Origin of the sequence: Bacillus cereus group sp. Bc061 (genome assembly GCF_027715825.1) — a bacterium.
In the GTDB taxonomy this organism is placed as follows: domain Bacteria; phylum Bacillota; class Bacilli; order Bacillales; family Bacillaceae_G; genus Bacillus_A; species Bacillus_A paranthracis.
Genome location: NZ_JAQFTZ010000006.1, coordinates 173014 through 214503 on the forward strand (window position 1 = coordinate 173014; position 41490 = coordinate 214503).

Sequence of the window (41490 nt, forward strand, 5' to 3'; positions counted from 1 at the left end):
TATAGGGCGAAACGTTTTTTCTTGCAACACTTGCAAAAGCTTTGCTTGAGTTTCAAGCGGCATTTCGCCAATTTCATCTAAGAATAGCGTTCCTTTATGCGCTGATTCTAATAGTCCCTTTTTCCCTTCACGATTCGCACCTGTAAAGGATCCGCCTGAGTATCCAAAAAGCTCTGATTCAATTAAATTTGTCGGCAATGCCGCACAGTTAATTTCATAGAAACTTTCATTCTTCCGGTTACTCACTTCATGTAAATGACGCACCAATCGACTCTTTCCTACTCCTGTCTCACCTAAAACGAGAACCGTACTATCTACCACGGATACTTTCTTGATTGTCTCGACTATTTTTTGCATAGCGATACTTTTAAAAATAAGTCCTTCATGTTCATATGTTTCTCTTAATTCTTTTTTATATGTTTTTAACTGATTATCCATTTCTTCTACCTTTTGACGTAATTGATAGAGTTCTGTAAGATCACGAGAGTAACTAATTACTCTTCTTAAATTGCCCTCTTCATCAAAAACAGGCCTTGTACGAACGTGTAAATACTCTCCTGATTTTGTCGTCTGAACGAGTTCGATTGGCCTCTTTTTTTCAATTACTTCTAACGTTGCTGATGGATAAAAGATACCATCTTTCTGCAATTCTTTTACATGTTTACCTACTAACTCTTTTGCAGCCAATTGATAGTGCCTTTCACATGTACTATTTACACGTACAACGATTCCCTTTTCGTCAGTCACAAAAATTTCGTCAAACGCATATTCAAATACATCTTGTAAATCCATTAACACTCGTTCCTTTTCTGCAACCATCCTAGCCACCCCTAACTTCCAATCCGTCGATTCACTTCACTACCTTTATTATAAAGTGAATTTTCTGCATTTTATATAGAGTCAGCTAGAATGTTTGCTGTTTTATTATTTAACTTTTAAACACGAGCAATATTTGCTTTCTCATAACAGACTTGCAACGATTCTTCAATGATTGTTAATCCTTCTTCCAGTTGCTCATCTGTAATCACTAATGGCATTAGCACACGAATAACATTACCGTATGTTCCTGCTGATAGTAGAAGTAAGCCGCGTTTATTTGCTTCTGCGCATAAATTAGCTGTTAACGTTTTATCAGGTGCTTTCGTCTTACGATCTTGAACGAGCTCAAATGCACACATTGCTCCTAAACCGCGCACATCACCGATGCAATTATATTTATTTTTCATCTCTTCGAATCGGTTCATTACGACTTTTCCTAATTCTATCGCTCTATCATTTAAATTCTCTTTTTCTATTACATCAAGTACTGCTAATGCTGCCGCACATCCTAGCGGGCTTCCTGCATACGTTCCACCAAGTTCTCCTGGTGCAGACTCATTCATAATTTCTTTGCGCCCAATAACACCACTAATCGGTACACCAGCACCTAATGATTTAGATACCGTAATTAAATCCGGAACGACATCATAATGATCAATAGCGAAATATTTTCCTGTACGGCTAAATCCAGTTTGAATTTCATCCGCTACAAATAAGATGCCGTGTTCTGAACAAATATTGCGTACTTCTTGCACAAACTTCTTACTTGGGACGATAAATCCACCTTCCCCTTGAACAGGTTCCATTACAACGGCTGCAATCGTTTCTGGTGCTACTTCTGATACGAAGAAATTCTTAAACTCTTCAATCATAAAGTTATCGTACTGCTCTTCCGTTAATCCTTCTGGGCGGCGATATTCGTACGGGAATGGTGCTTTATAGACTTCAGGCGCAAATGGGCCAAATCCAAACTTATATGGTTTTACTTTACTTGTCATCGTCATTGTCATTAATGTGCGTCCATGGAAACCTTTAGAAAATGCAATAATACCAGGTCTTTTTGTATATTTACGAGCGATTTTCACCGCATTCTCAACTGCTTCTGCACCACTATTTAAAAATAGTACTTGCTTATCAAAACTTCCCGGCGCTAATGCCGCAAGTTTTTCTGCTAATTCAATATATGGCTCATACATCATGACATTAAAGCCAGTATGAATGTATTGATCTACTTGTTTATGGAGCGCTTCTTTAACAGCTGGGTGACAATGTCCTACGTTAATTGTTCCTATCGCTCCAGCGAAATCAATGTACTGATTCCCATCAACATCAGTAACAAGAGCACCATTTGCAGATTGTACAAACGTTGGGATGCCGTTACTTACTCCTTTTGGTACTATATTTTGGCGGCGTTCTAGTAAAGACGCTGCTTTCGGTCCAGGAATTTGTTCATTTACTTTAGCAAATTTTTTTATATTCATTACGTACCCCATCCTTTTCTTTACATTGTTTTCTCTTTTCATTGCAAAATGTATGCCAATATTCTTTTCTAGTATTCATCTATTTCGCCATAAAAAATAAGTCTATAAAGACTCATTAAGAGTCTTTATAGACTTATTTTTCTTACACATTAGACTTTCCTTTTTCCCAAACAAACTCACCTGAATGAGAAATAAGGTCCCCAACAGACTGTACTACTAAATCAGCAAGTGGTTCTAATGTTTGACGATCTCCTGTACCAGATAGTACTCCAATTGCATAGCAATCACCGCTATTTTTCGCTAAATATAAATCAGTCGGTGTATCCCCAACGACCGCTACTTCACATGCCTCTAAATGAAACCTCTCACAAAAGGATTCTACAATTCTTTTATCTGGTTTTTGTGCTGGAAATGTATCTGAAGCTACAACATAATCAAAAAAAGACTCTAATTGATACTGTTTTAAAAATAATTCTGTCGGTGCAAAATCATCCGCCGTGACAACACCTAAAATAAATCCTCTATCCTTTAAGCTTTGTAAAATTCTCGGTAAATCTGCCGTCATTTTCATGTAAGAACGATGCTCGTACATAAGGGCAAACAGTTTTTCACTTACCCATTCATGCATTTCCTCTTCTTTAGATGACGTAATATACTTACAAAGCCCCTTTGCCACATCAAGACTTGTTCCTGCCGCTATTGCGCTACGTGGGTGAACAAATACCCCATCCACACCGATTTCTTTTAATAAAGTCGGCTGCATTGATTGTGGCAGTTGGTATAATTTTATACATTCAGCCACAAGTTCTTCAGCCACTTTTATCCAAATTGAATGAAAATCCATTAATGTCCCATCTTTATCAAATAGTATTGCTTTTACTTTCTCCATAACACCCCACCTCTCGTCTCTTATCTCCTCCAGTGTATCAATAAAGTATGGATATAAAATAAACGAATTGTAAAAATACCATGAAAATCAAACTAACTTCCAATTTACAATACAAATCGGATTGTTTGACTATTACGTAACAGAAGCGTAAAATTACTCTCATCTTATTGAAAATTAGCTAATTACTTAACCTCATTAACTATCATGATAGTTTCCTAATTCTTTTTTTAAGTAGGAGATGTTTATATATGGTTGAAGAAATATTTTATAAGAAAACATTAGAAAATCTGTTTTTAGATCCTGTTCAAATTACACTTTGGGATGGAAACACTGTACAGTACGGTGAAGGAAATCCTCAATTTCATATTACATTCCACAAACCTCTTGCCAAAAAAGAGATAATAAAAGATCCCTCCATCGCATTTGGTGAAGCTTATATGAATGGAGATATTGAAATAGAGGGTAACCTTGAAAAAGCGATTGAGTCTATTTATAAAAACAAAGACAGTTTTTTAGGTAATAGCAAATTACAATACTTTACAAGCAAATGGAATTTTTCAAAACGAAAAAATAAAGAAGATATCGCCCATCATTATGATATTGGGAACGATTTTTATAAATTATGGCTAGATGAAACAATGACATACTCTTGTGCATATTTCCAAAATGAAACCGATTCCTTAACAGCTGCTCAACATAATAAAGTAAATCATATTTTAAAAAAGTTAAACCTTCAAAAAGGAGATACTTTGCTAGACATTGGTTGCGGATGGGGTGAACTCATTACAGCTGCCGCAAAACAATATGGTGTGAAAGCAACGGGAGTCACATTAAGTGAAGAACAATATGCAAAAACTCTAGAAAGAATCGAAAAAGAAAATCTCACAGATTTAGTTGAAGTAAATTTACTCGATTATCGTGATATTCACGAGCGAAAGTTTGATAAAATTGTTAGTGTAGGTATGATTGAACATGTCGGGAAAGATCACATTACAGAGTACTTTGAAACGGTCAATGCATTACTCAATGATGGTGGTATTTCCGTTCTTCACTGTATTACTTCTCCTACAGAGGGCGCTACTAATAGTTGGATTGAGAAATATATATTTCCTGGTGGATACGTCCCCGCCGTTAATGAATTAATTACTAACATAACTAATCAGCATTTCTTTATAGTTGATGTTGAAAGTTTGCGCAGACATTACGGTAAAACACTTCAACACTGGGCAGAAAACTTTGAAAATACACTAGATGAAATACGTAAAACAAAAGATGAGCGATTTATTCGTATGTGGCGCTTGTATTTAAATGCTTGTGCAGCTTCGTTTTATACTGGTAACATTGATTTACATCAATTTGTATTTACAAAAGGGATTAGTGATTCCATTCCTTGGACACGTTCATATATGTATAAATAAAAAAGGATGCCTTTACAGGGCATCCTCTTGATGTTCAGGAACAAATAGTTCCAGACAATGATACATATTTTCGAATTCCATCGGTGCATCTCCACCATATTCACCATCTAAATTAATCATTAGTTTATCTGGTGAATGCACTTTAATTCGGTTCGCTTGTGTGTATAGTACTTTTGGATTGTTAATATGTTCACCACGCTGCGCTTGTGTTGCAGCTTTAATTAAGTCGGCAATCGAACCTTTTTTCAGCACTAATAAATCAAATAAGCCATCGTTAATCGATGCATATGGTGCTACCTTTTCAAAGCCACCCACTGAACGAGTATTCGTAATTAAAAACATCGTAATTTCTTCTTGTAGTAATTTTCCATCATACTCAATTTCAACGTATGTTGGATGTAGTGATGGTAGCATTTCGATACCTTTTAAATAATAAGCAAGTTGTCCTAATACAGTCTTTAGCTTACTTGGTACTTCATATGTTAATTCTGTAATACGACCGCCACCAGCGATGTTAATAAAATATGTATCGTTTGCTCTACCAAGGTCTAATGGCACAGTTTTTCCTTCACAAATAATATCCGCTGCCTCTTCAATAGAACGAGGTACACCGATTGCACGTGCAAAGTCATTTGTCGTTCCAACTGGAATAATTCCAAATTTCGGACGGAATTCATGACCAACTAGACCGTTTACGACTTCATTTAACGTGCCGTCACCACCAGCCGCAATAACAACATCAAATTTACGCTCTACAGCTTGCCTCGCCGCCACAGTTGCGTCTCCAGGACCCGTTGTCGCATGACAAGATGCTTCATATCCAGCTTGTTCTAATTTTTGTAATACTTCTGGTAAGCTCTTCTTAAATAGCTCACGCCCAGAAGTAGGATTATAAATAATTCTTGCTCGCTTCATCATTTATTAGCACAGGAAATTTCTTTATGTATCAAAAAAGAACATACCGAACTTCTATTCAGTATTCCCGTGCCTACCTCCTCTCATCTTCCTATCCTTCTTTTATCTCGCTCAAACAGGCAGTAAGAACCCGATTCGTGTAGCCCATCAAAAGTAAATATTCATTTCAATGGTTTTGTTTTATTTGACAAAAAATTTATGTCCATCTATTTCCTCACAACAATTTACATATAACGAATAATAATTATCTATTATTTCATGAGATGAAAAAACCTCTATTTCTAGATTTATCATTATTCCCACCTTTTTGCAACTATCATACCATAGTTGCTATACAAACATTTTTCCACTTTTGACAGTTAATCAAACGTTTGTTTAAATAATTTTCTCTCATTTAAACAAACGTTTGATTAACCTAGAAAAACACCCATGTACGGGTGTTTTTCTGCTTAATCTTTAAAAGTTACTACTATTATCGCTTATTAATCTCTTCAAGTAAGATTTTGTTAACAAGCGGTGGATTTGCTTGCCCTTTTGTAGCTTTCATAATTTGACCAACTAAGAAGCCAATTGCACGGTCTTTACCGTTTTTAAAGTCTTCGATAGATTGCTCATTATTATCAAGAATTTCTGTTACAACTTTACGAAGTGTACCCTCGTCAGAAATTTGAACAAGGCCTTTCGCTTTAACGATTTCTTCTGGGTCTCCACCTTTTTCAATTAATTCGTTAAATACTTTCTTCGCAATTTTAGAAGAAATTGTACCTTTTTCAATTAATTGAACCATTTTAGATAAACCAGCAGGCGTTAATGCAACGTCTTTTAATTCTTTTTGTTGTTTGTTTAGGTATGCAAGTACTTCACCCATTAACCAGTTTGATGTTAATTTCGCATCAGCACCGTCTGCAACAGTTGCTTCAAAGAAATCAGACATTTCTTTCGTTAATGTTAATACGTGTGCATCATAAGCTGGTAAGCCTAATTCTGCAACATAGCGAGCTTTACGTGCATCTGGAAGTTCTGGAATAGAAGCACGAACTGCTTCTTTCCACTCATCGTCGATGTAAAGTTCAACTAAGTCCGGCTCTGGGAAGTAACGGTAATCATCAGATCCTTCTTTCACACGCATTAAGATTGTTTTCTTCGTTGCTTCATCATAACGACGTGTTTCTTGTTGGATGATACCACCAGATAATAATTCTTTTTCTTGGCGAGCTTGCTCAAACTCAAGACCTTTTTGTACGTAAGTGAAAGAGTTTAAGTTTTTCAGTTCCGCTTTTGTACCGAACTTCTCTTGTCCAACTGGACGAAGGGAAATGTTCGCATCACAACGCAAGGAACCTTCTTCCATCTTACAATCAGATACGCCAGTGTATTGAATGATTGATTTTAACTTCTCTAAGTATGCATATGCTTCTTCTGGCGTACGCATATCTGGCTCAGATACGATCTCAATTAAAGGCATACCTTGACGGTTGTAGTCTACTAATGAGCCGTCAGCTGTATGCGTTGATTTACCAGCATCTTCTTCTAAATGAAGACGTGTAATACCGATACGTTTCTTTTTACCGTCTACTTCGATTTCAATCCAACCATTTTCACCAATTGGCTTATCAAACTGAGAGATTTGGTAAGCTTTCGGATTATCTGGATAGAAATAGTTTTTACGGTCAAACTTTGTTTCTGTTGCGATTTCACAGTTTAATGCCATTGCAGCTTTCATTGCAAAGTTAACTGCTTCTTTATTTAAAGTAGGAAGTACTCCTGGGTATCCTAAGTCAATTACACTTGTTTGTGTATTTGGTTCCGCTCCGAATTCTGTTGGACTCGCAGAGAAAATTTTCGAATTTGTTTTTAACTCAACGTGAACCTCTAAACCAATAATTGTTTCTAAATTCATCTATGCTCGCCTCCTTACAGACTTGCTTTTTTTGTATGATGGTCTGTTGCTTGCTCAAACGCATGTGCAACGCGGTAAATTGTCGCTTCATCGAAGTGTTTACCAATAATTTGTAAACCAAGTGGCATGTTGTTAGCACCGAATCCACATGGAACAGAAATCGCTGGAACGCCTGCTAAGTTTACTGGGATTGTTAAAATGTCATTTGCATACATTGTCATTGGATCATCAACTTTTTCGCCCACTTTAAATGCCGGAGTTGGCGTTGTTGGTCCAATAATAACATCGTAGTTAGCAAATACATTTTCAAAGTCGTTTTTAATTAATGTACGTACTTGTTGTGCTTTTTTGTAATATGCATCATAGTAACCAGAGCTAAGAGCAAATGTACCAAGCATAATACGACGTTTTACTTCATCACCGAAGCCTTCGCTACGTGTGTTTTTGTAAAGATCCATTAAGTTATTCACATTATCAGAACGAACACCATAACGTACGCCATCAAAGCGTGAAAGGTTAGCTGATGCTTCAGAAGAAGATAATAAGTAATACGTTGCTAGAGCGTATTTAGAGTGTGGAAGAGACACTTCCTCCCAAGTTGCGCCCATACCTTCTAATACTTTTAAAGCAGCTAGTACTGACTCACGAGCTTCTTCGCCAACACCTTCTCCTAAGTATTCTTTCGGTACAGCAATGCGTAAACCTTTAACGTCGCCTGTTAAACCAGCTAAGTAGTTTCCTACTTCAACGTTAGCAGAAGTTGCATCCATACGGTCAAGACCTGAAATAGCTTGTAATAAGTATGCATTGTCTTCTACTGTACGTGTAATCGGTCCGATTTGGTCAAGTGAAGATGCAAATGCTACTAATCCGTAACGAGATACGCGTCCGTAGGTTGGTTTTAAACCTACAACGCCGCAATATGCAGCTGGTTGACGGATAGAACCACCCGTATCAGAACCTAGAGAGAATAATACTTCTCCTGCTGCTACAGCTGCTGCAGAACCACCACTAGATCCGCCTGGAACGTAATCTAAGTTCCATGGATTTTTCGTAGCGTAGAAACCTGAGTTTTCATTTGAAGAACCCATTGCGAACTCGTCCATATTTAATTTACCGATTGTAATTGTGTCAGCAGCTTTTAGCTTTTGCACAACTGTCGCATCATAAATTGGATCGAAGTTTGCTAACATTTTGCTCGCACAAGTTGTACGAAGACCGTTAGTTACAATGTTATCTTTAACACCGATTGGCATACCGAATAATAAACCATTATCTTCAGCACCAATCTTTGCATCTAATTCTTTCGCTTTCGCGCGTGCATTTTCTTCATCTAATGTAAGAAAAGCTTTTACGTTATCTTCAACATCCGCAATACGTTTATAAGATTCTTCTACTAAATCCGTAACGGAAATTTCTTTGTTGTTTAACTTCTTATGTAACTCTGATACTGAATGATCAAATAATGACATCGAAATTCCCCTCCTCTATTCTAATACTGCTGGAACACGGATTTGATTATCTTTGTGATCCGGTGCATTTTTTAATACTTCTTCTACTGGTAAACCTTTTTCTGGTACATCTTCACGCATAACATTTTTCATAGTTAATACATGAGTTGTTGGTTTTACGTTTGTTGTATCTAATTCATTTAACTGTTCTGCAAAAGTAACAATTGCATCTAGTTGTTTTTGAAATTTTTCTGCTTCTTGATCAGTAATTGCAAGACGTGCTAAATGTGCTACGTGCTTTACATTCTCAACGGAAATTCTTGACACGGCTAGGCCACCTCCATAATATATCGTTCAATCTACAATACTATTGATGATACCAAATTTTCAGTACTTCAAGCAAGTCAACACACGGTACTTACACCATTTTTACATAAAAAAAGAAAGGCAAACGCCTTTCTTTACGATTTACTCTTTATCTAACGGTTTATTTTTCGGAAATCTCTCGTTATCTTCTTCATTATCACGAATTGTTTTTTGTAATACAAAACAAGACATCGTTAAAAATAATGTTCCAATTAAATAGTATCCTTTTACACTAAGCGTTTCATCTAGCGTATAAATACCAATTAGCATACCTGAAAGCGCACAAACAAATGAAGTCCATGCTAAAAACGTGAACGCTTGCGTATTACGTCTTCTCATCGTTCTCCCCCTCGTTAGCAGTACATCCATTATAGATAAGTATATTTACCATGATGGATTTTTATGTAAATTCTAGTTTTATATTTATAAATCTATCATAAAAGAATACTATTTTAAAGAAAGTTTTCTGCCTAATCTGAAAAAACAATTAAAATCATTGACAATTATTTCTATTCTACATAAAATAAAAATAAATATTACGAACCTCGAAATATACGGGAGTGGAATTAATTGTTGCAATATGAACATTTTTTAGACTTACTGCTAGATAACGCCAAGAAACTTTTCTATCCTGAAGAATGGGTAAGCCTAGATTTAACACTTTCTAAAACAGAAGTATTTTGTTTACTTTGGATGGAACGAAATACAGATATTACAATGACGAAAATTGCTGATCTTCTTGATATACCAATGAGTACAACGACAGGTGTTGTAAATCGCCTTGTAAGAAAGGGATATATTGAACGCTACCGTGATGAAAATGACCGACGTATTGTATTAATTCGTTTAACAGAAAACGGCGTAATACTCGTTCAAGAAGTAAAACAAAATGCAGCCCATTACTTTAGCCTAGTAACAGAAGCATTATCGGAAGAAGAAAAAGCATTTTTACTACAGATCTTCCAAAAGATTATGAATCACATTGCTACATCACAACAAAAAACAGAAGAAAAAGTTTCTACACCTAAAATGAAAAACATTCCGATTGAATAAAACCCTAGCTGGGTTTTTATTCAATCATTTATTTCGCCACTCGTAATATTCGATACTCGAAACAAAGGGGATATGAATGATGAGAATTATTTTGTATACAGGTAAAGGCGGCGTAGGAAAAACTAGCATTTCAGCGGCAACTGCACTTCAAAGCGCAAAACAAGGATTAAAAACTTTAGTAATGAGCACAGACCCAGCTCATAGTTTAGGAGATTCATTTGGTATAAAACTATCTTCTGAACCATTAGAAATTCGTGAAAACCTATGGGCACAAGAAATTAATACGATTTATGAAATGGAAAAAGGCTGGGGGAAATTACAGAAATATATTACACTACTCTTCACTTCCAAAGCAGCTGATGATATTACAACAGAAGAGTTAACGATGTTTCCTGGTATGGAAGATTTAATTAGCTTACTTCGTGTACTCGATTATTATAAACAAAACACATATGATGTTATTATCATTGATTGTGCCCCAACAGGAGAAACATTAGCCATGCTCAGTTTTCCAGACATGCTCGGCTGGTGGATGGAAAAACTCTTCCCTATTAAAAGAAAAGTTTTAAAAGTTGTTCGTCCTGTAGCGCAACCACTTCTTGGTGTCCCCCTTCCAACCGATGATATTATGGACGAATTAACAAATACACTTGAACAACTTGGAGAAATGAGAGATATTTTATCAAACCGAGACGTAACAAGTATCCGCATCGTTGTAAATCCCGAAAAAATGGTTATTAAAGAGGCTCAGCGTAGCTTTACGTATTTAAATTTATACGATTATAACGTAGATGCGATTATGATTAACCGCGTCATCCCTAACACTGTCATCGATCCTTATTTTCAAGCTTGGAAAGATACTCAAAAGAAATATAAAACATTAATTCAAAATAGCTTTGATCCGCTTCCTATTTACGAAGCTCCAATGTTTGAACAAGAAGTTGTTGGCTTACCTATGTTAGAACGCGTTGGAGATGCTTTATTTAAAAAAGATTATTGTCCTACTGAAGTAAAATTTAACGGTCGCACTCAATATGTAAAAAAAGATGGCGATGAGTATATTTTCGTTCTGTCCATTCCCTTCTCTAACAAAAGTGAACTTGCATTAAATCAAAAAGGTGACGAGCTTATCATTCGTGCTGGTTCTGTTAAACGAAACATCACATTACCCAAAACGTTAACACACCTTTCTATTCAAGGAGCAAAATTTGAAGATGATGTACTAAACATTCGTTTTGGAGGTGTCGTACATGCATGAAGAACTACTAAGGAAAGTCATCCGTACAAAAATAAAAGTAGGTATGCATATATTAGAAGAGTTACCTGCCCCAATCCAGCAATCAGCTAAGCAAATACTAAATATTTTACAAGAGGAGCTAGCTGCTTATCCGAAAGAACAAGGGCATCGTGAAGATAATTTGAAAAGTATTATAATTGAATGAACATCTCTGGATAGAGGGCCTTTCTAGGCTTTCTATCTCTATATTGGAGTGATGTAAGTTGTTTAAAAAACATTCCACTATTATGCTTTGGAAGATTCCCTTGTTATTTCTCATTCATAACCTTGAAGAATCTTTCCAAATGCCACAATATCTTGCTAATCAATTTTCAATTACTTTTATAACTAGTCAACAATTTTCCATTGCGATTTCTATATTGACTCTCTTTGTTTTACTTATCGTCTTTCTATATCAAATAAACATCTTGTCTTCTATATATTGGATTATTTTTATACAAGGGGCAATTTTCTTCAACTCTGTTCAACATATTATTTTGTTTTTCATTTACCGTTCTTATAACCCTGGCGTAATATCCGCAGTTTTCATTGCCATCTTTTCTATTTTCTTTTTTTTATCCCAAAAACACTTAATTCATAAAAATAAATTCTTAATTACACTCGCTTTCAGCTTATTTTCTTATCCTATTATAATTTGGATTACCTTACTATTCGCTAGCTACTTTCATTCATAAAAAAGACCAGGAAAACTCCTGGTCCATTACTCTACTTAACAAACATTGGATTCTATGTTATACAGAATTGGAAGGTACAGAATTAGGGTTGTTTTGTTTGTTAAGTAGATTATATGTTGAACGAACTAACAGCGGAGGGGTTCCTTCTGTTAGTCCATTAAACCCAATCATTATTTTACGATTTTTTCAAGCTCATCAAGTGAAAGATCTACTGAAATTGAACCATCATTTGTTTCTTTCTTAATTGCATCTGTTACTTCTTTTGAATGATATAATTCAATTACTTTTTTCAGTGTTGGATCATCTTTATCTTTCGTACGAGCTGCGAAAATATTAATATATGGCTTCGCATTTTCATTCTTTGGATCTTCTAAGAAAATTGGATCCTTCGCTGGATCTAATCCAGCTTGACCAGCAACACCGTTATTAATAACTGAAGCTGCTACATCTTTTAATACACGAGGTGTTTGCTGTGCGATAACCGGTGTAATTTTTAACTTCTTCGGATTTTCAGCAATGCCGCTTGGATCTCCAAATAGACCAAAGTCTTTTTTAAGCTTTAATAACCCAGCTGCATCAAGAAGTTTTAATGCACGTGCTTGGTTCGTCGGATCATTTGGAATCGCAATTTCTGAACCATCTGGAATTTCATTTGCTTTCTTATGTTTTTCAGAGTATAAACCCATTGGTGCAATTTGCGTTGTACCAACAGCTGTAATATCTAGCTTATGCTCCTTTTTAAATTGCTCTAAGAATGCAATATGCTGGAATGAATTTAATTCAATATCTCCATCAGCTAACGCTTTATTTGGCGTTGTGTAATCAGAGAACTCAACCAGTTTAATTTTAATTCCTTCTTTTTCAGCTTTCCTCTTCAAAATTTCCCAAGCGTCTCCATCCGTTCCAGTTACACCGACGCGAACTACTTTTTCTTTCGCTCCTGCCCCTGTGTCTCCACTTGAGCAGCCGCTTAATGCTGAAACCCCTACAATCGCTGATAATGCAAATGCTAAAATCTTCTTCATTCTCTTTTCCCCCTCTTCCTTTTATGATCTGCGTAAAAAGACTTTCGCAAAGTAGTTTCCTAAGTTTTGAGCTAACTGTACAAGAATGATAAGTAAAACGACCGTTACGAACATAACTGATGTATCAAAACGTTGATAACCATATGTCATTGCTAAATCACCAAGGCCGCCACCACCGACAAGCCCAGCAACTGCAGAAAATTCAATTAAACCAACTGTCATAAATGTAACACCTAAAATTAATGGTGCTAACGCTTCTGGTACAAGGATTTCAAAAACAATTCTAATTGGTGAAGCACCCATCGCTTGCGCTGCTTCAATTACCCCTTTCGGAACAGAAACAAGATTTGTTTCAACCATTCTAGCGATACCAATTGATGCAACTAACGTCATTGGAAAAATTGCTGCCGCCGTTCCAATTGTCGTTCCGATAACACTTCTTGTTAGCGGGCTTAAAGCTACTAAGAATATGATGAATGGAATTGGACGAATTGTATTAATGATAATATTAAGAATAGAAAAGACCCATTTATTTTCTAAAAAGTTTCCTTTTCTCGTTACATATAAAAGTAAACCTAGAGGTATACCAAGAATTGTAGCGAATATAAGGGTTACAATTACCATTAAGAGGGTATCCCCCGTCGCATCTAATATGCGCGGCCAAAATATACTCCAATCAACTCGCATGAGCTTCTACCTCCTTCAGCTGCACTTGCAGTCTTAGATGTTGTAATGCTTTTTGAATTTCCCTCTGTTCACCTTGCAATTCTACAAGAAGATTTCCAAATAGCACATTTTGAAGTTCAATAATATTTCCGTACAGTACATTTACATCGACATTATAGTTTTTTGCGATATATGATAGTACCGGCTGTCCTGTTTCCTCACCAGTAAATGTTAGGCGATAAATCTGACCACCATTTTGAATTTTCGCTAAAACACTTTCCGGTAAATGATCATTAATAACAGAACGTACAAAGTTTTGAGTCGTCGTTGTTTTTGGTTGTGTGAAAACATCAAACAGTTTTCCTTCTTCAATAACTTTTCCTTTTTCCATTACAGCTACACGGTGACAAATTTCTTTCACAACATGCATTTCATGTGTAATAAGAAGAATTGTTAAATTATATTCTCGATTTACTTTCTTTAATAAGTTTAGAATTTCTGTCGTTGTTTCTGGATCTAAAGCTGATGTTGCCTCATCACATATAAGAATATCTGGTGATGTTGCAAGTGCTCTAGCGATACCTACACGCTGCTTTTGTCCGCCTGATAGCTGCTCTGGGTAATTGTTTGCTTTATCTTCTAACCCTACAAACTTCAGCAATTCATTTACTCTTTCTTTTATTTCATTCTTTGGTACTTTTGCTAACTTTAATGGATAAGCAATATTCCCAAACACTGTTCTTGAATTAAATAAATTAAAGTTTTGAAAAATCATCCCGATTCTTTGTCTTAGCTTCCGTAATTCTTTCGTCGATAATGATGTAATATCTTTATCATCTATTGAAATCGTTCCTGCCGTTGGTCTCTCTAACATGTTTACTAGGCGTAATAATGTACTCTTTCCAGCGCCACTAAAACCGATAATGCCAAAAATTTCGCCTTTCTCAACTGATAACGTTACATCCTCCACCGCATGAACAGATTGCCCACCTGATTCATATACTTTACTTACATTATTAAAAGAAATCATTTTTCCCCCTCCTATATGCTGTAAAAACTTGAAGTAGAGCTTTCGAGGTAAAATAAAAAGTGCTCTCCTTCTTATCAACCATAAAGATAAGAAGGAGAGCACTTATATGTACTCGGTCACATCTTCTCATCTTCCAAGCCTTTCATAGGCTTGCTGGAGTTAGCACGGTATTAAAAAACCCGTTGCTGAGGTATCGTAGGGCCAGTCCCTCCACCTCTCTGGATAAGAATGTATCGATTTAATTATCGTTTAATTAATTCTCATTATAGAACTCAGAATAATAAGAGTCAATACATTTTTTAGAAAAATATTAATTATTTCTTTATTAAAATTTTCAGATGAAAAATTCAAGAAAAAATAGTAATCTTTAAAGTTATGTAAAATTCTCCTCTTGCATATTTTTTAAAAGGATAATCTTCTCTACTAATTGAATACCATTATTTGAATATGAAATTGGAGGAAGGTAAATATATGAAAACGGCTCTTTTACTCGTTGATATTCAAAATGATTATTTTCCACATGGAAAAATGGAATTGCGTAATCCAGTAGAAGCAAGCGAATATGCTAGTCAGCTATTACAATTCTTTAGAACGAAAAACGAACCTATTTTTCATATCCAACATGTAGCAATAAAAGAGGACGCTACTTTTTTCCTACCCAATACAGAAGGTGTACATATTCATGAAAGCGTACGCCCACTTAAAGAAGAAACCGTTATACTCAAACATTATCCAAATAGTTTTCGCGAAACCGATCTTCTAGAGCAATTACAACGTTTAAATATTGAGCACCTCGTCATATGCGGGATGATGACTCATATGTGTATTGATGCTACCGTAAGGGCTGCCTTTGATTTCGGCTTGCAATGTACTGTTATACATGATGCTTGTGCGACAAAAGATCTTTCTTTTAAGAATGCTACGATACCCGCTGTTTATATTCATAATACAATTTTAGCTAGTTTAAATGGCGTATATGCAAATGTAATGAGTACAGAGGAGTTTTTAGCTACAAAAAAACACTCTCTTCAGTGAGCAAAACCGAAAAGAGTGTTTCTTGTCAAACCATAGATTTTCTTTCAAATTGTATTATACAGGAAATCCTTAAAATGAATACAAAAAAATGTGACTAATAAGTCAACTTTTCTCATTGTTTTATTTCTATTTACATGTTTATCCCGATATGAATAGGGTTTAGCTAGTTCTATTTGCCTAATGGTAATATATAGCATTTTAAATTCGAACTAGTTTCCCCTATTATTTATCTGTTTGTTTTTGTTTCTTTTTCAAATACTCCGCACGCAATTTTTCAATTTGCTGCTTTTTATCAAATTTGACAGGCGTCTGTTTTTCATGGAACTTTGCGACAGCTACCTGACCTTTGTAATCCAATTGATATTTTCCCACTTTGTTCACCTACTTTTCTTCTCTTTAAAGAGAATCTATTCAACAAATATAATATACCTTATTTTACTGAAATAAACCTTAATACTTAATCAGTTTTTCTACTGACACCTATCTTACTCCACATATAGAAAGTTTTTCAAAAAAAGAGATCTTCGCAGACTGCGAAGATCTCTTCTACTATTTCTTATAAAGTTTCAGAAGTAGTTTTTGCTTGCATGTGAAGCGCTAAGTAGTCAGGGCCACCAGCTTTAGAGTCTGTACCAGACATGTTAAAGCCACCGAATGGTTGGTATCCTACGATTGCACCAGTACATCCACGGTTGAAGTATAAGTTACCTACATGGAAGTCTTCACGTGCTTTTTCAATATGGTCACGGTTGTTAGAGATAACTGCTCCTGTTAAACCGTATTCTGTATTGTTTGCAATTGCAAGTGCATGGTCAAAGTCTTTTGCTTTACAGAATGCTACTACTGGTCCGAAGATTTCTTCTTTCATTAAGCGAGCATCTTCTGCAACGTCAGCAACGATTGTTGGTTGGATGAACCAGCCTTTAGAATCGTCTCCTTCGCCACCTGCTAAAATTCTACCTTCTTCTTTACCAATTGCAACATAGCTCATTACTTTATCAAATGCAGCTTGGTCATTAACAGGACCCATGTTTGTACCTAATACAGCTGGGTTAGCAACTGTTAATTCTTTTGTTAATTCAACAGCACGATTTAATACGTGATCGTATACATCTTCGTGGATTACTGCACGAGAACATGCAGAACATTTTTGTCCTGAGAATCCGAATGCTGATGCAACGATAGATTTAGCTGCTAATTCAAGATCTGCTTCTTTATCAACAACGATTGTATCTTTACCGCCCATTTCAGCGATAACGCGTTTTAACCAAATTTGGCCTGGGTTTACTTTCGCCGCGCGCTCATAAATACGGATACCTACATCACGAGATCCAGTGAAGCTAATGAAACGTGTACGAGGGTGATCTACTAAGTAGTCACCAACTTCAGAACCATTACCTGGTACGAAGTTTACTACGCCAGCTGGTAAGCCAGCTTCTTCTAATACTTCCATGAATTTCGCTGCTACTACAGGAGTTGTACTAGCTGGTTTTAGTAATACTGTGTTACCAGAAACTAAAGCAGCTGTTGTCATACCTGCCATAATTGCGAATGGGAAATTCCAAGGAGAAATGATAACACCTACTCCTAATGGAATGTAAGAGAAACGATTATATTCAATTGGACGGCTTTCTACTGGAATTCCGTCTTTTAATTTCAACATTTGACGACCATAATATTCCATAAAGTCGATTGCTTCTGCTGTATCAGCATCTGCCTCATTCCATGGTTTACCTGCTTCTTTTACAAGAATAGCAGAGAATTCATGTTTTCTACGACGAACGATCGCTGCAGCACGGAATAAAATGTCTGCACGCATTTCTGGCTTTGATTTTCTCCAAGTTTGGAATGTTTCATCCGCTACTTGCATTGCTTTTTCAGCTAACTCACGGCTTGCTTTTGAAACACGACCAACAAGTTCCTCTTTATTTGCAGGGTTTACAGAAACAATTTTGTCTTCTGTAGTGATTTTTTCTCCCCCAATAATTAATGGATAGTCTTGCCCAAGATAAGATTCTACTTTCTTTAAACCTTCTTCAAATGCTAATTTGTTAGCCTCCACTGAAAAATCTGTAAATGGCTCATGTTTGTATGCTACTACCATTATTTTTAGCCTCCCCTTAGAAAAACGTTTACATTTTACAACATTATTCTACACGATAATTTAGATTTATTCAAATATTCCTAGACTTATATTTTAAAAATTAATTAATTTTTAAAATATAATAAAAAAACAGAGTTATACAAATGTATAACTCTACAAAATATGAGTATATTCCAAAACGTTTTTGCTAATCAATAAAATAGTTACTAACAAAAATAAAGTCCTTACATATCCAACACCTTTTTGAACTGCAAACTTCGATCCAAAATAAGCGCCAAAAATCATCGATAACCCCATAATAATACCGTATTCAAAATGAATTACGTCTAAAAATAAAAAAGTGATTAACGATACGATATTACTAACAAAGTTCAAAAGTTTTCCAGATGCTGCCGCTTGAATAAAATCCAAACCAATTAATAAAAATGCAAAAATTAAAAAGGATCCCGTCCCTGGTCCAAAAAATCCATCGTAAAACCCTATCATTAAAATAACAAAGAAAAATATTAATGTTTTTCTTTTCGTCATCTTCTTATAGGTAGACACACTTCCCCAATCCTTTTTCGCAATAATATAAATAGCAATAAATACCAACATTACAAGCACTAACGGACGTAAAATATCTGGAGGAATAAACTTTACTACTAAAGCACCTGCTACTGCTCCTATAACAGTTAACGGGATTAACTTTCCTACAATTTTAAAATCGACCTTTCCCGATCGAATAAAGTAAATCGCACTCGTAAACGTCCCCATCGTTGCAGCTAATTTATTCGTTGCAATTGCCGAAGCTGGCGGTAAACCAACAAACATAAGTGCCGGAAGCGAAATTAACCCTCCACCGCCAACAACTGAATCAATAAAAGCTGCTAAAAAACCGAATGCGATTAATAAAATAATGACTTGAAAACTTAATTCGTCCATGCGCTTTACCCCTTACCCCATTATTTATAACATTTTAAATTATAACAAAATTACCCAAGAAAAAAAGCCGTTCCATAAAGGAACGGCCCTTCTATTTAATCTAAAATTTTCACATACGGCTCATCTTGCTTCGCCTCACGTATAATAATCGCTTCTGGACGTTCTACAGATTTAATCGTTACTTGTACTTTCATATAATTCGGGAAGTATTCCATAACAAGCCCGGCTACATATTGTGTAAAGCCAATTATTTCTGCTTTCCCATTAAACTGGACAGGAATATCAAGCTTTATTTCTCTTAATTCATCGTCTCTATACATACCAGTACCGATAACAGCTGTATAGTCACCTTGGAAATAATCGCTTAATTTTGCCTTGAAGTTTGATACTCTCGCCAAGTCTTCACGTTTATTATCTGTTTTCGCTTGTTCAGATGGGAACAAATAATATTTCTCATTAATTTGTTTCCAATCCTCAACCGTTTCACTACCTTTTTCGACATTCGCATAAGAAACAAAGTTACCTGGCACGAGCGAAGACTTCGGAGCCTGACGATAAATTGCAAATGTTATCGGAAGGTTTTTTGTCTCAGGATCTTGTTGATGCATAACTTTCAAGATTTCTGGCACCATTTTTTTCCCTTCAGCTAACATCTTTTCATTCGAAATTGCAGCCTCACGCGGGTACCCATGCTCTTCCTCATAATAATGAACCGAATTCATTGCTAATCCAACTACAATGCCACTACGCTCATCTTTTTCGCCTTTGTTCACATAATAATCATGCTCTAAAATATTTGAAATATATATTGGATTTTTTTTATTTTTCACTTCTAATGATTCGGATCCTGTACCTAATGCAGGATTTAACCCTATGTTCGGGAATTTAACCGCATCTTTTTTTAATGTATCTTCTAGTTCCTTTTGTTCTGCATCTGTACGTTTTCTTTTAACAAGCATCTGTATATACTGAGTAGTTAGGGATTTTCCGCCTTTGAAAACATTATCTTTCGTACTAAATGATTCTTTCGCAATACGCATTAATCCTGTTTCAAATTCATCTATATCAAGACGATTACTTACTCCTTGCACAACTAAGCCACGTGCGTTTCCTCCCTCAAATGGAATAGTCGTCTTATAATATTCATCCGAAATAGAGTAATTCGGGACGATTGCTTGCTCTTTTGCTTTCCCCGATTTCTCAACCACTTTTTCATCTTTATCGGCACCTGCACTACACCCACTTACAAGTAGGCCAAGGCTTAATACCGCTAATGCTATTTTTTTCATGGTAAGTTTGCACCTCTTACTTATTTAGCTCTTGTAAGAACCTCTCTTCATTCCAAACCTCGACATTATGTTTCTCCGCTTGTGCTAATTTCGAACCTGCCGCTTCACCTGCAACAACTAAATCTGTACTTTTACTAACACTTCCTGTTACTTTTCCACCTAATGCCTCAATCTTTTTCTTCGCTTCACTACGTCCCATAACTTCTAATTTCCCTGTTAAAACGACAGTTTTTCCTGCGAAGTACGACTCAACGTTTTGTAAATCAGCAATTTTCATGCCTTTATATGTCATGTTCACGCCGTATTCTTTAAATTGTTGTAATAACTCTAATACGTCTTCATTATCGAAATACGTTACTACGGATTGAGCCATTTTTTCACCAATTTCATTAATTGCTTTTAGTTCTTCTTCCGTTGCCTTCACAAGCGCATCCATCGTTTCGAAATGCTCTGCAAATGTACGTGCCGCTTTCGCTCCAACATGGCGAATACCAAGACCGAATAATAATCGCTCTAATGAGTTTTCTTTAGAATTTTCAATTGCTTGTACTAAATTCGTTGCTGATTTTTCTCCAAATCGTTCTAGCTGTAATAATTGCTCTTTCGTCAACGAATATAAATCAGCAAATGTACGAATATAATCTGCCTCAAAGAGTTGTGTAATGACACGTTCTCCAAGTCCATCAATATTCATTGCATTTCTTGAAACGAAATGGATTAACCCTTCTCGAATTTGAGCAGGACAAGTTGGATTTATACAACGAAGTGCTACCTCTTCTTCTAAACGAACTAGTTCACTCTCACATGCTGGGCAATGCGTTGGCATATGATATTCTTCTTCCTCACCAGTACGCTTATCGAAAATAACATTCACAACTTCAGGAATAATATCTCCAGCCTTCTTCACAACAACGTAGTCACCAATTCGAATATCTTTTTCACGAATTAAATCTTCGTTATGTAAAGAAGCACGACGAACGATCGTACCAGCCACTCGCACTGGCTCTAGCTCTGCAGTCGGTGTTACAACCCCTGTACGACCAACACTTAATTCAATGCCTGTTAATCTTGTTACAACTTCTTCAGCTGGGAATTTATAAGCAATTGCCCATCTTGGACTCTTTGCTGTAGTGCCTAGACTTTCTTGAAGAGCAACATCATCTACTTTTATAACGATCCCGTCAATCTCATAATCAAGATGCGGACGTTTTTCTTGCCATTCTTCTACATAAGCTATAACTTCTTCAATTGTTTCACATGTGCGTCGATTTGGATTTGTTTTGAATCCAAGTTCACCTAAGAAATCAAGCGATTCACTATGTGATAGGATTGTTTTTTCTTCTACATTCGCAAGACCGTATACAAACATAGATAAGTTACGCTTCGCTGCAATTTTCGGATCAAGTTGGCGGATTGAACCTGCTGCCGCATTACGCGGATTTGCAAATACATCTTCACCATTTTGCTCTTTTTCTTCATTTAACTTAACGAATGAACGCTTCGGCATGTAAGCTTCGCCTCGTACTTCTAACGTTACTTCTTCATTTAAACGAAGCGGGATTGCTTTAATCGTTTTTAAATTTTGAGTAATATCTTCACCTGTTACACCATCACCACGTGTTGCCCCTTGAATGAAGCGTCCTTTTTCATAATGAAGTGAAACTGCAAGTCCGTCAATTTTTAATTCGCATATATATCTTACATTCGCATCATCAATTCCTTGACGTACTCGTCGGTCAAAATCACGTAAATCTCCTTCGTTAAATGCATTTCCTAAACTTAACATCGGTGACTTGTGTGTTACTTTTTCAAATATATCAAGAACCGTTCCCCCAACGCGAACGGAGGGAGAATCTTCACTCATAAACTCTGGGTTCTCTGCTTCTAATTTTATAAGCTCCTGCATATTACGGTCATACTCCGCATCAGAAACAGAAGGATTGTCTAACACGTGATATTGATAGTTAAATGTATTTAACAAATCACGTAGTTCTTCTATACGTTTTTTTGCTATCTCTTTTGACATATCCTCATTCCTTTCCTATTGTTTCGTCACAGGTGCAAATTTTGCTAACAAGCGTTTAACACCAATTGGGCTTGGGAACGCAATATCTAATTCTTTTGCATCACCTTCACCTTTTACACTTACAACTGTACCGATTCCCCATTTTTGGTGGGAAGCTTTATCGCCTACTGCCCAGCCGATTTGTTCGCCGCCTGTCGTCTTAGCTGCAGGACGCGCGAAAGCTGAGCGAGAACGTGTTGTAGTTGTAGTTGTCGTTTTACTGCTACTTGCCACTCTTCCTTTTGCACCAAACGAAGTTTCACGCTTCGGCGCTGTTTCATTTAATGATTCCACTAGTTCTGTCGGGATTTCTGTAATAAATCGAGATGCGGCATTCATACTTGTTCTACCAAATAAAGTACGCATTTGTGCATTAGATAAATACAACTCTTCTTCTGCACGAGTAATACCTACATAAGCAAGACGACGCTCTTCTTGCATTTCATCTTCTTCCATTAGAGAACGAGTATGCGGGAATATTCCTTCCTCTAAACCAACAATAAAGACAACTGGGAATTCTAATCCTTTCGCTGAATGCATCGTCATTAAAATAACTTCCTCACCAGCAGTTGGGTCTTCATCTACACGATCAATATCTGCAACAAGTGCTAAGTCTGTTAAGAATGCAACAAGACTCTTATCTTCGCTTTGAGATTCAAATGTTTGCGTAACAGATAAAAACTCATCTAAGTTCTCTAGACGACCTTCTGCTTCTAACGTACGCTCATTTTTCAACATATCGCGATAACCTGTTTTCTCAATAACTTCTTCTACCAATTCTGTAACAGATAAATACTCTTGCATATTTACCCAGTTGTGTAATAAACCTGCGAATTCCTTTACTGCCTTTGTAACCTTTGCACTTACTCCAACATGCTCAATCTCATCGAATACAGCTGTTAATGAAATTCCATTTTGTACACCGTAATTAATAATTTTGTCGATAGAAGTCGCACCAATTCCACGCTTTGGCACGTTAATAATACGTGCGAAACTAATCTCATCATCTGGATTACCAATTAAGCGTAAATACGCCAAAATGTCTTTAATCTCTTTACGGTCGTAGAACTTCGTACCGCCGACAATTTTGTAAGGAATATTAGATTTCAGGAAAATCTCCTCGACCATACGAGACTGCGCATTTGTACGATATAACACTGCAAAATCAGTATATTTTCGTTTTCCCATTTGAATATCGTCGCGAATTTTTTTCGCCACAAAGTATGCTTCGTCCTTTTCCGTTGCAGCACGATAGTAAGAGATTTTGCTTCCAACTTCATTATCTGTCCATAATTTCTTCGGTTTACGATTCGTATTTCTTTCAATGACAGCATTCGCTGCATTTAAAATATTTTGTGACGAACGATAATTTTGTTCTAACAGAATAACTTGCGCATTCTCATAATCTTTTTCAAATGACAAAATGTTAGAAATGTCCGCACCACGCCAGCGATAAATTGACTGATCTGAGTCACCTACAACACATAAATTTTTAAAACGTGCTGCCAAATGTTTAACAAGAAGGTACTGCGCTTTGTTCGTATCTTGATACTCATCCACGTGAATATACTGGAATTTACGCTGATAAAACTCTAGCACTTCTGGAACACGTTCAAATAGTTGAATCGTCGTCATAATTAAATCATCAAAGTCTAGTGAGTTATTTTTCAAAAGACGTTTTTGATATTCTGTATATACATCGCTCGTTAATTTTTCATATGGATCAGCAATTGTAATTTTCTTTGCATATTTATCCGCAGATAACAATTCATTTTTCGCATTACTAATACCAGCTAAAATAGAGCGCGGTTCAAATTTCTTCGGATCAATATTGCGCTCTTTCATAATTTTTTTGACTACAGTTAACTGATCACCTGAATCTAAAATTGTAAAGTTACGATTAATACCAATGCGATCGATATCACGTCGTAAAATACGTACACACATAGAGTGGAACGTAGAAATCCAAATATCTTCAGCTTCTGGTCCGACAAGTGTATCAATACGCTCGCGCATTTCACGAGCGGCTTTATTTGTAAAGGTAATAGCTAGTACATTCCATGGTGCTACTCCTTTTTCACCAAGTAAATACGCAATACGATGTGTTAACACACGTGTTTTACCACTGCCTGCGCCTGCCATTAATAGAAGTGGTCCGTTCGTTGTTTGTACTGCTTTTTGTTGCTGCGGATTTAAACCATTTAATAATCTATCTGTCATACTCATATATGCCTGCACCTACTCTCCTTTTACTGCTTTAACCGTTTTTAACGCTGCTTTTATATCATCATAAATAATATTTCCGACAACTACTGTATCAGCATACTGCGCCATTTCCTTCGCTTGTTCAGCATTAGAAATACCACCGCCATAATATAACTTAGCTTGTTTCAATTCTGCTTTCACATTTTTAACAAGTTCAACATCTCCATACGTACCGCTATATTCTAAATAAAATATCGGTAAACGTAATAGCTTGTCTGCTAAACGCGCGTATGCAATTACATCATCTTCTGTTACATCACACTTTGCATCTGTAAGCTGGGCTACTTTCGCTTCAGGATTTAAAACACAATATCCTTCCATAAAAATTTCGTCCCAATCCATAATATCCCCAAATTCTTTCAAAGCCTCATGATGAACGCCTGTTACCCATTCCACCTTTCGGCTATTTAAAACGCTTGGGATATAATAAAAATCGAATCCTGGTGTAATTGCTTCCACATCAGAAACCTCTAACACACAAGGAACTGCATATCTACGAATGCTAACTAGCATGTGTAGTACATTATCAATTGTCACCCCATCACTTCCGCCTACAATAACAGCATCTGTTCCAGACTCACAAATCATTTCTAAATGTTCGTCACTTAATTCCTTATTCGGATCAAGCTTAAATACATGTTTCCATCCGGAAATATCGTACATGAAAACACCCTTTCTTTTCTCAAGTTGTATATATTTCTGTTTAAAATAACAGTTTATTTTCATCATTATTGTTTTAACTTCATCTTAAATATTTGTTTAAAACGGAGAATTAAGTTTGGAATTACCTCTTCCATATTTTTTAAACTAGAGGATTTAATTTTGAAGTTCCTTTTATGCATTCTTTCATTATAACAAAAAAAGTTACTTACACACACGCACATTCCAACATCTTTTTCCACGTCAAATGTTGGATTACATATCCGAAAAATCAAAAGGGATACTAATAAAAGAAATAGTATTATCTATTTCAACTTTCATAAAAAGGAGTGTTTTTCTAATGAAGCAAAATATCGGTACAATAAATGCCCTAATTCGAATTACACTCGGACTTGTCCTCTTCGGTTGTAGTGCAACGAAACTCGTGCGCAAACCTTGGTGCACTTGGTCTAACATTTTGCTATGGATTGGTGCAATGAAAGTTGCAGAGGGAATTGTTCGTTTCTGCCCTATTGTTGAAATGTGGAAATTCGGAAAATACATGAACATGGGGGCATTTAAAATGCCTAGCATGGATTTTGCTAAAAAGGGACATACTAAAGAAGAAGCGAATCAAACTTCCAATCACGACAAACCACAGTCAAATGGAAGTTATGACGCTTCTGACAAAGAGATTGAGTCAGCGATTGAAGATATAATCCTGGCAAAACCGCTTTGAATCATTTGTCACGATGTAAGATGCTCTCAAAGGGACTTAGCTGCTGCAGTGGGCGGTTAAGTCTTCTTTATTTTACCATGAAACAGAACGTACATTCTTATTTTAAGTATTTAAATATACATAATCAATAAAATTCAGAAAATTAGGTGTAAACCCCTTGCTTAAAATGATATAAAAGTGATATCATTTTTATATCAGGAGGCGATCATATGAAAGAAAAACAAGTATTTTACGTTAATGGTTTTCTTGGGATTATTGGAATTTTAATTTTAGCCGCTATCGGTGTATTTTTCCTTGTACAAGAAATTTTCATAGGAGCAGCATTAACTATTATTTTAGCTGCAGTTCTTGCTACAGGTATCGGGATTGTTCAGCCAAATCAAGCAAAAGTCATTACGTTTTTCGGTAATTATTTAGGAACAATTCGTCAAAACGGTTTATTTTTAACGATTCCGTTCGCGTTCCGTCAAACTGTATCGTTACGTGTTGAAAACTTTAATAGTAAAAAATTAAAAGTAAATGATGTCGACGGCAACCCAATTGAAATTGCAGCTGTTATCGTATATAAGGTTGTTGATTCTGCAAAAGCAATGTTCGGCGTTGAACATTATGATCGATTTGTAGAAATTCAAAGCGAAACGGCAATCCGCCACGTTGCAACGAAATATCCTTATGACAATTTTCAAGATGAAACTTGCATTACGTTACGTGGAAACACTGAAGAAATCTCTGAAGAATTAAAACGCGAGTTAGAAGCACGCCTTGAAATTGCTGGCGTAGAAGTATTAGAAACTCGTTTAACACATTTAGCTTACGCAACAGAAATTGCCCATGCAATGCTACAACGTCAACAAGCAAAAGCAGTATTAGCTGCTAGAAAAGAGATTGTTGAAGGTGCTGTGAAGATGGCAAAAGATTCAATCCATATGTTAGATGAAGAAGGCGTACTAGAACTCGATGACGAGCGTAAAGCAAATATGGTGAACAACTTATTAGTTGCCATCGTTTCAGACAAAGGTGCGCAACCAGTTATTAATACAGGAAGCCTATACTAAAAGGTTGTAAATCCTTATGGCTAAAAAGAAAAGCTTTCCATTACGTATTGATCCTGAATTACACGCAGTCATCGAAAAATGGGCGAATGATGAGTTTCGTAGCGTCAATGCACACATCGAATATTTACTTCGAGAAATGGCAAAGCAAAAAGGGAAATTAAAAAAGGATAAAGATGCATAAAAAATCCCGCTGAGGAATCAGCGGGATTTTTTTACATATTAATTTCTCGTCATCTCATGCCCAATTGCACGATATCCTATATCACTTCGGTAAAATAGACCATCACTCTCAATTTTACCGATTTCTTTATATACTTTATCTTTTGCTTCTTGTAAACTATTCGCCTTACAAGCAACAAATAGTACACGGCCACCGTTTGTCACAAAGTCACCATGTTTCATTGCTGTACCCGCATGGAAAACAATTACATCTTGCAATGCATCTAGCCCTTTAATAATTTCACCTTTTTTATATGCTTCCGGGTATCCTTTCGAAGCAAGCACAACACCAATTACCGATTCCTCTGACCATTGTAACGTTAACTCACTTTCATCTAATACAGCGTTACATACATCCACTAAATCATTTTCTAAACGGGGTAATACAACTTCAGTTTCAGGATCGCCAAAACGTGCATTAAATTCAATTACCTTTGGACCATCATTTGTTAAAATAAGTCCCGCATATAAAATTCCTGTAAACGATCGATTTTCTTGGATCATCGCTTTAGCAGTTGGATGTAACACCGTTTCAATCGCCTCTTGAACTGCTGACTCCGAAATTTGTGGTACTGGAGAATATGCACCCATTCCGCCAGTATTTGGACCTTTATCACCATAAAAAGCTCGTTTATGATCTTGTGCAATTACCATCGGATGTACAGTTGTTCCATTCACAAATGCCATTAATGAAAATTCTTGTCCATCTAAAAACTCTTCAATAACAACTTTCTTACTCGCTTCCCCGAACTTTACATCTTGCAGCATTTCTTTCACAGCTTGTAATGCCTCTTCAAGTGTCATTGCTACCGTTACACCTTTACCAGCCGCTAAACCGTCTGCCTTAATAACAATTGGTGCACCAACCTTTTCAATGTACTTTACTGCTTCTTCATAGTCTGTAAAAGTTTCGTACGCTGCAGTTGGAATATTATATTTTTTCATAAGCTCTTTTGTAAAAGCTTTACTACCTTCAATAACAGCAGCCGCTTGATTCGGACCAAATACGCGAAGTCCCTCTTCTTTAAAACGATCAACAATTCCATTCATAAGTGGAATTTCTGGTCCAACGAAAGTTAACTCAACATGATTCTCTTTCGCAAATAAAACTAATGCATCAAAATCATTTTCATCAATATCAATTGGTGTTGCAACATCACGCATACCTTCATTACCTGGTGCTACATATACCTTTTCTACTTTTTCAGATTGTGCAAACTTCCAAGCTAAAGCATGCTCACGCCCACCGCGGCCAATTACTAAAACATTCATATTTCATCCCCCAATATTTAAATAAGTACAAACTAGAAGCTATGCTCCTAGTTTGTTTTTTCATATCAATCAAAGTTTAAAAAGGAAGGTTATCTTAACCGGACTTTTTAAACTTCCATATCAATCAAAGTTTAAAAAGGAGGATTAAGAGAACCGAGCAGGTCGAGGCGCATTTGCCAGGAGGACACGGAGTGTAGTTTTCCTACATGAGTACCGCACTGGCATTGCAACGACGACATGCGAAGGTGATCTTAACCGGACTTTTTAAATATCCTCTATTAGTGTTTGAAATGACGTACGCCAGTGAACACCATAGCAATCCCATATGTATCCGCCACTTTAATAGAATCTTCATCACGGATTGATCCGCCTGGTTGAATGATTGCTGTAATTCCTGCTTTTGCTGCTTCTTCTAATGTATCTGGCATTGGGAAGAAAGCATCAGATGCAAGCGCGCTACCTTGTGCTTTTTCACCAGCTTGTGTAATTGCGATTTTTGCAGAACCTACACGGTTCATCTGTCCCGCACCGACACCAATTGTCATATCATCTTTCGCTAAAACAATTGCATTTGACTTCACATGTTTTACAACTTTCCAAGCTAATTTTAAATCTTTCCATTCTTGCTCTGAAGGTTCACGTTTTGTTGGAATTGAAATTGTACTTTCATCTAATGATAACGTATCTTCCTCTTGAACGAGAAGGCCACCTTGTACAGAAGTTAGTTTTTTGCTCGCGCTTGTCGATTTTTCAATATTTACAGTTAGTAAACGTAAGTTTTTCTTACTTTGCAATACTTCCAAAGCTTCTTTTGAGAAAGAAGGTGCAATAATAATTTCTAAGAAAATTTCATGTAACTTTTCAGCTGTAGCTTTATCAATTTCACGATTCGCTGCAATAATGCCTCCAAAAATGGATACTGGATCCGCTTCATAAGCACGTGTGTATGCTTCATGAATATCCGTACCTACTCCAACACCACATGGATTCATATGTTTTACCGCTACTACTGCTGGTTCTGTAAATTCTTTCACGATGCTAAGCGCTGCGTCTGCATCATTAATATTGTTATACGATAATTCCTTACCGTGTAATTGTTCTGCGTATGCAACAGAAGAAGTTGCTGCGAATGGCGCTTTATAGAAAGTTGCTTTTTGATGTGGGTTCTCGCCATAACGTAAGTCTTGCTTTTTCTCAAATGTCACAGTTAATGTTTCAGGACTTTCTTCACCCATTTGCTCTGTTAAGTAATTAGAAATTAGTGCATCATATGCTGCTGTATGACGGAATACTTTTGCTGCTAGTTTACGTTTTGTTTCCTCTGCTACTTCACCGTTCTCTTTTAATTCAGCTAATACAACATCATAATCTACTGGATCTACAATTACAGATACGAATTTATGATTTTTCGCAGCAGAGCGAATCATTGTCGGGCCACCGATATCAATATTTTCAATTGCATCAGCAAATGTTACATCAGGCTTAGCGATTGTTTCTTTGAATGGGTATAAGTTAACGACAACAAAATCAATTGGCTCTATACCTAACTCATTCATTTGTGCTACATGCGTTTCATTATCACGAACTGCTAATAGACCACCATGAATATTTGGATGTAATGTTTTCACACGACCATCCATAATTTCTGGGAAACCAGTTACTTCAGAAATACCGATTACTTGTAAGCCGTTTTCTTCTAGTAATTTTTTCGTACCACCTGTTGATATAACTTCGATCCCTTGTTCTAGTAAACCTTTAACAAATTCTACTACTCCTGTTTTATCTGAAACACTTACTAATGCACGCTTTTTCATTTACCCTTCACCCCTGGTTGTATGTTAGTTAACAGTTGGTTCTTTCGTAGATTGAACAATTTGATTCACTGTATTTACGTATAATTTATGTTCAACTTGTTGAATTTTCTTTTGTAAGCTTTCTCTCGTATCCCCTTCAGAAACAACTACTGCTTCTTGTGCAATAATTGGCCCTGTATCCATACCTGCGTCTACATAATGAATCGTTACTCCAGTTACTTTCACACCTGCTTCTAACGCTTGACCAACAGCATCTTTCCCTGGAAAACTCGGTAATAGTGATGGATGAATATTAATAATCCTTCCGCCGTAAGCTTCTAGTAAAGTTGGTCCAATTAAACGCATATATCCAGCTAAAATAACATAATCAATTTCATACTCTTCTAGCTTCTTTAATATCTCTTTTTCAAACGCTTCTTTTGACTCATATGCTTTCGCTGAAAAAGCGAAACACGGGATATGATGATAATGTGCTCGCCCAACAGCGCGTGCTTCTGGTTTATCACATACTAATAAACTAATTTCTGCATCCAATCTTTTTTCTTCTACTGCATTAACGAGAGATTGAAAGTTAGATCCGCTTCCAGAAGCAAAAACTGCTAATCTACTCATAGCGCTGTGCCTCCATTAAAAGTAACGCCAGCTCCTTGTACAGTGCGTCCAATAATACGAGCAGTTTCTCCTTGCTCTTCAAGAAGACGAACAACATCTTTTGCATCTTCTTCCTTCACCGCTACTACCATACCAATACCCATGTTAAAAATATTGAACATTTCTTTCTCTTCCAGCTTGCCAACTTCTTGAAGTAAACTAAAGATCGGCTGAATTTCCCAAGATCCTAATTCAATTTCTGCACCGATTTCTTCTGGTAACATACGTGGAATATTTTCAATGAATCCGCCACCTGTAATATGTGCCATACCGTATACTTCATATTTCTTCAATAGTTCTAAAATAGGTTTGACATAAATTTTCGTTGGTTTTAATAATTCTTCACCAAGAGGTAGCTCTAAGCGTCCGTAAATGCGATCTAAAGATAGCTCTCCATCTTCTAGTAATACTTTTCGTACTAAAGAATAACCGTTACTATGAATACCGCTAGATGCCAAGCCAATTAATACGTGACCAGCTTCAATTTTTTCACCTGTTACAATTTTCTTTTTATCAACGATCCCAACTGTAAAACCAGCTAAATCGTATTCTTCTGTAGAATACATTCCTGGCATTTCAGCTGTTTCTCCACCAATTAAAGCACAACCTGCTTGGCGACAGCCCTCTGATATACCTTTGACGATGTTTTCAATTTTACTAGGTTCAGCTTTACCACAAGCAATATAATCAAGGAAGAAAAGCGGCTCTGCTCCTTGGACAACAATATCATTTACACACATTGCTACTGCATCAATACCAATTGTGTCATGTTTATCTGCCATAAAAGCGAGCATCAATTTCGTTCCCACGCCATCTGTTCCAGATACTAATACAGGTTCTTCTAATGCAAATTTTGATAGATCAAACATACCTCCAAAACCGCCTAAACCGCCTAGTACTTCTTTTCTCATTGTTGTTTGTACGTGTTTTTTCATGCGAGATACCGCTTCATATCCAGCTTCAATATCTACTCCTGCTTGCTTATATGCATTCGCCATCGTTATTTACACCTCGTCTTTTAATTTCTCCCTATCCTGTGCGGGCCGTTTTAAGAAAGAAGCTAGCTTCTACATCAAAAGAAGTAGAAGCTTTTTTCTTCTTATTTCATACTTTCTAAAAGCTCTTGCTCATAATCATAAAGAGCTGTTGGATAATCTCCATTGAAGTACGCCATACAAAGGCCACCGTATTTCCCTTCATATGGACGTCCAATTGCATCTACTAATCCATCTTCACTTAAAAATGTTAATGAGTCTGCACCGATCATTTCACGAATTTCTTCTACCGTATGATTTGCTGCAATTAATTCTTTTCTCGTTTGAATATCAATGCCATAGAAACATGGATATTTCAAAGGTGGTGAAGCTATTCTTACGTGAACTTCTGTCGCTCCAGCCTCGCGAAGCATACGAACAATTCGTTTACTCGTTGTTCCTCGTACGATAGAATCATCAATCATAACAACTCGTTTCCCCTCAACCACACCTCTTACTGCTGAAAGCTTCATCTTAACCCCTTGCTCTCGCAGTTCCTGAGAAGGTTGAATAAACGTACGTCCAACGTAACGATTTTTAATTAATCCTAACTCATATGGAATGCCTGTCGCCTCCGCATAACCAATTGCTGCTGAAATGCTAGAGTCTGGTACACCAGTAACAACATCAGCTTCAATAGGAGCTTCTGCCGCCAGACGTTTCCCCATGTTTTTACGTGCTGCATGGACATTAACACCAGCGATATTTGAATCTGGGCGTGCGAAGTAAATGTATTCCATACTGCAAATTGCATGTTCTACATCATTTGTAAAACGATCTACGTGAATTCCATCATCATTAATGATAAGTAATTCACCCGGTTCTACATCACGAATGTATGTTGCACCTACTACATCAAAAGCACATGTTTCTGATGCTACAACATAAGCATCTCCCATCTTTCCAATTGAAAGGGGACGGAATCCATTTGGATCTAGCGCAACAATCATTTCATTTCCAGTTAGTAAAAGATATGCAAACGCACCTTTCACTTTATTTAAAGCTTCTTTTACACTTTCAATTAACGAATCTTTCGTACTACGTTTAATAAGATGTAAAAGTACTTCTGTATCTGAACTTGTTTGAAAAATACTTCCCTCTGCCTCTAATTCACGACGAAGCATTTTGGCATTAATTAAATTCCCGTTATGAGCTAATGCCATACTATGATCAGAAAAACGGAATAGTAATGGTTGAACGTTAGCCACTTCACTTCCACCAGCCGTCGCGTATCGTACGTGTCCGATTGCTGATTTTCCGTTCAATCCTTCTAGCTCTCCTCTTGAAAACACTTCTGATATTAAGCCTAACCCCTTGTGACCGACGATTTTTTCTCCATTATTTACGACAATGCCTGCGCCTTCTTGTCCACGGTGCTGTAAACTGTGCAATCCGTAGTATGAAACTTGTGCCGCATTTTCATGCCCCCAAATTCCGAAAACGCCACATTCTTCGTTTAACCCCTTTATTTCAGCAAGCATGGGATTGCCCCTTTCCAAGCCTTTCTCATTTCATCTACATTTGCTGTAAGTAATACTTCATTTTCTTCATTATGAATTGTTACTTCATTTGTATTTGTTACTTCTCCAACTTGAATTGCTTCTACCGCTTTTTCGAACGCTTCTTTATTTTCACGTTTTACAGTTATTACGAAGCGGGATTGTGATTCCGCAAATAATGCCGCTGTTGCTTCCCCGTCTAATTTCACAGTAGCACCTAAGCCGTTAGCACCAATTGCACTTTCTGAAATTGCAACTGCTAAACCACCTTCAGCAACGTCATGTGCAGATTGAACAAGGCCAGCTTGAATGGCTGCTAATATTTGTTTTTGACGTTTTAATTCTACGTCTAGATCGATACTTGGTGATTGACCGAAAATTTTGCCGTGAAGCATTTTCTGTAATTCACTTCCACCAAACTCAGCTTTCGTCTCTCCGATAACATAAACTAAATCGCCAGCTTGCTTAAACTCTTGTGTTGTTACATGTTTTAAGTCATGTACTAGTCCGACCATCCCAACTGTCGGTGTTGGATATACCGCTTCACCACTACGTTCGTTATACATTGATACATTTCCGCCAATAACTGGTGTTTGTAATGTGCGACAAGCTTCACTCATACCATCTACTGATTTCTCAATTTGCCAGAAGATTTCTGGTTTTTCTGGGTTACCGAAGTTTAAGCAATCTGTAATTGCAAGTGGCTCCCCGCCAGAACATACGATATTACGTGCTGCCTCTGCTACTGCAATTTTACCGCCCACTTCTGGATCTAAATAAATGTAGCGAGAGTTACAATCTGTCGTCATTGCTAATCCTTTTTCTGTACCGCGTACACGTACAACTGCTGCATCTGAACCTGGTGTAACAACTGTGCTTGTGCGAACTTGATAATCATATTGATCATAAACCCACTCTTTACTTGCAATCGTCGGTTGTTGTAATAGAGCGAATAACGTTTCTTTATAGTTTTCTACTTTCGGCGTTTCCATTTTCATTTCTTGGAACTCAGCAAAATATGCTGCTTCTTGTGATGGTTTATGGTAAATTGGTGCTTCTTCTGCAAGAGCATCTGCTGGTACTTCAGCTACCATTTCACCTTTATGGAATAAACGAAGCATTTTGTCTTCCGTTACTTTCCCCATCGTAACGGCTGCAAGACCATACTTCTCAAATAAATCTACTATCTCTTGTTCTCTACCTTTTTTCACAACAATTAACATACGCTCTTGTGATTCAGATAGCATCATTTCATATGGTGTCATTCCTGTTTCACGCTGTGGTACATCATCTAAGTACATTTCAATACCCATGCCTGCTTTACTTGCCATTTCTGCAGAAGATGATGTTAAACCAGCTGCACCCATATCTTGAATTCCAACAAGTGCATCCGATTGAATAAGTTCTAAGCAAGCTTCGATAAGAAGTTTCTCCATAAATGGATCTCCTACTTGAACTGCTGGACGCTTCGCTTCTGAGCTTTCAGATAACTCTTCAGATGCGAATGTTGCACCGTGGATACCATCACGACCAGTTGATGCTCCTACGTACATTACTGTATTTCCAGCACCGTGCGCTTGCCCTTTTTTAATGTCCTCGTGGTTAATTAAGCCTACGCACATTGCATTTACAAGTGGATTTCCTTCATAACATGGATCAAACTGTACTTCGCCGCCAACCGTTGGAATACCGATACAGTTACCGTATCCTGCAATTCCTGCTACTACTTCTTCGAATAAGTATTTCACACGTGGTGATTGTAATTCTCCAAATCGAAGTGAGTTTAATAGAGCTACTGGACGTGCTCCCATAGAGAATACGTCACGAATAATACCGCCAACACCTGTTGCTGCTCCTTGATATGGCTCAATAGCAGAAGGGTGGTTATGACTTTCCATTTTAAATACAACCGCTTGATTATCACCGATGTCTACAATGCCAGCACCTTCCCCAGGCCCTTGCAAGACGCGCTCACCTGTTGTTGGGAATTTTCGAAGTACTGGTTTTGAATTTTTATAACTACAATGTTCAGACCACATAACAGAGAATAATCCTGTTTCTGTATAATTTGGCAGACGGCCTAAAATCTTTTCAACCATGGCAAACTCTTCGTCTGTTAGCCCCATTTCCGCATATATGCGCTCTTCTTTAATTTGTGTTGGATTTGGTTCAAGCATTAACGACATATGTTTCCCTCCACTGTTTTAAGATAGATTGAAAGACTTTTAACCCTTCAGCACCGCCAAGTAATTCATCTACAGCACGCTCTGGGTGTGGCATCATACCAAGTACATTTCCTTTTTCGTTTACAATACCAGCAATATCTGAAACGCTTCCGTTCGGGTTTTCTACGTAACGGAATGCGATTTGATTATTCTCTTCTAATTGTTTAAGAGTCTCTTCATCACAATAGTAATTCCCCTCACCATGTGCAATTGGAATATTGATTACTTCATCTTTTTCATATTGTGATGTAAACATCGTTTCATTATTTTCAACACGTAACTGAACTGTTCGACACATAAATTTTAAGTTTTCATTTCTCATTAATGCTCCTGGTAATAATCCTGATTCAACAAGAATCTGGAATCCATTACATACACCTAAAATTGGCTTTCCTTGCTCAGCAGCTTTTTGTACTGCTTTCATTGCATTTGCAAAGCGAGAAATAGCACCGCAGCGTAAGTAGTCACCGTAAGAGAAACCACCTGGTAGTAGAATTGCATCATATTCATCTAAATTCTCTGTATCGTGCCAAACGTAATCTACTTCTTCGCCAAGCTCATCTTTAATTGCATGGAACATATCGACATCACAGTTCGAACCTGGAAATACTATTACGGCAAATTTCACTGTGCGACAACCTCCTCAACTTCATAACGGAAGTCTTCCATTACAACGTTTGCTAATAGTTTTTCACACATTTCCTTTACCTTACTATCTAAGTCAGTTACCGATTTATCAATTGTTAGTTCCATGTACTTTCCAATTCGAACATCTTGTACTTCTGTGAATGAAAGGCTATGAAGTGCTCCTTTTACTGCTGTTCCTTGTGGATCTAATACGCTTTCTCTTAATGTTACATATACCTTAACTTTATACATGTGAAATTCCCCCTAAACGTTTTAAAATCTCTTCATAAGCATCTGTTAAATTTCCAAGATCACGACGGAATACGTCTTTATCAAACTTCTCATTGCTCGTTTCATCCCATAAACGGCAAGTATCTGGTGAAATTTCATCTGCTAAAATGATTTCTCCTTCATCCGTTACACCAAACTCTAATTTGAAATCTACTAATCTTACACGACAGCTTGCGAAATGATCAATCAACACTTGATTGATTTGTAGAGCCATATCTCGTAATACGCTTACTTGCTCTGGCGATGCAACGTTTAATACACGAATATGATCTTCCGTTACAAGCGGATCTCCTAAATCATCATCTTTGAAGTAAAATTCTACGATTGGTTCTGCAAGTACAGTTCCCTCTTCCATTCCTAATCGTTTTGAAAGACTTCCTGCAATTACATTTCTTGTGACAACTTCTAAAGGAATAATACTCACTTTTTTAACAAGTTGTTCTGTTTCAGATAGCTTCTCAACAAAGTGTGTTTTAATTCCTACTTCTTGTAACTTTCTGAACAATAAAGTTGTAATCTCATTGTTCAAACGACCTTTTCCTGTAATCGTCTCTTTTTTCTCCCCATTGAAAGCAGTCGCACTATCTTTGTACTCTACCCAAACCATATCTGCTGATTCTGTACGATAAATTCTTTTTGCCTTACCTTCATACAGCAATTCTAGCTTTTGCATTTCGCAAGCCCCCTGTAGTTTGAAAAATGTGAATAATGTTTTTATAAAGAATGGCACAGAATGACTCTATTCTGTGCCATATGAAATTTTACGCTTCGTTTAATCCTAGGCGTTCAAAGATTGTATCAACGTGTTGCATATGATGCTCATAGTTGAAGCATTCATTAATTTCTTCTTGTGTTAACTTGCTCGTAATACGCTCATCAGCTTCTACAAGCTCTTTAAATTGTACTTGTGTTTCCCAAGCTTCCATCGCTTTAGGTTGTACGATATCGTAAGCTTCTTCACGCACCATACCTTTATCGATTAATGTAAGCATTACGCGCTGAGAATAAATTAAGCCGTATGTTCTTGTCATATTGCGTTTCATATTCTCTGGGTATACAGTTAAGTTTTTAACGATATTACCAAAGCGATTTAGCATGTAATTTAACGCGATTGTAGCATCTGGTAAAATTACGCGTTCTGCTGAAGAATGAGAAATATCACGCTCATGCCATAATGGAACATTCTCATAAGCTGTCATCATATAACCGCGGATAACACGAGCTAAACCAGTCATATTTTCAGATCCAATTGGATTACGCTTATGCGGCATTGCAGAAGAACCTTTTTGACCTTTTGCGAAAGCTTCTTCAACTTCACGTGTTTCACTCTTTTGTAAACCACGAATCTCAACTGCCATCTTTTCAATAGATGTTGCGATTAATGCAAGTGTTGACATGTAATGAGCATGGCGATCACGTTGCAATGTTTGTGTTGAAATTGGTGCTGCTTCTAATCCTAAGTTTTCACAAACATACTTTTCTACGAATGGATCGATATTTGCATATGTACCAACCGCACCAGATAATTTACCAACACGAACTGTATTAGCAGCTTGTTTGAAACGCTCTACGTTACGTTTCATTTCTTCATACCAAAGACCAAGTTTTAAACCGAATGTTGTTGGTTCTGCATGAACACCGTGTGTTCTTCCCATCATGATCGTGTATTTATGCTCTTTTGCTTTATTAGCTAAAATACTTACGAAGTTTTCTAAGTCTTTTAATATGATTTCATTCGCTTGTTTTAAGATGTAAGATAACGCTGTATCTACTACGTCTGTAGATGTTAAACCGTAATGAATCCATTTACGTTCCTCGCCTAATGCTGGTGTTTCTGATACAGCACGAGTGAATGCAACTACGTCATGACGTGTCTCTTTTTCAATTTCATAAATACGATCAATATCAAATGATGCATGCTCACGAATTTTCTTAACATCTTCTTTCGGAATATCGCCCAGCTCAGCCCATGCTTCACAAGCTAAAATCTCAACTTCTAACCACGCTTTAAATTTGTTCTCTTCCGTCCAAATTGCACCCATTTCTGGGCGTGTATAACGACTAATCATCTTTTTCCCTCCAACAGTTGTTCTTGATGGTCCCAAATATGCAAACTCTTCGCTTTTTCTAGAGCGACTTCAATATTATCATTTAAAATATTAACATGCCCCATTTTTCGCTGCGCTTTTGCTTCTTCTTTTCCATACAAGTGTAAATAGCACCCGGTTAATCTATTCACTTGTCTTAGGACCCCTTCTATATGTTCGCCTAAAATGTTTACCATGACAACTGGTTTTAACAAATTTGTTTCTCCAAGAGGTAAATTACAGATTGCTCGAATATGTTGACCGAATTGACTCGTTTCACATGCATCCTGTGTATAGTGTCCTGAATTGTGAGGTCTTGGTGCTAATTCATTAATGTAAATCTTACCATCAGCTGTAACAAACATCTCTACCGCTAGTGTTCCCACAAGTTCTAGTTCATCCGCAAGCACTTTTGCATAAGCAATAGCTTTTTGAGAAAGTTCTTCTGTAATGCGAGCCGGAACGATGGATTCATGCAAAATGTTATTTACATGAATATTTTCCGCTACCGGAAATACTTTCGTTTCACCACTTACACTACGAATGACAATAACTGATACTTCTTTTTCAAAAGGCACCCATTTCTCTAAAATACACTCTGCTGCATTCGCAAGCTCTCGCGCTGTATCAACGTCATCCTCACTTCTTAAAACAACTTGCCCTTTCCCATCATATCCGCCTGTCGTCGTTTTTAAGACGGAAGGATATGATAATTCAGCGATTGCTTCAGTAAGCTGATCTTGATTTTGAACTAATCTATACGTTGCTACTGGTAATCCTGCTTTCTCAATCGCATTCTTTTCTGTAAAACGATTTTGTGTTTTACTTAACAACTGACTGCCTTGCGGTAAGTAAGCATGTTTTTCAAGCCATTGTAAACATCTATAATCAATATTCTCAAATTCATATGTGACAACATCACTGATCTCCGCTAAATGCTGAATTGCTTTTAAATCGTCATATGATGCAACAATTTCAATATCAGCAACTTGTGCACATGGTGAGTTTTTTGTAGGATCTAAAACAGCAATTTTATATCCCATCTCCTTAGCTGCCAATGCCATCATTCTTCCTAGCTGGCCGCCTCCAATAATACCGATTGTTTTTCCAGGTAAAATGATTCTCGTCATACTAGCTCACTACCTTCGCGCACATCTTTTTCAATTGCTTCTCTTCTCAATTCTAATGCATCATATATGTCATCATGGAATGATCCAAGTATTTGTGCAGCAAGTAAACCAGCATTTGTTGAACCAGCCTTACCAATTGCAACAGTTGCAACTGGAACCCCTCCTGGCATTTGGACGATGGATAATAATGAATCTAAGCCGTTTAACGCTTTTGATTGAACTGGCACTCCGATGACAGGAAGATTCGTCTTCGCTGCAACCATTCCTGGTAAATGCGCTGCTCCACCAGCTCCAGCAATAATAACTTTCAATCCACGTTCACGAGCCGTCTCTGCATATTCAAACATATAATCCGGAGTCCGATGAGCGGATACAACTTTTTTCTCATACGGTATATTTAATTCATCTAAAATGTCACAAGCATATTTCATTGTTTCCCAGTCTGACGTGCTTCCCATTATGACTCCAACTAGTGATTTCATATTAGAATCCCCCCGATTCAAATAAAAAAAGCCTGAAATAGAACATTTTCTCTTTTACTATGAGAGAAAGCGCTCTACTCAGGCATACGTATCCCTTGTGAATAGAAAAATACCGAGTGACTTTCCCTCATAGTCTAACGAATAACGGTCGTTAGGTAGAGACTTGCAGGCCATATCCCCGCGATTATATGAGGTCTTATATATTATTCTTTCTATGGCTATATTAACAATATTTTATAAACAATGTCAACAAATAATCGAATGTTTTTTTATTACTAACCAATAACGTTCGTGTTTTAGTTATATTCAAAAGAATAATTGTAACTATATACAAGAAGGATAAGCAATTAGAATATATATTTCTAGAGATCTACCATACACAAAACGGTTTGTATATTAATTCTGTATGCTTTTATATAAAGTGAAACTTTAATCAACCCTCACCAATCGGGCTTTTACGGGCAGTAAGACCCCCACCTAGCTTCTTTGCTTCCGCTGAAATTTGAGGTGGGGGTCTTACTGCCCGTTAATGCGGAATAAAGCATATCGTTTCTATTCCTTTGTATCGCATTCATTACTGTAATGATTGAATACTTATTTTCATTCTTATATCATCCCGCTTTTCTTACTCTCATTATGTAAAATATATACTTGTAGTAAGAAATAACAGTTACCCTCAATAGCCTCATTTTCATTCTTTTCTCTCATTAAGATTACTAAATTTACGGATTATGTCATTTGATATATATAAATAAACACAAAAAAACCTAAGTCGAAACGACTTAGGTTTTTGCTTGGCGACGTCCTACTCTCACAGGGACAAGGTCCCAACTACCATCGGCGCTAGAGAGCTTAACTTCCGTGTTCGGTATGGGAACGGGTGTGACCTCTCTGCCATCATCACCAAACTATTGAAGGCATATTCCTTCAAAACTAGATAACATTGCTTCATATTATATGGTTAAGTCCTCGATCTATTAGTATTCGTCAGCTCCACATGTCACCATGCTTCCACCTCGAACCTATCAACCTGATCATCTTTCAGGGATCTTACTAGCTT

Annotated in this window: 39 protein-coding genes, 2 rRNA genes and 2 riboswitches (1 of these 43 only partly in view); of the genes, 9 read left to right on the plus strand and 32 right to left on the minus strand. The window is 36.8% G+C overall.

What is annotated here, in order from left to right; translation table 11 throughout:
* The 3 genes from PDQ40_RS19930 to PDQ40_RS19940 form a co-directional block, all read right to left on the minus strand.
* A protein-coding gene (locus PDQ40_RS19930) for a sigma-54 interaction domain-containing protein (protein ID WP_000225164.1) crosses the window boundary here: on the minus strand, window positions 1–819 show its 5' portion. 549 nt of this gene lie to the left of the window's left edge; the window shows 819 of its 1368 coding nt (coding positions 1–819); the start codon lies at window positions 817–819; the stop codon falls past the left edge of the window.
* A gap of 116 nt (window positions 820–935) precedes the next feature.
* The gene (gabT, locus tag PDQ40_RS19935; RefSeq protein WP_001022108.1) at window positions 936–2300 is read right to left on the minus strand and encodes a 4-aminobutyrate--2-oxoglutarate transaminase; all 1365 of its coding nucleotides are present in this window, start codon (window positions 2298–2300) and stop codon (window positions 936–938) included.
* A 142-nt stretch (window positions 2301–2442) separates the two neighbouring features.
* Window positions 2443–3189: an HAD family hydrolase gene (locus PDQ40_RS19940; RefSeq protein WP_000416637.1), complete on the minus strand. Its 747-nt coding sequence runs from the start codon at window positions 3187–3189 to the stop codon at window positions 2443–2445.
* 248 nt (window positions 3190–3437) lie between these two features.
* Between PDQ40_RS19940 and PDQ40_RS19945 the strand changes: the two genes are divergently transcribed.
* Window positions 3438–4607: an SAM-dependent methyltransferase gene (locus PDQ40_RS19945; RefSeq protein ID WP_061536380.1), complete on the plus strand. Its 1170-nt coding sequence runs from the start codon at window positions 3438–3440 to the stop codon at window positions 4605–4607.
* Window positions 4608–4619: 12 nt separating this feature from the next.
* On the opposite strand, the gene PDQ40_RS19950 is transcribed toward PDQ40_RS19945, so the two are convergent.
* The 5 genes from PDQ40_RS19950 to PDQ40_RS19970 all read right to left on the minus strand — a co-directional run bounded on the left by PDQ40_RS19950 (window position 4620) and on the right by PDQ40_RS19970 (window position 9578).
* Window positions 4620–5525, minus strand: a complete 906-nt coding sequence (locus tag PDQ40_RS19950; protein WP_000977677.1) for a diacylglycerol kinase — start codon at window positions 5523–5525, stop codon at window positions 4620–4622.
* Window positions 5526–5994: 469 nt separating this feature from the next.
* Entirely contained in the window at window positions 5995–7422 is a 1428-nt protein-coding gene (gene gatB / locus PDQ40_RS19955) for an Asp-tRNA(Asn)/Glu-tRNA(Gln) amidotransferase subunit GatB (protein WP_001047674.1), read from the minus strand.
* A 14-nt stretch (window positions 7423–7436) separates the two neighbouring features.
* On the minus strand, window positions 7437–8894 hold the full coding sequence (gene gatA / locus PDQ40_RS19960; RefSeq protein ID WP_000051445.1) for an Asp-tRNA(Asn)/Glu-tRNA(Gln) amidotransferase subunit GatA: 1458 nt from the start codon (window positions 8892–8894) through the stop codon (window positions 7437–7439).
* 15 nt (window positions 8895–8909) lie between these two features.
* Window positions 8910–9200 carry an Asp-tRNA(Asn)/Glu-tRNA(Gln) amidotransferase subunit GatC gene (gene gatC / locus PDQ40_RS19965; protein WP_000087000.1) on the minus strand — a complete coding sequence of 97 codons (291 nt, stop codon included), beginning with the start codon at window positions 9198–9200 and terminating at the stop codon, window positions 8910–8912.
* A gap of 141 nt (window positions 9201–9341) precedes the next feature.
* Complete coding sequence (locus tag PDQ40_RS19970; RefSeq protein ID WP_001254393.1) at window positions 9342–9578, minus strand: YiaA/YiaB family inner membrane protein; 237 nt, start codon at window positions 9576–9578, stop codon at window positions 9342–9344.
* Window positions 9579–9809: 231 nt separating this feature from the next.
* Here PDQ40_RS19970 and PDQ40_RS19975 point away from each other — a divergent pair, with 231 nt between their 5' ends.
* The 4 genes from PDQ40_RS19975 to PDQ40_RS19990 all read left to right on the plus strand — a co-directional run bounded on the left by PDQ40_RS19975 (window position 9810) and on the right by PDQ40_RS19990 (window position 12263).
* A complete protein-coding gene (locus PDQ40_RS19975) occupies window positions 9810–10292 on the plus strand; it encodes a MarR family winged helix-turn-helix transcriptional regulator (RefSeq protein ID WP_000942492.1) in 483 nt (160 codons plus the stop codon).
* Window positions 10293–10368: 76 nt separating this feature from the next.
* Window positions 10369–11550 carry an ArsA family ATPase gene (locus tag PDQ40_RS19980; protein ID WP_002163767.1) on the plus strand — a complete coding sequence of 394 codons (1182 nt, stop codon included), beginning with the start codon at window positions 10369–10371 and terminating at the stop codon, window positions 11548–11550.
* Complete coding sequence (locus PDQ40_RS19985; protein WP_000544090.1) at window positions 11543–11734, plus strand: DUF3926 domain-containing protein; 192 nt, start codon at window positions 11543–11545, stop codon at window positions 11732–11734. The genes PDQ40_RS19980 and PDQ40_RS19985 overlap by 8 nt, the downstream gene beginning before the upstream one ends.
* A 58-nt stretch (window positions 11735–11792) precedes the next feature.
* Window positions 11793–12263: an HXXEE domain-containing protein gene (locus PDQ40_RS19990; RefSeq protein WP_002163768.1), complete on the plus strand. Its 471-nt coding sequence runs from the start codon at window positions 11793–11795 to the stop codon at window positions 12261–12263.
* A gap of 170 nt (window positions 12264–12433) precedes the next feature.
* Here the strand turns inward: PDQ40_RS19990 and PDQ40_RS19995 are convergent, their stop codons facing one another.
* The 3 genes from PDQ40_RS19995 to PDQ40_RS20005 are packed head-to-tail and all read right to left on the minus strand — an operon-like array spanning window position 12434 to window position 14984.
* Window positions 12434–13288, minus strand: coding sequence for a MetQ/NlpA family ABC transporter substrate-binding protein (locus PDQ40_RS19995; protein ID WP_000721603.1), 855 nt, complete (start codon window positions 13286–13288; stop codon window positions 12434–12436).
* Window positions 13289–13309: 21 nt separating this feature from the next.
* Window positions 13310–13975, minus strand: a complete 666-nt coding sequence (locus tag PDQ40_RS20000; RefSeq protein ID WP_001261859.1) for a methionine ABC transporter permease — start codon at window positions 13973–13975, stop codon at window positions 13310–13312.
* Window positions 13965–14984: a methionine ABC transporter ATP-binding protein gene (locus tag PDQ40_RS20005; RefSeq protein WP_000622978.1), complete on the minus strand. Its 1020-nt coding sequence runs from the start codon at window positions 14982–14984 to the stop codon at window positions 13965–13967. The genes PDQ40_RS20000 and PDQ40_RS20005 overlap by 11 nt, the downstream gene beginning before the upstream one ends.
* Window positions 14985–15107: 123 nt before the next feature.
* Window positions 15108–15213: riboswitch (SAM riboswitch) on the minus strand.
* Between the two features lie 242 nt (window positions 15214–15455).
* Between PDQ40_RS20005 and PDQ40_RS20010 the strand changes: the two genes are divergently transcribed.
* Entirely contained in the window at window positions 15456–16019 is a 564-nt protein-coding gene (locus tag PDQ40_RS20010; RefSeq protein WP_000844901.1) for a cysteine hydrolase family protein, read from the plus strand.
* A gap of 222 nt (window positions 16020–16241) precedes the next feature.
* Here the strand turns inward: PDQ40_RS20010 and PDQ40_RS20015 are convergent, their stop codons facing one another.
* The 7 genes from PDQ40_RS20015 to PDQ40_RS20045 all read right to left on the minus strand — a co-directional run bounded on the left by PDQ40_RS20015 (window position 16242) and on the right by PDQ40_RS20045 (window position 25329).
* Window positions 16242–16400 carry a hypothetical protein gene (locus PDQ40_RS20015; RefSeq protein WP_001045034.1) on the minus strand — a complete coding sequence of 53 codons (159 nt, stop codon included), beginning with the start codon at window positions 16398–16400 and terminating at the stop codon, window positions 16242–16244.
* 175 nt (window positions 16401–16575) lie between these two features.
* Complete coding sequence (pruA, locus tag PDQ40_RS20020; RefSeq protein ID WP_000259550.1) at window positions 16576–18123, minus strand: L-glutamate gamma-semialdehyde dehydrogenase; 1548 nt, start codon at window positions 18121–18123, stop codon at window positions 16576–16578.
* Between the two features lie 153 nt (window positions 18124–18276).
* A complete protein-coding gene (locus PDQ40_RS20025) occupies window positions 18277–19047 on the minus strand; it encodes a TSUP family transporter (RefSeq protein ID WP_000343966.1) in 771 nt (256 codons plus the stop codon).
* Between the two features lie 95 nt (window positions 19048–19142).
* Entirely contained in the window at window positions 19143–20336 is a 1194-nt protein-coding gene (locus PDQ40_RS20030; protein WP_000717039.1) for a CamS family sex pheromone protein, read from the minus strand.
* 16 nt (window positions 20337–20352) lie between these two features.
* Window positions 20353–22362, minus strand: coding sequence for an NAD-dependent DNA ligase LigA (gene ligA, locus PDQ40_RS20035; RefSeq protein WP_000031446.1), 2010 nt, complete (start codon window positions 22360–22362; stop codon window positions 20353–20355).
* A 15-nt stretch (window positions 22363–22377) separates the two neighbouring features.
* Window positions 22378–24627: a DNA helicase PcrA gene (gene pcrA / locus PDQ40_RS20040; RefSeq protein WP_025991725.1), complete on the minus strand. Its 2250-nt coding sequence runs from the start codon at window positions 24625–24627 to the stop codon at window positions 22378–22380.
* Between the two features lie 12 nt (window positions 24628–24639).
* A complete protein-coding gene (locus tag PDQ40_RS20045) occupies window positions 24640–25329 on the minus strand; it encodes a heptaprenylglyceryl phosphate synthase (RefSeq protein ID WP_000272090.1) in 690 nt (229 codons plus the stop codon).
* A gap of 337 nt (window positions 25330–25666) precedes the next feature.
* On the opposite strand from PDQ40_RS20045, the gene PDQ40_RS20050 reads away from it, so the two are divergent.
* From PDQ40_RS20050 to PDQ40_RS20060, 3 genes are all read left to right on the plus strand, one after another.
* Window positions 25667–26044: a YgaP family membrane protein gene (locus PDQ40_RS20050; RefSeq protein ID WP_000812349.1), complete on the plus strand. Its 378-nt coding sequence runs from the start codon at window positions 25667–25669 to the stop codon at window positions 26042–26044.
* Window positions 26045–26253: 209 nt separating this feature from the next.
* A complete protein-coding gene (locus PDQ40_RS20055) occupies window positions 26254–27099 on the plus strand; it encodes an SPFH domain-containing protein (RefSeq protein WP_000660683.1) in 846 nt (281 codons plus the stop codon).
* A 16-nt stretch (window positions 27100–27115) separates the two neighbouring features.
* On the plus strand, window positions 27116–27280 hold the full coding sequence (locus PDQ40_RS20060) for a toxin-antitoxin system HicB family antitoxin (protein ID WP_001085171.1): 165 nt from the start codon (window positions 27116–27118) through the stop codon (window positions 27278–27280).
* A 38-nt stretch (window positions 27281–27318) separates the two neighbouring features.
* Here the strand turns inward: PDQ40_RS20060 and purD are convergent, their stop codons facing one another.
* The 14 genes from purD to PDQ40_RS20130 form a co-directional block, all read right to left on the minus strand.
* Entirely contained in the window at window positions 27319–28590 is a 1272-nt protein-coding gene (gene purD, locus PDQ40_RS20065; protein WP_270691600.1) for a phosphoribosylamine--glycine ligase, read from the minus strand.
* Between the two features lie 278 nt (window positions 28591–28868).
* Entirely contained in the window at window positions 28869–30404 is a 1536-nt protein-coding gene (purH, locus tag PDQ40_RS20070; protein WP_000745403.1) for a bifunctional phosphoribosylaminoimidazolecarboxamide formyltransferase/IMP cyclohydrolase, read from the minus strand.
* A gap of 24 nt (window positions 30405–30428) precedes the next feature.
* Window positions 30429–31016 (minus strand): phosphoribosylglycinamide formyltransferase, encoded by a 588-nt coding sequence (purN, locus tag PDQ40_RS20075; RefSeq protein ID WP_000088580.1) that lies wholly within the window; start codon window positions 31014–31016, stop codon window positions 30429–30431.
* On the minus strand, window positions 31013–32053 hold the full coding sequence (purM, locus tag PDQ40_RS20080) for a phosphoribosylformylglycinamidine cyclo-ligase (RefSeq protein WP_001262431.1): 1041 nt from the start codon (window positions 32051–32053) through the stop codon (window positions 31013–31015). The genes purN and purM overlap by 4 nt, the downstream gene beginning before the upstream one ends.
* Before the next feature lie 101 nt (window positions 32054–32154).
* A complete protein-coding gene (gene purF / locus PDQ40_RS20085; RefSeq protein WP_000879021.1) occupies window positions 32155–33570 on the minus strand; it encodes an amidophosphoribosyltransferase in 1416 nt (471 codons plus the stop codon).
* Window positions 33555–35774 carry a phosphoribosylformylglycinamidine synthase II gene (purL, locus tag PDQ40_RS20090; protein WP_000055582.1) on the minus strand — a complete coding sequence of 740 codons (2220 nt, stop codon included), beginning with the start codon at window positions 35772–35774 and terminating at the stop codon, window positions 33555–33557. The genes purF and purL overlap by 16 nt, the downstream gene beginning before the upstream one ends.
* Window positions 35758–36441: a phosphoribosylformylglycinamidine synthase subunit PurQ gene (gene purQ, locus PDQ40_RS20095; RefSeq protein ID WP_000666779.1), complete on the minus strand. Its 684-nt coding sequence runs from the start codon at window positions 36439–36441 to the stop codon at window positions 35758–35760. The genes purL and purQ overlap by 17 nt, the downstream gene beginning before the upstream one ends.
* Window positions 36438–36692 (minus strand): phosphoribosylformylglycinamidine synthase subunit PurS, encoded by a 255-nt coding sequence (gene purS / locus PDQ40_RS20100; RefSeq protein ID WP_000278826.1) that lies wholly within the window; start codon window positions 36690–36692, stop codon window positions 36438–36440. Before purS ends, purQ begins: the two co-directional genes overlap by 4 nt.
* Window positions 36685–37404 carry a phosphoribosylaminoimidazolesuccinocarboxamide synthase gene (gene purC, locus PDQ40_RS20105; protein WP_001170542.1) on the minus strand — a complete coding sequence of 240 codons (720 nt, stop codon included), beginning with the start codon at window positions 37402–37404 and terminating at the stop codon, window positions 36685–36687. Before purC ends, purS begins: the two co-directional genes overlap by 8 nt.
* 88 nt (window positions 37405–37492) lie before the next feature.
* Entirely contained in the window at window positions 37493–38800 is a 1308-nt protein-coding gene (purB, locus tag PDQ40_RS20110) for an adenylosuccinate lyase (protein ID WP_000625677.1), read from the minus strand.
* The gene (gene purK / locus PDQ40_RS20115) at window positions 38797–39948 is read right to left on the minus strand and encodes a 5-(carboxyamino)imidazole ribonucleotide synthase (protein WP_000196793.1); all 1152 of its coding nucleotides are present in this window, start codon (window positions 39946–39948) and stop codon (window positions 38797–38799) included. Before purK ends, purB begins: the two co-directional genes overlap by 4 nt.
* Window positions 39945–40430, minus strand: a complete 486-nt coding sequence (gene purE / locus PDQ40_RS20120) for a 5-(carboxyamino)imidazole ribonucleotide mutase (RefSeq protein ID WP_000839371.1) — start codon at window positions 40428–40430, stop codon at window positions 39945–39947. The genes purK and purE overlap by 4 nt, the downstream gene beginning before the upstream one ends.
* A gap of 110 nt (window positions 40431–40540) precedes the next feature.
* Window positions 40541–40642, minus strand: a riboswitch (purine riboswitch).
* 580 nt (window positions 40643–41222) lie between these two features.
* Window positions 41223–41338: ribosomal RNA gene (gene rrf, locus PDQ40_RS20125) — 5S ribosomal RNA — on the minus strand.
* 49 nt (window positions 41339–41387) lie between these two features.
* Window positions 41388–41490: ribosomal RNA gene (locus PDQ40_RS20130) — 23S ribosomal RNA — on the minus strand; the annotation flags it as partial.

Coding starts and splice junctions, on each gene's coding strand:
- purL (WP_000055582.1), bottom strand. CDS start 35,774: ATGTCGTTAATGCTTGAACCAAATCCAACACAAATTAAAGAAGAGCGC.
- purN (WP_000088580.1), bottom strand. CDS start 31,016: ATGAGTAGATTAGCAGTTTTTGCTTCTGGAAGCGGATCTAACTTTCAA.
- purE (WP_000839371.1), bottom strand. CDS start 40,430: ATGAAATCACTAGTTGGAGTCATAATGGGAAGCACGTCAGACTGGGAA.
- pruA (WP_000259550.1), bottom strand. CDS start 18,123: ATGGTAGTAGCATACAAACATGAGCCATTTACAGATTTTTCAGTGGAG.
- PDQ40_RS19995 (WP_000721603.1), bottom strand. CDS start 13,288: ATGAAGAAGATTTTAGCATTTGCATTATCAGCGATTGTAGGGGTTTCA.
- PDQ40_RS20010 (WP_000844901.1), top strand. CDS start 15,456: ATGAAAACGGCTCTTTTACTCGTTGATATTCAAAATGATTATTTTCCA.
- purK (WP_000196793.1), bottom strand. CDS start 39,948: ATGACGAGAATCATTTTACCTGGAAAAACAATCGGTATTATTGGAGGC.
- PDQ40_RS20000 (WP_001261859.1), bottom strand. CDS start 13,975: ATGCGAGTTGATTGGAGTATATTTTGGCCGCGCATATTAGATGCGACG.
- PDQ40_RS20025 (WP_000343966.1), bottom strand. CDS start 19,047: ATGGACGAATTAAGTTTTCAAGTCATTATTTTATTAATCGCATTCGGT.
- gatA (WP_000051445.1), bottom strand. CDS start 8,894: ATGTCATTATTTGATCATTCAGTATCAGAGTTACATAAGAAGTTAAAC.
- PDQ40_RS20030 (WP_000717039.1), bottom strand. CDS start 20,336: ATGAAAAAAATAGCATTAGCGGTATTAAGCCTTGGCCTACTTGTAAGT.
- pcrA (WP_025991725.1), bottom strand. CDS start 24,627: ATGAGTATGACAGATAGATTATTAAATGGTTTAAATCCGCAGCAACAA.
- ligA (WP_000031446.1), bottom strand. CDS start 22,362: ATGTCAAAAGAGATAGCAAAAAAACGTATAGAAGAACTACGTGATTTG.
- PDQ40_RS19970 (WP_001254393.1), bottom strand. CDS start 9,578: ATGAGAAGACGTAATACGCAAGCGTTCACGTTTTTAGCATGGACTTCA.
- purM (WP_001262431.1), bottom strand. CDS start 32,053: ATGGCGAATGCATATAAGCAAGCAGGAGTAGATATTGAAGCTGGATAT.
- purC (WP_001170542.1), bottom strand. CDS start 37,404: ATGCAAAAGCTAGAATTGCTGTATGAAGGTAAGGCAAAAAGAATTTAT.
- PDQ40_RS20005 (WP_000622978.1), bottom strand. CDS start 14,984: ATGATTTCTTTTAATAATGTAAGTAAAGTATATGAATCAGGTGGGCAA.
- PDQ40_RS19945 (WP_061536380.1), top strand. CDS start 3,438: ATGGTTGAAGAAATATTTTATAAGAAAACATTAGAAAATCTGTTTTTA.
- PDQ40_RS20050 (WP_000812349.1), top strand. CDS start 25,667: ATGAAGCAAAATATCGGTACAATAAATGCCCTAATTCGAATTACACTC.
- gatB (WP_001047674.1), bottom strand. CDS start 7,422: ATGAATTTAGAAACAATTATTGGTTTAGAGGTTCACGTTGAGTTAAAA.
- purD (WP_270691600.1), bottom strand. CDS start 28,590: ATGAATGTTTTAGTAATTGGCCGCGGTGGGCGTGAGCATGCTTTAGCT.
- PDQ40_RS20060 (WP_001085171.1), top strand. CDS start 27,116: ATGGCTAAAAAGAAAAGCTTTCCATTACGTATTGATCCTGAATTACAC.
- PDQ40_RS19940 (WP_000416637.1), bottom strand. CDS start 3,189: ATGGAGAAAGTAAAAGCAATACTATTTGATAAAGATGGGACATTAATG.
- PDQ40_RS20055 (WP_000660683.1), top strand. CDS start 26,254: ATGAAAGAAAAACAAGTATTTTACGTTAATGGTTTTCTTGGGATTATT.
- purB (WP_000625677.1), bottom strand. CDS start 38,800: ATGATTAGTCGTTATACACGCCCAGAAATGGGTGCAATTTGGACGGAA.
- PDQ40_RS19985 (WP_000544090.1), top strand. CDS start 11,543: ATGCATGAAGAACTACTAAGGAAAGTCATCCGTACAAAAATAAAAGTA.
- PDQ40_RS19980 (WP_002163767.1), top strand. CDS start 10,369: ATGATGAGAATTATTTTGTATACAGGTAAAGGCGGCGTAGGAAAAACT.
- PDQ40_RS19950 (WP_000977677.1), bottom strand. CDS start 5,525: ATGATGAAGCGAGCAAGAATTATTTATAATCCTACTTCTGGGCGTGAG.
- purS (WP_000278826.1), bottom strand. CDS start 36,692: ATGTATAAAGTTAAGGTATATGTAACATTAAGAGAAAGCGTATTAGAT.
- purF (WP_000879021.1), bottom strand. CDS start 33,570: ATGCTTGCTGAAATAAAGGGGTTAAACGAAGAATGTGGCGTTTTCGGA.
- PDQ40_RS20045 (WP_000272090.1), bottom strand. CDS start 25,329: ATGTACGATATTTCCGGATGGAAACATGTATTTAAGCTTGATCCGAAT.
- gabT (WP_001022108.1), bottom strand. CDS start 2,300: ATGAATATAAAAAAATTTGCTAAAGTAAATGAACAAATTCCTGGACCG.
- purH (WP_000745403.1), bottom strand. CDS start 30,404: ATGAAAAAGCGTGCATTAGTAAGTGTTTCAGATAAAACAGGAGTAGTA.